The organism is Kaistella haifensis DSM 19056 (assembly GCF_000735695.2).
In the GTDB taxonomy this organism is placed as follows: Bacteria; Bacteroidota; Bacteroidia; order Flavobacteriales; family Weeksellaceae; genus Kaistella; species Kaistella haifensis.
Genome location: NZ_JASZ02000019.1, coordinates 1 through 47,419, shown reverse-complemented (window position 1 = coordinate 47,419; position 47,419 = coordinate 1). Strand labels below are relative to the sequence as shown.

At 36.0% G+C, this 47,419-nt stretch carries 39 protein-coding genes, 1 tRNA gene and 1 pseudogene; 23 read left to right on the top strand and 18 right to left on the bottom strand.

Going from position 1 to position 47,419, the window contains the following annotated elements; translation table 11 throughout:
* Together AP75_RS09385 and AP75_RS09380 are read left to right on the top strand one after the other, a co-directional pair.
* A partial coding sequence (locus tag AP75_RS09385; protein WP_143755849.1) for a transposase occupies positions 1-205 on the top strand: 205 nt, incomplete at its 5' end.
* A 100-nt stretch (positions 206-305) separates the two neighbouring features.
* The gene (locus AP75_RS09380) at positions 306-1,358 is read left to right on the top strand and encodes a peptidylprolyl isomerase (protein ID WP_031502429.1); all 1,053 of its coding nucleotides are present in this window, start codon (positions 306-308) and stop codon (positions 1,356-1,358) included.
* Between the two features lie 70 nt (positions 1,359-1,428).
* On the opposite strand, the gene AP75_RS09375 is transcribed toward AP75_RS09380, so the two are convergent.
* Positions 1,429-2,337, bottom strand: coding sequence for a M23 family metallopeptidase (locus tag AP75_RS09375; RefSeq protein WP_031502431.1), 909 nt, complete (start codon positions 2,335-2,337; stop codon positions 1,429-1,431).
* A 211-nt stretch (positions 2,338-2,548) separates the two neighbouring features.
* Here AP75_RS09375 and AP75_RS09370 point away from each other — a divergent pair, with 211 nt between their 5' ends.
* The 3 genes from AP75_RS09370 to AP75_RS09360 are packed head-to-tail and all read left to right on the top strand — an operon-like array spanning position 2,549 to position 5,524.
* Entirely contained in the window at positions 2,549-3,556 is a 1,008-nt protein-coding gene (locus AP75_RS09370) for an NAD(P)H-dependent glycerol-3-phosphate dehydrogenase (RefSeq protein ID WP_088264430.1), read from the top strand.
* A 46-nt stretch (positions 3,557-3,602) separates the two neighbouring features.
* Positions 3,603-5,108, top strand: a complete 1,506-nt coding sequence (gene mqo, locus AP75_RS09365; RefSeq protein WP_031501922.1) for a malate dehydrogenase (quinone) — start codon at positions 3,603-3,605, stop codon at positions 5,106-5,108.
* Positions 5,109-5,134: 26 nt separating this feature from the next.
* Positions 5,135-5,524 (top strand): hypothetical protein, encoded by a 390-nt coding sequence (locus AP75_RS09360; RefSeq protein ID WP_031501920.1) that lies wholly within the window; start codon positions 5,135-5,137, stop codon positions 5,522-5,524.
* 25 nt (positions 5,525-5,549) lie between these two features.
* Here the strand turns inward: AP75_RS09360 and mtaB are convergent, their stop codons facing one another.
* The 3 genes from mtaB to AP75_RS09345 all read right to left on the bottom strand — a co-directional run bounded on the left by mtaB (position 5,550) and on the right by AP75_RS09345 (position 8,398).
* Positions 5,550-6,899: a tRNA (N(6)-L-threonylcarbamoyladenosine(37)-C(2))-methylthiotransferase MtaB gene (gene mtaB, locus AP75_RS09355; protein WP_031501918.1), complete on the bottom strand. Its 1,350-nt coding sequence runs from the start codon at positions 6,897-6,899 to the stop codon at positions 5,550-5,552.
* 80 nt (positions 6,900-6,979) lie between these two features.
* Entirely contained in the window at positions 6,980-7,552 is a 573-nt protein-coding gene (locus AP75_RS09350) for a DUF1572 family protein (RefSeq protein ID WP_088264434.1), read from the bottom strand.
* A 48-nt stretch (positions 7,553-7,600) separates the two neighbouring features.
* Complete coding sequence (locus AP75_RS09345) at positions 7,601-8,398, bottom strand: hypothetical protein (protein ID WP_088264432.1); 798 nt, start codon at positions 8,396-8,398, stop codon at positions 7,601-7,603.
* 297 nt (positions 8,399-8,695) lie between these two features.
* Here AP75_RS09345 and glgP point away from each other — a divergent pair, with 297 nt between their 5' ends.
* On the top strand, positions 8,696-10,351 hold the full coding sequence (gene glgP / locus AP75_RS09335; RefSeq protein ID WP_088264428.1) for an alpha-glucan family phosphorylase: 1,656 nt from the start codon (positions 8,696-8,698) through the stop codon (positions 10,349-10,351).
* Positions 10,352-10,476: 125 nt separating this feature from the next.
* Here glgP and AP75_RS09330 read toward each other — a convergent pair whose 3' ends face one another.
* Positions 10,477-10,956 (bottom strand): thermonuclease family protein, encoded by a 480-nt coding sequence (locus tag AP75_RS09330; RefSeq protein ID WP_031501709.1) that lies wholly within the window; start codon positions 10,954-10,956, stop codon positions 10,477-10,479.
* 136 nt (positions 10,957-11,092) lie between these two features.
* On the opposite strand from AP75_RS09330, the gene prfB reads away from it, so the two are divergent.
* Positions 11,093-12,205 carry a peptide chain release factor 2 gene (prfB, locus tag AP75_RS09325; protein WP_088264426.1) on the top strand — a complete coding sequence of 371 codons (1,113 nt, stop codon included), beginning with the start codon at positions 11,093-11,095 and terminating at the stop codon, positions 12,203-12,205.
* A 65-nt stretch (positions 12,206-12,270) separates the two neighbouring features.
* A complete protein-coding gene (locus AP75_RS09320) occupies positions 12,271-12,954 on the top strand; it encodes a DedA family protein (protein WP_088264424.1) in 684 nt (227 codons plus the stop codon).
* Positions 12,955-13,090: 136 nt separating this feature from the next.
* Here AP75_RS09320 and dnaJ read toward each other — a convergent pair whose 3' ends face one another.
* The 6 genes from dnaJ to proS all read right to left on the bottom strand — a co-directional run bounded on the left by dnaJ (position 13,091) and on the right by proS (position 20,016).
* On the bottom strand, positions 13,091-14,206 hold the full coding sequence (dnaJ, locus tag AP75_RS09315; RefSeq protein ID WP_031501711.1) for a molecular chaperone DnaJ: 1,116 nt from the start codon (positions 14,204-14,206) through the stop codon (positions 13,091-13,093).
* Between the two features lie 46 nt (positions 14,207-14,252).
* Complete coding sequence (locus tag AP75_RS09310) at positions 14,253-14,792, bottom strand: nucleotide exchange factor GrpE (RefSeq protein WP_031501712.1); 540 nt, start codon at positions 14,790-14,792, stop codon at positions 14,253-14,255.
* Positions 14,793-14,865: 73 nt separating this feature from the next.
* Positions 14,866-15,618, bottom strand: a complete 753-nt coding sequence (locus tag AP75_RS09305; protein ID WP_031501713.1) for a transporter — start codon at positions 15,616-15,618, stop codon at positions 14,866-14,868.
* On the bottom strand, positions 15,615-16,943 hold the full coding sequence (locus AP75_RS09300; protein ID WP_031501714.1) for an Nramp family divalent metal transporter: 1,329 nt from the start codon (positions 16,941-16,943) through the stop codon (positions 15,615-15,617). The genes AP75_RS09305 and AP75_RS09300 overlap by 4 nt, the downstream gene beginning before the upstream one ends.
* Before the next feature lie 194 nt (positions 16,944-17,137).
* The gene (locus AP75_RS09295; RefSeq protein ID WP_031501715.1) at positions 17,138-18,415 is read right to left on the bottom strand and encodes an OmpA family protein; all 1,278 of its coding nucleotides are present in this window, start codon (positions 18,413-18,415) and stop codon (positions 17,138-17,140) included.
* A gap of 125 nt (positions 18,416-18,540) precedes the next feature.
* A complete protein-coding gene (proS, locus tag AP75_RS09290; RefSeq protein ID WP_031501717.1) occupies positions 18,541-20,016 on the bottom strand; it encodes a proline--tRNA ligase in 1,476 nt (491 codons plus the stop codon).
* A 144-nt stretch (positions 20,017-20,160) separates the two neighbouring features.
* Here proS and AP75_RS09285 point away from each other — a divergent pair, with 144 nt between their 5' ends.
* The gene (locus AP75_RS09285) at positions 20,161-21,120 is read left to right on the top strand and encodes a DUF5320 domain-containing protein (RefSeq protein ID WP_088264422.1); all 960 of its coding nucleotides are present in this window, start codon (positions 20,161-20,163) and stop codon (positions 21,118-21,120) included.
* A 25-nt stretch (positions 21,121-21,145) separates the two neighbouring features.
* Positions 21,146-22,510, top strand: coding sequence for an OmpP1/FadL family transporter (locus tag AP75_RS09280; RefSeq protein WP_088264420.1), 1,365 nt, complete (start codon positions 21,146-21,148; stop codon positions 22,508-22,510).
* Between the two features lie 60 nt (positions 22,511-22,570).
* On the opposite strand, the gene AP75_RS09275 is transcribed toward AP75_RS09280, so the two are convergent.
* Positions 22,571-23,263: a ZIP family metal transporter gene (locus tag AP75_RS09275; RefSeq protein WP_088264418.1), complete on the bottom strand. Its 693-nt coding sequence runs from the start codon at positions 23,261-23,263 to the stop codon at positions 22,571-22,573.
* 6 nt (positions 23,264-23,269) lie between these two features.
* Positions 23,270-24,025, bottom strand: coding sequence for a class I SAM-dependent DNA methyltransferase (locus tag AP75_RS09270; protein ID WP_031501825.1), 756 nt, complete (start codon positions 24,023-24,025; stop codon positions 23,270-23,272).
* Between the two features lie 134 nt (positions 24,026-24,159).
* On the opposite strand from AP75_RS09270, the gene AP75_RS09265 reads away from it, so the two are divergent.
* The 6 genes from AP75_RS09265 (at position 24,160) to AP75_RS09240 (ending at position 30,031) form a co-directional block, all read left to right on the top strand.
* On the top strand, positions 24,160-25,323 hold the full coding sequence (locus AP75_RS09265) for a THUMP domain-containing class I SAM-dependent RNA methyltransferase (protein ID WP_088264416.1): 1,164 nt from the start codon (positions 24,160-24,162) through the stop codon (positions 25,321-25,323).
* 63 nt (positions 25,324-25,386) lie between these two features.
* The gene (locus AP75_RS09260; protein ID WP_088264414.1) at positions 25,387-26,388 is read left to right on the top strand and encodes a glycosyltransferase; all 1,002 of its coding nucleotides are present in this window, start codon (positions 25,387-25,389) and stop codon (positions 26,386-26,388) included.
* 160 nt (positions 26,389-26,548) lie between these two features.
* On the top strand, positions 26,549-27,376 hold the full coding sequence (gene prmA / locus AP75_RS09255) for a 50S ribosomal protein L11 methyltransferase (RefSeq protein WP_031502317.1): 828 nt from the start codon (positions 26,549-26,551) through the stop codon (positions 27,374-27,376).
* A 237-nt stretch (positions 27,377-27,613) separates the two neighbouring features.
* On the top strand, positions 27,614-28,153 hold the full coding sequence (locus AP75_RS09250) for a lipocalin family protein (protein ID WP_031502315.1): 540 nt from the start codon (positions 27,614-27,616) through the stop codon (positions 28,151-28,153).
* Positions 28,154-28,518: 365 nt separating this feature from the next.
* Positions 28,519-28,965, top strand: coding sequence for an MFS transporter (locus tag AP75_RS09245; protein ID WP_031502313.1), 447 nt, complete (start codon positions 28,519-28,521; stop codon positions 28,963-28,965).
* Between the two features lie 223 nt (positions 28,966-29,188).
* The gene (locus AP75_RS09240) at positions 29,189-30,031 is read left to right on the top strand and encodes a sugar phosphate isomerase/epimerase family protein (protein ID WP_088264412.1); all 843 of its coding nucleotides are present in this window, start codon (positions 29,189-29,191) and stop codon (positions 30,029-30,031) included.
* 164 nt (positions 30,032-30,195) lie between these two features.
* Here the strand turns inward: AP75_RS09240 and AP75_RS09235 are convergent, their stop codons facing one another.
* Positions 30,196-31,155: an alpha/beta fold hydrolase gene (locus AP75_RS09235; protein ID WP_031502311.1), complete on the bottom strand. Its 960-nt coding sequence runs from the start codon at positions 31,153-31,155 to the stop codon at positions 30,196-30,198.
* Between the two features lie 513 nt (positions 31,156-31,668).
* Positions 31,669-31,742: transfer RNA gene (locus AP75_RS09230), tRNA-Arg, on the bottom strand.
* Positions 31,743-31,787: 45 nt separating this feature from the next.
* Between AP75_RS09230 and AP75_RS09225 the strand changes: the two genes are divergently transcribed.
* Genes AP75_RS09225 through AP75_RS09215 form a run of 3 tightly spaced genes read left to right on the top strand, consistent with a single transcriptional unit; the run spans position 31,788 to position 35,586 of the window.
* Positions 31,788-32,834 carry an ABC transporter substrate-binding protein gene (locus AP75_RS09225; RefSeq protein WP_088264410.1) on the top strand — a complete coding sequence of 349 codons (1,047 nt, stop codon included), beginning with the start codon at positions 31,788-31,790 and terminating at the stop codon, positions 32,832-32,834.
* Positions 32,835-32,886: 52 nt separating this feature from the next.
* Positions 32,887-33,531: a monofunctional biosynthetic peptidoglycan transglycosylase gene (mtgA, locus tag AP75_RS09220; protein ID WP_031501899.1), complete on the top strand. Its 645-nt coding sequence runs from the start codon at positions 32,887-32,889 to the stop codon at positions 33,529-33,531.
* A gap of 18 nt (positions 33,532-33,549) precedes the next feature.
* A complete protein-coding gene (locus tag AP75_RS09215) occupies positions 33,550-35,586 on the top strand; it encodes a recombinase (RefSeq protein WP_031501901.1) in 2,037 nt (678 codons plus the stop codon).
* Here the strand turns inward: AP75_RS09215 and AP75_RS09210 are convergent.
* Genes AP75_RS09210 through AP75_RS09200 form a run of 3 tightly spaced genes read right to left on the bottom strand, consistent with a single transcriptional unit; the run spans position 35,564 to position 37,719 of the window.
* Positions 35,564-35,854, bottom strand: coding sequence for a hypothetical protein (locus tag AP75_RS09210; RefSeq protein ID WP_031501903.1), 291 nt, complete (start codon positions 35,852-35,854; stop codon positions 35,564-35,566). The two genes, AP75_RS09215 and AP75_RS09210, sit on opposite strands and share 23 nt — an antisense overlap.
* Before the next feature lie 2 nt (positions 35,855-35,856).
* The gene (gene recF, locus AP75_RS09205; protein WP_031501905.1) at positions 35,857-36,960 is read right to left on the bottom strand and encodes a DNA replication/repair protein RecF; all 1,104 of its coding nucleotides are present in this window, start codon (positions 36,958-36,960) and stop codon (positions 35,857-35,859) included.
* A 3-nt stretch (positions 36,961-36,963) separates the two neighbouring features.
* Positions 36,964-37,719, bottom strand: a complete 756-nt coding sequence (locus AP75_RS09200) for a UbiA prenyltransferase family protein (RefSeq protein ID WP_088264408.1) — start codon at positions 37,717-37,719, stop codon at positions 36,964-36,966.
* Positions 37,720-37,780: 61 nt separating this feature from the next.
* Between AP75_RS09200 and AP75_RS09195 the strand changes: the two genes are divergently transcribed.
* From AP75_RS09195 to AP75_RS09180, 4 genes and pseudogenes are all read left to right on the top strand, one after another.
* Positions 37,781-43,666 carry an alpha-2-macroglobulin family protein gene (locus tag AP75_RS09195; protein ID WP_088264406.1) on the top strand — a complete coding sequence of 1,962 codons (5,886 nt, stop codon included), beginning with the start codon at positions 37,781-37,783 and terminating at the stop codon, positions 43,664-43,666.
* A 178-nt stretch (positions 43,667-43,844) separates the two neighbouring features.
* A complete protein-coding gene (locus AP75_RS09190) occupies positions 43,845-45,491 on the top strand; it encodes a hypothetical protein (protein ID WP_088264404.1) in 1,647 nt (548 codons plus the stop codon).
* Positions 45,492-45,667: 176 nt separating this feature from the next.
* Complete coding sequence (locus AP75_RS09185) at positions 45,668-47,074, top strand: TolC family protein (RefSeq protein ID WP_031503077.1); 1,407 nt, start codon at positions 45,668-45,670, stop codon at positions 47,072-47,074.
* Positions 47,075-47,209: 135 nt separating this feature from the next.
* A pseudogene (locus AP75_RS09180) lies at positions 47,210-47,419 on the top strand (IS5/IS1182 family transposase); the annotation flags it as partial.

Genomic DNA, 47,419 nt, shown 5'->3' with positions numbered 1-47,419 from the left:
TTCAAAAGAAACTACCGAAGAAACTTTAAAATGGGTTCATATTGCCATTAGCAACGCCAAAAGAAATTTGTTGGGCAATTACCACAAAATAAAAAGAAAGTATCTTCAACTCTATCTCAACGAATTCATCTACAAGCTAAATCGAAGATATTTTGGAGATAGACTCTTTGAAAGGCTTATTATTGCTAACATTACAGGATTATGATTAAAAACGGATAATCAATAAAAAATTAATGATAAAGAAGAATTTTTTAATCGCATTAGCATCAATTTTGCTAACAAGTTGTACCCCAATTTATAAAAAAATGAACGTAGACAAAGAAACTTACGAAGGCCTTAATGACGGTCTTTACGCAAATTTCCAAACATCAAAAGGAAATATGATTGTAAAATTCGAAGATAAAAAAGCTCCGGTTACCGTTGCCAATTTCGTCGGATTAGCTGAAGGTAAAATCGAAAACAAAGCAAAAGCGAAAGGCGTTCCTTTCTATGATGGAACTATTTTTCACCGTGTAATCAAGGATTTTATGATCCAAGGTGGTGATCCACAAGGAACAGGAATGGGAGATCCAGGTTATAAATTTGATGATGAAAAGAACGATTTGCAACATACAGGAAAAGGAATTCTTTCCATGGCTAATTCTGGTCCGAACACCAATGGTTCCCAATTTTTCATTACGGAAGTTGCTACTCCTTGGTTGGACGGAAGACACACCATTTTCGGTGAAGTAGTTAAAGGTGAAGAAGTAATTGATGCGATCGCCAATGTAGAAAAAGGTGCACAGGATAAACCTAAAACTGATGTGGTTTTAGAGAAAGTTTCTATTTTTTCTAAAGGTGATGAATACAAAGATTACGATGCCGCAAAGGTTTTCAATGACGGAAAAGGTAAAATCCAGGAAAACAACAAAGCAATTCTCGCTAAAATTGAAGCTGATAAGAAGAAAAAAGAAGAAGAATTTGCTGCAAACCAACAAAAATTGGTAGACGATTTGAAGGCAGGAATGCAAGTAACTCCATCTGGTTTGTACTACAAAATCACCAAAACTACCAACGGTGTTGCTCCAAAAGCGGGTGACGAAGTTTCCGTACATTATGCAGGAAAATTGGTTGATGGAAGCGAATTCGATTCCTCTTTTAAAAGAAATCAGCCCATCGAAATTCCTATCGGAGTTGGACAAGTAATTAAAGGTTGGGACGAAGGAATCCTGCTTTTAAAAGAAGGAGAAGCAGCAACGCTATTAATTCCATCTGAATTAGGTTACGGAGCAAGAGGAGCAGGAGGCGTAATTCCACCAAATGCTTGGTTAATCTTCGATGTAGAGCTGGTAAAAGTAAACGGCAGCGCAGTAAAATAATTATTAAAAACTGTATTATAAAAAAACACTCCGATTTTGGAGTGTTTTTTTGTTTACTATTAAATTGAATTTAAAGGCTCATAAACAATTTCGGATTCACCGGAGTATTGTTTTTATGAACTTCATAATGCAAATGTGGACCGGTAGATCTTCCTGAATTTCCGCTTCTAGCAATCACTTGGTTTACTTTGATGATATCGTTGGTTTCAACAAGAATTTCCGAAAGATGTCCATAAAGCGTCGCCAAACCATTTCCGTGTGAAACAATGACGCAGTTTCCGTAACCGCCTTTTTTACCGGCAAAAATAACGGTTCCTTTCGCTGCAGCGCGTACATCGGTTCCGTAAGCTACCGCAATATCAAGACCTTTGTGGAATTGCATTTGATCCGCTTCAGCCGGTGGATCGTTTTTTTCAGCAACAACTTGTGGCGCAGCTGTGGTTTTAATGATATTTCCGGCGCTGTCTCGCTCTACAATGGCTTCGGGAGCTGCTTTTGATTCGGTTTTTGCAGGTTTGGCACCAGCTAAAAGTACATTTCTAGATGGAATCGGGTTTTTTCTCTTCCCGAAATTAGAAGAAATATAACCATCTGTTGGAATTCCCAGGGGAACCTGTTGCAATTTATTCTGCAGATCCATCAAATATTGGCTGTACCGATTGGTTTGTTTTGCTAGATATACCGCGTTGGAGATGCTGTCTTGAGCAAGAGTACCAATTTTTCCGTCAGTAATATTTTTTGAAGCTAAAAAGGAGTTTAATTCTCGCACCGTGTGATCTACCAAAGCGAGATTGTTTTTCATTTCAAGATAATCGATGCTGTCTTTTTGGGTGTTTATTTTTACCAAATTCACCTCGTAAGTTTTATCACTTTTTTCGGTATACAATTTGGTAATCATCAATGCTTGTGCAAAGATTACCAGCAAAAAGGCGCCTAGTAAGATATTTACTTTTTTCTTGTTGCTAAGGAAATTTTTCATATACTATTTTGTAACAGTTGTTTATAATTAAGGTTTGCAAAAATAATATTAATTTTTTAAAGTGTATTTTAATCAATTATTTTATCATATTTTTTGCTGATATACGAGTTGGAAAATAAATTTATAATTGATAATTTTAAAAAATGGAATTGTTTAAAATGCTTTTTTTTAAGCAATTCACTTTCGTATCTTTGCAAGTAAATCGAAGTTTATGGCTAAGAAAGATCAGAAAAAAGAAAAGGTTATTGGCGTAGTAGGTAGCGGAAGTTTCGCCACAGCAATCGTAAAAATGCTTACTGAAAACTCCAAAACTATTCACTGGTGTGTTCGAAACGAGTTTGTAAAAGGTGCAATCGAACTTCGTCATCATAATCCCACCTATCTTACAGCCGTAAATTTCAATGTGAAAAATTTAAGACTTACGACGGATATCAACGAGTTGGTTTCAGCTTGTGATATTGTGGTTTTAGCAACACCGTCAATTTATCTTTCAGATACTTTAGACAAGATGACTTGCGATTATACAAATAAAATTTTTGTTTCCGCGATCAAAGGTATTGTTCCGAAAGTTAATGATGTCGTAGCACATTATCTCCGCGATGAGTTCAAAATTGGATTCCGTTTTCAGGCCGTAATTGCTGGTCCGTGTCACGCTGAAGAAGTCGCTATGGAAAGACTTTCTTACCTTACTATTGCCACTATAGAAGAACATCAGGAAGTACTTCGTGAGAAATTTGCTTCTCGTTTTATCAAGGTAAATTGCAGTTCCGATATTTTGGGGAATGAATACAGTGCAATTTTGAAAAATATTTATGCAATAGGAGCAGGAATTGCAAGCGGATTAGGCTACGGAGATAACTTTACAGCCGTTTTCGTTTCCAATGCAATTCGGGAAATGGAGCTTTTCTTGGAAAGAATCCATGAGATGCCACGCGATGTGAACGAAAGTGCTTATTTGGGAGATTTGCTCGTAACCGCTTATTCGCTTTTTTCCAGAAACCGAAATCTAGGAAATCTTATCGGAAAAGGTTATACCGTGAAATCTGCAATACAATCGATGAACATGATTGCAGAAGGTTACTACGCTGCAGATTCTATCTACAAAACTGCAAAAGAAAAGAAAATGAAAACTCCGATTATCGATGCAGTTTACAGAATTCTTTATGAAGATAAAAATGCTGAAAAAGAATTTAAAAAACTTACTGCAAAGTTGGATTGATAGTAGAACAAAACAACAATATATTAATTTCTATTTTTAAATTGTCATGCCTAAATCTTTAAATATAAAAACTCCAAAACCGCACTACGACGTAGTTTTAATCGGTGGAGGAATTATGAGCGCCACGCTCGCTACATTGCTTAGTGAGTTGGATCCTAATCTTGAAATTGCAATATTCGAAAGACTCGGAAGATTTGCCCGAGAAAGTTCTGCCGCATGGAATAATGCTGGTACAGGGCATTCTGCTTTTTGCGAACTCAATTATACCCCGGAAAAAGAGGACGGAACGATCGATATTTCGAAAGCAGAAAATATCGCTGAACAGTTTGAAATTTCCAAGCAGCTCTGGAGTTATTTGATTAATAAAAATTTCATTAGAAATCCGAAAGAATTCATCATTTCATGTCCTCATATGAGTTTGGTTTTTGGGGTAAATGATGCCGAATACCTTAGAAAAAGACACGAAAAATTGACACAGTCTGTCCTTTTTAAAGGAATGGAATTTACCACGGACCACCAGAAACTTCAGGAATGGATCCCGCTGGTAATGAGTAAAAGAAAAGAAAACGAAGTTCTTGCAGCCACAAAGATGGATTTGGGAACCGATGTGAATTTTGGTACACTCACCAGAAAAATGGGAAGATATCTTGTTGATAATTCCAATGTAGAGGTATTCCTTTATCATGAAGCAAAAGACTTGGATCTGCAAAATGACGGCAAATGGAATATAAAAGTGAAAGATCGTTTGAACCAGCATAAACAAGAAGTAGTAGCAAATTTTGTTTTTATTGGCGCCGGTGGTTATGCGTTGCCACTTCTCGACAGTTCAGATATTCCGGAAAGTGAAGGATATGGCGGTTTTCCCGTTTCCGGGCAATGGCTGGTTTCTTTCAACCAAGATTTGGTGGAAAAACACCATGCGAAAGTTTATACTCAAGCAACTGTAGATGCGCCACCAATGAGCGTTCCGCATTTGGATTTAAGAATTATTGATGGGAAAAAAGCACTTCTCTTTGGACCTTTCGCCGGTTTCTCCACCAAATTTCTCAAAGAGGGAAGCTATCTCGATTTACCCGAAAGTGTAAACTTCAAAAACATCCGTTCGCTTTTTGGAGCGTGGTGGCATAATATTCCCCTCACCAAATATCTAGTACAGCAGGTTGCAATGACTAAATCTCAAAGAATGCAGCATTTAAGGGAGTTTGTAAAAGATGCAAAAGATGAGGATTGGGAAATGAAAGTAGCCGGACAAAGGGTGCAAATCATTAAAAAAGATGATAAACTCGGCGGAAAACTAGAATTCGGGACCGAAGTGGTGGTGAATAAAAATGGAACGATTGCCTCACTTCTTGGAGCTTCTCCTGGAGCTTCTACTGCGGTTTATGCGATGATTCAAGTTTTGGAAAAATGTTTTGGCGAGAGAATGAAAAATGAGTGGAAAGAAAAAATTACCGAGATGGTTCCTTCCTACGGAAAAAAACTAGCTGAAAATCCTGAACTTGCTGAAGAAATCCGAAATTACACCAAAGAAAAATTAGAACTTGAATATTAATATTCAGCATTGTTTTCATTGAAAAAGTGAGTACTATTACCAAACCTACAATAGCGCCAGAAATCCTTGAAGCTCTGCAAACCAAAGTAGAGGAGGAGAAACAGGTAATTGTGCACTGCTGTTATTCTGCCTCTTTTTTTTCCGGAGATTTGATTAGAATTTGGCAATCTACTTTTTTAATCGATGAAAATACCAACCACAAAAGCCATCTGATTCATCACGAGAATATCTCTCTTTTTCCTTACTGGACTGAGGTTCCAAGGATGAAAGATTTTTGGTTCACCTTAGTTTTTTCAGGCTTGCCGAAAGAATGCAAATCTTTTAGCTTGAAAGAAGAAATTCCTGAAGAGGGTGGCTTTTTTGTTCAAAATATCAAAAGAAATGGTACTGATGTTTATCGAGTAAAAATCAGTTGAACCCATTTTATTTTTGCGGAAAATCTTAAATTTTTGCGAGAAATTCTTCGAAAGCTGGAATCACAGATACGGTTCCGTCGTTTTCGATTTTATTCAACTTTAAAACTTCAATTTGATTGATGGAGTTTTCGTCGAAAGGCTTTTGTACACGGACATAATTTTCAGTAAATCCGAACATCAAACCGTTCTTGTTTTCGTGTTCCCAAAGTACCGGCAACGTTTTCCCCAATTGAGTTTGGTAGAAAGCCATTTTCTTTTTCTCGGAAAGAATTCTCAGCATTTTATTGCGTTTTTTTCTTTCAGGAATTGGTACAACACCTTCCATTTCAGCAGCTTCAGTGTTTTCTCTTTCAGAATAAGTAAAAACGTGCAAATAACTGATCGGAAGTTCGTTGAGGAAGTGATAAGTTTCCATAAATTTTTCTTCGGTTTCCCCCGGAAATCCTACGATAACGTCAACTCCAATACACGCATCCGGCATTACTTCACGAATTTTTGAAATTCGGTTTCGGTATAAACTGGTCAAATATCGACGTTTCATTTTTTTCAATAAATCATCGCTTCCGCTTTGCAATGGTATGTGGAAATGTGGAACAAAACTTCTGCTTTTTGAAACCAATTCGATGCTTTCGTCTTTCAAAAGATTCGGTTCAATTGAAGAAATTCGAATTCTCTCGATGCCTTCAACTTGGTCGAGTTCCGAAATTAAATCCAGAAAAGTATGTTCGTGTTTTTTATTCCCAAATTCCCCTTTTCCGTAATCACCAATGTTTACGCCTGTTAAAACGATTTCTTTAATATCTCTCTCCGCGATTTCTTTCGCATTTTTCACCACATTTTCGATGGTATCGGAACGGGAAATCCCTCTCGCCAAAGGAATTGTACAGTAAGTGCATTTGTAATCGCAGCCGTCTTGTACTTTTAAGAAAGCTCGAGTTCGGTCACCGATAGAATAGCTTCCGATGAAAAAGTCGGTTTCGCTAATTTCACAGGAATGGATTAATCCTTGGTTTTCGCTTTTCTGCAAATCGTCCAGGTAACTCAAAATATTGAATTTTTCTTTGGCTCCTAAAACCAAATCTACCCCTTCAATTGCCGAAATTTCTTCCGGTTTTAGCTGTGCATAACAACCTACAATCACCACCAAACCTTCCGGATTGGCTTTCATAGCTCGCTTCACGTGAAGTTTGCATTCTCGGTCAGCATTTTCGGTTACCGAACACGTGTTGATCACATAAACATTGGCCTTGTCTTCAAAACTTACTTTTTCGTAACCAGCATCGGTCAATTGTCGTGCAATAGTAGAGGTTTCCGCAAAGTTGAGTTTGCAGCCAAGCGTGTGGAAAGCGGCGGTTTTGGGTTGATTTGAGTTCAATTCAGTATAAAATTCAGGCTGCAAAGATAGTGATTTTAGAATTTTTAAACTAAAAACGAATTTTGCCTTGATTCATGTAGTTATTCTGCTTTATAATCTTCGCGAACTTCATCGCTATTTGCATAACAAACCGGTGAAGAATTCTGTTGTTGAAGCATTAGATGATTGAAATCTTTGGATTGATTTCTAGCGATAGAAAGGGTTTTCCAATTTTCGTTTTTCAGCATTTTTGCGATGTACACGATTTGCCCGATATGATAAGGATAATGCGCTAATTGTCTCAAAACAGCATCCGCAACTGATTGTTTTTCGCCACGGATAAAAATGGTTTGATGAAGATTTTCTTCATTAATTTGATCCAGAGCGTTGAACAGAATTTTCCAACCTTTTTCCCATAATTCCAGCGTTTCTGTTTTGGTTTTTACACTGTTTTCAAATTCCGAATCGCGGTTTCGCCAATCTTTTTCGCCATCTTCGGTGAGGAAGTTGGTCCAGCGAGAAATCATGTTTCCGGAAAGATGTTTTACGATTGTTGCAATCGAATTGCTTTCCTCGTTGTATTGCCACAAAATCTCTTGTTCATTGAGTTGTTCGAAGGTTTTGTCGCCCAATTCTTTGTAGTATTGAAACCGTTTGATGAAAAGCTCTTTCATGATTTGTACCATTTATTTGATCAAATTTACAGAAAAATTAGCGTGATTTTATTTAATCATCGTTAAATTTCCGCAGAGATTTTCGAGGTGAAAAATCTTATGAAATGGAGATTTTATTTGATGGAGGTTTTCTTTGTTTTGGATGAAAGTGTAGCGCGACGCCAATGAATGCATATCCGAAACGATCACGAGCCAACATTCCTCTACGCTGCGGTCGTAGTATGGAAATTTCTCATTTTTCTTTTCAATCAATTCAATGATTTTTTCAGACGAAAGTTCATCAAAAAGTCCCATGGTAAAATCAGGCGTAATGAAAACATTGCGGCGATGCGGCGATTTGCGGATTTTTTTCACATGACCACAGCTTTTATTTTGTCGGATAGATTTCACAATGTTGATGATCATTTCGTTTTGTTTTTCGAGCAAATCGATTTTCGCAAGATGATGAAATTCCAAAAAATAAACACCACGATATTCCGCGGTGTTTTCCTGTTCTAATATAATTTCGGCTTGGCGGAAAATCTTATTCAGTTGGCTTTCTATTTTTTTTATTTCAAGATGATTAATCACTTCGGTGAGTTCGATTCCGATTTTTTTGTTGTTGAAATTGGCGATAAAGTCGGGGCTTTCGCAGGTGAGATTTTCAAACTGTATTTCGGGAAAATGATGGAGAAACGAGTTCAGCAAAAGGATTTCTGCTTTCTTTTTATACTTTTCTCTATCGTGAAGTTGGGAGTTGTCGATTTGCCGATGATAGCGCTCGATCGGCTTTTTTTTCAAGTGGCGGTTCAGGTAGTAAAGCGATAGGTTCTTTACCAAATCTTCGTCGGAAAATACTTTCTTCATAATCTTATTTTTTTTAATCAAAAAATTGAATACCAATATTTTACGATTTTAAAGTTAGATAAAAAATTCAGATAATCAACGATTTACATAAAATTTAAAATATAATTAATATTAAATCTTACCTGAAAATGGTTTTTCATGCAATTTTTAAGGAAGAAAGATATTGTTCAAACCTTTATTTTTTGCTGATAAATCCTAAGAAAATATCGATTATATCATGTTTACCAAAAAATAATCTTAATATTTTTGAACAGCAATTAAAATTTTTACCTTTGCAACTTAAATTTATCGAAGATTATGGATTTTAAAAACTTTGCGATGCCTTTCAGCATCAACCCTGAATATTCAAAAAAAGTCGCTTATTTTTCAATGGAATTTGCCATTGATCAGGCATTAAAAATATATTCCGGAGGACTAGGATTTTTGGCTGGTTCCCACATGAGAAGTGCTTATAACTTGAAGCAAGATTTAGTAGGAATCGGGATTTTGTGGAAATTTGGTTATTATGATCAAGCACGAAATCATGATCAAACTATGCAACCAACTTGGACTAAAAAGATGTATTCTTTTTTACAAGATACCGGAATCAAATTTCAAATCGAGATCCACTCTGCACCGGTTTGGGTGAAAGTTTGGTATTTGGATCCTGAAGTTTTCCATACTGCACCGATGTTTTTCCTTTCTACAGACGTTCCGGAAAACGATCATGTTTCCAAAACAATTTGTCACCGTTTGTATGATGCAAACGAATCTACCAAAATTGCACAATATATTTTACTCGGAAAAGGCGGAGCGAAACTTCTAGATTTGATGAATTTCGAAAGAGATGTATATCATTTAAATGAAGCGCATGGTTTGCCTGCTGCATTCTATCTCTTGAAGAAATTTGGCGGAGATCTAGAAAAAGTAAAAGAAAAATTAGTTTTCACCACACATACTCCGGAAGAAGCCGGAAACGAAAAGCACAACATCTACCTTTGCCACGATATGTCCTATTTTTCAGGACTCAGCATTGATGAGGTTAAGACCATTGAAGGGGTTGAAGACGATCGTTTCAATCACTCGCTTTGCGCTTTGAGAATGGCAAGACTGGCGAATGGAGTTTCTCAACTTCACGGTGAAGTTTCCCGAAAAATGTGGAGCAAATATTCTAAAATTTGTGAAATTAAAGCCATTACCAACGCACAGGAATTTAAATATTGGGCAGATAAACCGCTTTATGATGCAAAAGATGAAAATGATCCTGTACTTTTTGATTTCAGAAAAAAACATTTAAAGAAAAGATTTTTCAAAACAGTTGCTGACCAAACCGGAAATTTATTCGATCCGAATGTGTTTACCATTGTTTGGGCACGAAGATTTGCTGGTTACAAAAGAGCAGATCTCTTGTTGCAAGACAAAGAAAGATTCGCAAGATTATTGAACAATCCGAAATATCCGGTACAAATTGTCTGGGCAGGAAAACCTTATCCGATGGATTATTCAGCGATTTCAACGTTCAATTCTTTGGTGGAAGAAAGCAAATTTCACAAAAACATGGCGGTTCTCACCGGTTATGAATTGGCTTTAAGTAAATTGATGAAACAAGGTTCAGATCTTTGGTTGAACAACCCAAGAGTCCCAAGAGAAGCATCTGGAACTTCCGGAATGACCGCCGCAATGAATGGTTCGGTGAATCTTTCAACCGATGATGGTTGGATCCCAGAATTTGCTAAAAACGGGGTGAACGGTTTCGTGGTTCCACAAGCGGATTACGAGAATACCAGTGTTTACGATCAGGATAATTTCGACCTTCAGAATCTTTATGCAGCTTTGGAAAACGAAATTCTTCCAACATATTATGACCGTCCGGATGAGTGGAGAAAAATTCAGCAAACCGCGATGGATGATGTGAAAAGTAAATTCAATTCCGACAGAATGGCAGATGAATATTACAAGCAGATTTACGCTTAATTCATTGATTAAAATAAAATACAAAATCCGGGAAGCATTGGTTTTCCGGATTTTCATTTTTTAAAATTGATTCCAATATCAAATGTCTTGGAGAAAAAAAATTGGGAAATAGCGGCAGATTTACTTTAATAATACATCCACATTCCGAGTTTGTTTCTGCGGGCTTTTTCTTCCAATTTCCTGAAGTCTTCGACGTATTTGATGTTTGGTGGAAAAGTGGCTATTCTTGCATATCCTTTCGCAAGCAAATACTGGTTCAGAAAAACACCATTTTCAAGGTAAACATAAGCTAAAGTTCTTCCGTAGCGATCGATTTTTTGTACATCAAACTCCAACCGAATTTTTTTATTGAAAAGTAATTTTTTAAGATGAGTTTTTGCTTCAGAACCAAAAACCTGAACTTGTTTTCTGTTGCCTACATTTCTGCTTTCAGGCGCATCTATTCCGATGAACCGGATTTTGTACTGGTTGTCCGACTCATCTTGAATTACTACAGTATCGCCATCTGAAACCCTCTTGATGCTATAAAATTTCCCAGAAACTTGAGCATTAATCTTTAATGAAGAAAATAAAATGAAAAAAATTATAAATAATGGTTGACGCATTGGGCGAAAATACCATAAATTCATTGAAAAACATAGTTGAAATCAACATAAACTTAGTGTATATCATAAGTTTTTATAATGTTTGAAATTGTAAATTTGTTGCAATTCCAAAATTTCAAATCCGTATTTTTGCATTATGATTAACAGCGACCAAATAAAAGAAGCACAATCCCGAATCGAGGATTTATATAAATTTTTGCAGATCGAAAAAAAGAAAATCGAAATTGCTAATGATGAAGAAAAAACGGTTTCTCCGGAGTTTTGGGACAACCCGAAAGAGGCAGAAATTTTCATGAAGCAGCTTCGTTCCAAGAAAAAATGGGTCAATGATTATGAAGAAATTTTCGCCCTATTTGAAGATATTCAGGTTTTGATCGATTTTGCAAAAGAAGATCCGGAGTCCGAGAGAGAACTTGATGAATTATATCCTCAATTATTGGAGAAAATTGAAGATTTGGAGTTTAAAAATATGTTGTCGAATGAAGGTGACGAACTTTCTGCGGTCTTGCAAATTACCGCAGGAGCTGGCGGAACCGAATCTTGCGACTGGGCTTCGATGCTAATGAGAATGTATACCATGTGGGCCGAAAAGCAAGGATATAAAATTCGGGAACTGAATTTTCAGGAAGGTGATGTAGCAGGCGTGAAGACGGTAACTTTGGAATTCGATGGCGAATTTGCGTTCGGATATTTGCGTGGTGAAAATGGAGTTCATCGTTTGGTGAGAATTTCACCATTTGATTCTAATGCGAAACGCCATACAAGTTTTGTTTCGGTTTATGTATATCCTTTGGTAGATGATACAATCGAAATCAACATCAATCCAGCCGATATTTCTTTTGAAACCATGCGTTCGAGTGGAGCGGGTGGACAAAACGTAAATAAGGTGGAAACTGCGGTTCGACTTCGTCACGCACCAACAGGAATCATTATTGAAAACTCTGAAAGCCGCTCCCAGCTTCAAAATAAAGAAAAAGCTATGCAATTATTGCGTTCCCGATTGTATGAAATGGAATTGGAAGAGCGAATGAAAGCCCGAAATGAAATTGAAGCAGGAAAAATGAAAATAGAGTGGGGAAGCCAGATTCGAAATTATGTGATGCATCCCTATAAATTGGTGAAAGATGTACGTTCCGGTTACGAAACTTCGGATGTAGATGGTGTGTTGAATGGTAATTTAACACCTTTCCTAAAAGCCTTCCTGATGGCCGATGGAACCGCTGCTACAGAAGAAGATTTTACCCTTTAAGTTTTGGCAAACTTTAACAATTTATTAATCTGCTCAAAACCCGCTGTTTTGTTATCTTTGCCAATATGGAACATTTAGAAAGTTGGAAGGATCTTTTGAATCCTGAATTTTACATTAATAATGGTGGCTTTTGGCTAATTTTATTTATCATTTTTGCTGAGACCGGTTTATTTGTCGGGTTTTTCTTACCAGGCGACAGCTTGTTGTTTGTCAGCGGGATTTATGCAGTTACAATCATTACTGAAACTTTCGGATCAACCGGGAGCGATTTTTTGGATACTACTATTTTAGCGTCCGCAGTGGCAATTGCTGCAGTAATCGGGAACGAAGTAGGGTATTGGTTTGGTCGAAAAGCAGGTCCGGCACTTTATAAAAGAGAGGATTCTTTACTTTTTAAGAAAAAATACCTTTTCCAGGCGCACGATTTCTTCGAACAGCATGGTGCACTTGCGGTAATCATGGCGAGATTTTTACCGGTGGTTAGAACCTTTACACCAATTGTGGCAGGGATTGTGAAAATGGATAAAACCCGATTTTTAATTGATAATATCATCGGAGCTTTTCTTTGGTCTTTTTCCCTCATTTTTGCTGGTCATTATTTGGATAAACTCTTTATGGATCAATTTGGAATCGATTTGAAATCTCATTTGGAGATGATTATCATTATCATCGTTTTGATTACTACTGTTCCAATTATCATTAAGTTTTTCTTTGGTAAAAGCAAACAAGAGGAAATAACAGAAGAATAATCAACGAGAATTTACATACAAAAAAAAGCAACCTAAATTATCAGGTTGCTTTTTTTATTTTAAGTTGAATTTTTGCGAAAACTAAAAGTGATTATTTAATATTAAATAGTTTTGAAAAAATTCTCTTTATTTTACTTCAATTAAAAAGATCGCGAACTTTATCGAAGAAAGTTTTCTCTTTTCCTGATGGTTCAGCCACCATTTCTCCGTTTTTGAGCTGCTTTTCGAAGAATTCTTTTTGTTCAGGAGAAAGATGTTGCGGAGTCCAAACATTGATGTGGACAAACATATCGCCTTTTCCGTAGCTGTCGATGCTTGGTAAGCCTTTCCCAGAAAGTCTGAGGATTTTCCCGGATTGGGTTCCGGCATCCACTTTAATTTTCACTTTGCCGCCAACGGTAGGAATTTCTTTTTGAGTTCCCAAAGCCGCTTCCGCAAACGAAATATATAATTCCTGATGAAGGTTGTCTCCTTCGCGCTTAATTTTAGGATCCACTTCTTCTTCTACTACAACCAATAAATCACCAGGATTTCCACCGAAAGGTGCATCATTACCTTTTCCACGAACACTCAACTGAATACCTTCTCTTGCACCAGCAGGAATGTTGATGGTTACTTCTTCTTCTACTTTTATTAAACCTTGCGCATTAGCACCAGCAGGAATTTTATCAGCTACTTTTCCGAATCCCTGACAAGTTGCGCAGTGCGTTTGAGTCTGCATTTGTCCGAACATGGTGTTCATTACTTTCACTTGCATACCAGTTCCGTTACAAGTTCGGCAGGTTTTTGAGGTTGCTCCCGGTGCCAATTTAAGTTTTTTAACTTTAATGGTTTTTTGGGTACCATTCACCATTTCTTCAAGGTTGAGTTTAATTCTCACTCGAAGATTTGTTCCCCGTACTTGTTGTCTTTGTGCGCCACCGCCGCCGCCGAAATGTCCACCGAAAATATCCCCAAACTGGCTGAAAATATCTTCCATATTCATTCCACCACCGAAACCTCCGCCGCCGCCGAATCCTCCAGCGCCGCCCATTCCGGCGTGTCCGTACTGATCGTAGTTCGCTTTTTTGTTTGCATCACTTAATACTTCATAAGCTTCTGCCGCTTCTTTGAAACTTTCTTCAGCCGCTTTATCACCCGGATTTTTATCTGGGTGATATTTCAGAGCCATTTTTCGGTAGGCTTTCTTTATTTCATCGGCGCTTGCTGATTTGCTTACTCCAAGCACTTCGTAGTAATCTCTTTTTGACATAACTGAATTTTGAATAATTTAAAATCTAAGGAATTAGAATTTAAAATTAGTTTCCGGTAACCACTTTAGCAAAACGAATTACTTTATCATTTAAAGTATAACCCGTTTCGATAACATCTACGATTTTACCTTTCAAATCTTCCGATGGAGCTGGAATTTGGGTAATTGCTTCGTGAAAATCCACATTAAAAGGATCACCAACTTTTACTTCAATTGGTTTCAATCCTTTTTCGAAAAGTTTATTTTTGAATTTCTGATAGATGAGTTCGACGCCTTGTAGATCGGCTTGGTTTCCGTTTTTGCTCATTTCTTTAATTGCTCTTTCAAAGTCATCTAAAACAGCCAACATTGAAATCATCAAATCCTGATTAGCGTATTGAAAGAATTCCATTTTTTCTTTTGCGGTTCTTTTTTTATAATTTTCAAACTCGGCAAAAAGTCTTACATAACGGTCTTTTTCTTCTGCCAAAAGTTCCTCCGGAGTTGGAGTTACTGTCATATTTTCAGCAGTTTCGTTTTCCGGTTTTTGGGTTGTTTCTTCTTCTAAATTCAAGTTTTCTTCGTGTATATCTTGGTTTTCTGACATAATATTACATTTTTATAACCATCAGTTCACAACAATTTTGCCAAAGAAAATTTTAGGACAATTCGGCAGATTATTATTTGTAGGTAGAAAATCGGTAAGAAATTCCGCAGGAAAAATGATAGTCCGGGGAAGTTTTGGAAATTCCAAACCCTGAGGACAAGTCAGCCTGTAGATTTTCATTTACAAGATAGGTAATTCCGCCATTGAAACGATGGTCTGCATTTTGAGACTCACTGATAAAGCCGTAAGATTCTACAAAACCACCCAGCTTATCCGTCACAGCGTATGCTCCGGAAATTGTGTAAATTCCCGTAGGACCGGGAGTTTCGCCATTCCATTCCGCTCCTAAATTATAGCCTAGATTTAACCTGTCGCTTAAAGTATGCTGAAAAAGAAACCGGAAATTAGACGCCGGATAATGCGTTTTAAATTCTTCAGAACTCAGTTTATTTGCCGTAATGTGCGCAAGAAAAGATATTTTAGGAAGATATCTTTTTTCATCGGTAAGTTTTGCTTTAAAACCAAATGCAAGTGGAGAAAATCCTGAAAGTTTTGTTGTTGCCGTTTTTTCAGTCAGAAATTCTGTGATGAGCCTTACTTCAAAATTTTCATTGATTCCGTATTTCCAAAGAATATTGGGATGTACGAAATTTCTTGAACCTCCATCTGCTTTTTCATACAAAAAACCCGTTTCTATCTGAATAAATTTTTTAGGCGTAATCGACACCGACTCGGTTTGATCCGGCCGATCTGTCTGGATGGATTCTTGTGATTTTAGTGGCGAAAAATAGATGATCAATATACAAGTTGTTAATTTTTTCATCATGGAAAGAATGTTTCGACTAAAAGATATAAATTCAAAACAATGATGATAATTGCGATCAACCACACAAGGATTTTTAACCAAAGTTTGTTGACAAATTCACCCATTTTTAATTTGGATCCTGTGAACATGACCAGTGGGACCACCGCAAAACTCAGCTGCATCGAAAGGATAACTTGGCTGAGCACCAGCAAATCCGTTGTTCCTTTCTCCCCATAAAGAATGGTGACGATGAGCGCCGGAATTACCGCAATTAATCGGGTAATCAATCTGCGCAGCCATGGTTTCAGGCGGATATTGAGGAAGCCTTCCATAACGATCTGCCCTGCCAAAGTTCCGGTAAGCGTAGAGTTTTGTCCGGAAGCGAGAAGCGCAATTGCAAAGAAAATACTTGCAAAAGTGGTTCCTAAGAGCGGTGTAAGCATTTTATACGCATCGTGAATATCGGCTACGTCTTTGTTTCCGGAAGTGTGAAACGTAGCTGCCGCTACAATAAGAATCGCTGCATTAATAAAAAACGCAAGAAACAAGGAAAGCGAACTATCAATAGTAGCGAATTTGATGGCTTCCTTTTTCCCTTCAATGGTGCGATCATAATTCCTGGTCTGCACGATACTGCTGTGAAGGTAAAGGTTGTGCGGCATCACCGTGGCTCCCAAAATCCCTATCGCTATATAGAGCATTGACGGATTGGTAACCACTTCTTTTTGAGGAACTAAACCTTTCAGAATTGGGAAGAAATCAGGTTTACTCAGGATAATCTCATAAGCGAAACATCCTAAAATAATGAAAATAAGTCCTGCAACGATACTTTCAATTATTCTAAAACCTTTTGCCTGAAGGAATAAAATAAGAAACACATCAATCACGGTAATGACAATGCCCCACGTTAAAGGAATTCCAAATAGCAAATTCAGAGCGATTGCAGACCCGATGACCTCCGCTAAATCACAGGCTGCAATTGCGATTTCACAGAAAACCCATAAAATAAAATTAGTGGTAGGGTTGAAATGATCCCGACAAGCCTGTGCAAGATCCCTTTCCGCAACGATTCCTAATTTTAAAGACAAATGCTGCAAAATAATTGCAAACAGGTTTGAAATTAAAATTACCGAAAGCAAGGTGTACCCAAACTGCGCACCTCCTGCGATGTCTGTTGCCCAATTCCCGGGATCCATATAACCGACTGCAACCATCAAACCGGGACCGGCGAAGGCAAAGAGTTTTCGCCAGAATCCGGCGCCTTTAGGAATATTGATGCTTGAGAAGACTTCTGGCAACGAGTTTGAGTGTTTTTCCCGACGCCAACCTGTATTGATTTTATTCATAAATGTTAGATTACTCTAACAAATTTAGTTAATTAAATATAATATGCAAATCCTTCGGTAAAACTTACTTTCTATCCTTAATATAAACAATTGATTTACAAATATTAAAATTTAATTAATTTTAGAGCTCATACCTTTTAAAATAAAAAAAATCCCGACAAAAATGCCGGGATTCCATTGTTTAAGCTAAGTGATTATTTTGTAAATCTGATAGCAGTTTTTCTGTCTGCTTCTCTTTCTTTATCAGAAGCAGTTTCGGGAACGGTAGCAAATTCTTCTCCGTAACCTTCAGCACTTGTTACTTGTGCAGAACCAAGAGCCGCTTTTACAGCATCAGCTCTTTTTTGAGATAACGCTTTGTTTCCAGCATCATCACCTTTTTTATCTGTATAAGCACCAATTTTCACTTTAGCATCTGGATAAGCAACGAGGATTAATTTTAAGTTATCCAACTGCGCCTGAGATTCCGGAGTCAATTTTGTTGTTCCAAATTCAAAATTCAAGTTATCAAAGTTGAACCATCTGTCTTTAAGAGCAGCCTCGTCAGCATTTTTGTATTCGTCGGAATTAAGGAAAGCTACTATTTGATCCTCAATACCACCTTTATAAGCATTCAAAGTTTTTCCGTTTGGCAGTGTAACCATAATGGACTCTTTGGTTGCAACAAGAGTTGTCCCAGTAGAATCAACAGCAACGACAGCAGTAGAGTCATAAACTACTGCGGTAGAGTCAGTTACGCCGGTAGTGGTTTCCGCAGGTTTGTTGCATTGCTTCCAAAGGAACCAAGCTGCAAGTGCAAGAAGTAACAATGGCAATAACCATTTCCAGATAGATCCACCTCCGTTATCTTCATTTCTATCTACATTTACATGAGTGTTTCCACCTCTATTTACTTCTACTTTTGGCTGATCGTAAGAAGTAACTTTTACTTTTTCAGTTTCAAGATGTGCGTTGGCACCAGACCAGTTTCCAAGACCTAATGAAGCTAAAGAAAGACCAGCAGGAAGTAAAGAAGAAACGATACCTTTTTGATCTTTTAAAAGCCTAGACAATTCTGAAGCGCCTAAGTTATTATCAGCTGCATATTTTCCTAAAGAGCCCAAGGAAGCGCCTGTTACCATATTTAATAAACAATTTGACGAGGAGTTGCTAATCCCCGCATAACTGGCAACAGCATTTACTAATCCTCCAATTTTGTCACCAAAAATTGTAGATAGTACGTTGGTGATTGAAGAATTATTGGATGAACCACCCAATAGGTTTCCTAATAATCCGCTGCTTGCAGATGCGGTGATCGCATCTAAAACTTCTGGTTTATCAGCATTATTTGCTAATCCGCCCACAACAGCAGGCAAAAGGCCGCTTATTGCTTTAGAAATACCTGATTCGCTTTCTCCAAACTGAGAAGCTGCTTGTGAAACTAATGCAGGACCAAGCTGTCCTTTGATAAGATCGATTACATTTAATGACATAATAGTTTATTTTTAAAATTTAACTTGGATAAAGTTATACAAATTTTAATCCAAGTCTATTCTAAAAGATGTAATTTATAAAAAAATTAACATTTTGTTAAATATTGTCAAGTAATAAGGCTTTCTTAATAAGATTTCGCAAAAATTACTCTTTGTTTGGATGGTTTTCCCGAAATGAGTGAAATGCCATCTTCTAAAGGATTATCCAAAGGAATGCATCGGATGGTTGCTTTTGTTTCGTTTTTGATTTGCTCTTCCTCTTCCGCAGTTCCGTCCCAATGCGCAGAAATAAATCCTCCTTTTTCTTCCAAAACCCGCTTGAATTCTTCGTAAGAATCTACTTTTGTCGTGTGTTCCGCGCGATGGTTCAATGCTTTTTGGTAAATATCTTTTTGGATGGTTTCTAATAAATTTTCGATGTAAACTTCCAGATTTTCAATCGGTTGGGTTTCTTTGGTTAAATTATCTCTTCTGGCGATTTCTACGGTTTTGTTTTCTAGATCTCTCGCTCCGATTGCGATTCGCACCGGCACACCTTTTAATTCATATTCAGCGAATTTCCAGCCCGGTTTATTCTCCGTACGGTTGTCGTATTTTACTGAAATTCCTCTTGCTTTTAACTTTTGTTGAAGATTGTAAGCAACTTCATCGATTTTCTGTAATTGTTCTTCACCTTTAAAAATAGGAACAATTACCACCTGAATTGGCGCTAAAGTTGGAGGTAAAACCAAGCCAGAATCATCGGAATGCGTCATGATTAATGCCCCCATCAATCGGGTTGAAGTTCCCCATGAAGTTCCCCATGCATGTTCTATTTTTCCTTCTCTATTGGTGAATTTCACATCAAATGCTTTACCGAAATTCTGTCCTAAAAAGTGAGAAGTTCCTGCTTGTAGCGCTTTTCCGTCCTGCATTAGTGCTTCGATACAATAGGTTTCATCAGCACCGGCAAATCTTTCGGAAGGAGTTTTAATTCCACGAATTACCGGAATTGCCATGAAGTTTTCTGCAAAATCGGCATAAACGTCCAGCATTTTTTCGGTTTCTTCCACGGCTTCCTCTTTTGTTGCGTGCGCAGTATGTCCTTCTTGCCAAAGAAATTCTGCTGTTCTTAGGAAAAGTCGGGTTCTCATTTCCCAACGCACCACATTCGCCCATTGATTGATGAGAATTGGTAAATCGCGGTAAGATTGAATCCAGTTTTTATAAGTATTCCAAATAATAGCTTCGGAAGTTGGACGAACGATTAATTCCTCTTCCAGCTTTGCTTCCGGATCAACGATGAGTTTTTTCGGGTTATCTGGATCTGTTTTTAATCTGTAATGAGTTACTACCGCACATTCCTTAGCAAAACCTTCGGCATTTTTTTCTTCGGCTTCAAATAAGCTTTTGGGGATAAAAATGGGGAAATATGCATTTTCGTGACCTGTTTCTTTGAATCTTTTATCCATTTGATCGCGCATTTTTTCCCAAATTGCGTATCCGTAAGGTTTGATTACCATACATCCACGAACACCGGAATTTTCTGCCAAATCTGCCTTTACTACTAGTTCGTTGTACCATTTGCTGTAGTCTTCGGCTCTTGAAGTAAGTTTTGCCATTTATTTGATCTTTTGATTTAACTTTTGTATATTGCTTTAATCTAAACTTAAAATTGTATTTTTACTCAAATTTTATACACTTGGTTTGGTATATTTTTGGTGTAAAATGCAAATATAATTCAAATTAAAACTTTTCACCTTATCATGAAAAAAATTACTTATAAAAATTTCCTTGAATTGCTTAAATCTAAAACGGTTTTGGCGGTTTCCGGAGGTTTGTTATTGATGTCCTGTGGCACTCAAGTGGGTGGCTATACGGAGACCGATGGGATTTACTATGATCCCAACAAAGACACTTTACCTGAAGGAACTGTAATGAATAGTGGAAACAGGGTAGGAGAATACTACGATTATCAGCAAACCGATAATTCAAACCACTATCTGAACTCTGAAAACAGAAACGAAAATTGGAGGGAAACGCAAAGTTCCGATTGGGGAAACTATACCGGGACTGATACTTATTATAATGACAATTGGGGTTATCCTTACGGGTTTTACTCTGGTTTTGACTTCGGAGTAGGCTATGGTTGGGGTTCGCCTTGGGGATTTGGAAGTTACTATAGCCCGTGGGGATTTGGTTATAATCCTTGGTATGGATACTACAATCCATGGGGATACGGTTATAATTCATGGTATGGATATTACAATCCTTACTATGGTTACGGCTATCCTTATTATGGTTATAATCCTTATTATTACGGTAATTATTATGGCTATGGAAATACTTACGGAGGAGGATTTACCTATAAAAGAAGCGGTGCAGATGGCGCTTTTAGAAATTCAGTGAGAAATTCCAATTCCAATTCCAATTTGCGTACCAATAATAGTTCGAATTCAGGGTTTAGAAATGATAATCAATATCGAAATGTGCCGGGATCCATTCGTCCTAATAATAGTTCGCAGCCTAGAATGAGAACTTCTCCTCAACCGAATACCAATCCTAGATATAATTCGACGCCGAGACAAAGCAATCCTACTTATAATACTCCATCCAGAAGCAATTCTTACGAAGGTGGCGGTTTTAGAAGCGGTGGTGGTTTCGGTAGTGGTTCATCGAGTTCAAGCTCAGGATCTACAAGATCATCGGGCGGTTTTAGAAGATAATATTTAATAAGTGTACATTAATAAAATGATAAAAAAATCTTTAATGATCTTGAGCATTTCCGCTGCTTATTTTGCGAATGCACAAGATATTTCAACCATCAGAAATACGGTAGAAGTTTATTCTAACTCTTCCCTAAACGGAACTTCAAAATACAATTCCATGGCTGGATCTATGGGAGCTTTGGGTGGAGAATTCTCTGTTTTGAATTCGAACCCGGCAGGTGTAGGAGTGAGTATTGCGAGCGATGTGTCAGGAACTTTAAGTATTGAAAACAGTAAAAACACCACTTCCTACGCCGGTAAATCTTTGGATTATAAGGTCAATAATACTGATTTAGGAAACGTGGGTGGAATTGCCGTTTTTCAAATCGATTCCTCACCTTGGAAGTTTGTGAATGTAGCGGTGAATTATTCTAATCAATCTCTAGAAGATTACACCGAAACGCCTGGAAACAGTGATTTGGTATATGAAATCAGAGATGCTGATAATAATTTGGTGGATGAGCGAGCTTTCGCTGGTCATGCATATAATCGATACGGAAATCTTTCGAAAATGAGTATCGGAGTTGGCGGGAATTACGATAACCGAATTTACGTAGGAGCAGGTTTAAATTTCCATAATTCTATTCTTGATCAATACGATTCCGCAGCTTTTACCAACAACGCAAATGTTACAGATGTTTACGATAAGCAATACACGCCATTTTCTGAATCAGCGAGTGGTTTTTCAGCTTCAGTTGGGGTTATCGGGAAAATCAGTCCTCAATTCAGACTTGGAGCAGCATTAGAAACGCCAACGTGGTGGAACATTGCAAGAGTCTATAGCGAGTACGAAAATCCTGTTGATGGAACTCTTTCTACTCCGATGAAGGCAACTTTAAGTGCTGCGTATGTTCCAAATAAAAATTTCGCAATCAACGTAGATTATTCATTAGGACTTACCAAACCGAAATATAAAGTTTACGGAGACGCCGAAACTGAATTAAACCAATTCTTTTCAAACAATTACGCTAATCTCTCCGAATTGAAAGTTGGAGCGGAATATCGTGTACAAGCTTTCAGATTGAGAGGTGGTTATGGTTTTTCGGCGAGTCCTTTCGATTCCATGTCTATTCAAACTGTAGCAGGAAACACCGCTTATGATAATTTAATTTTAGGAAAAAGAAACACCATCGCAGCCGGAATTGGATATGATTTCAAATCTTTCTTCATCGATGCAGCTTACCAAAACGTAAGTTCAGAATACAGCAATCCTTTCATGCAAGGATCTTCAGCAAGTAACACCGGATATTTTTCTAGTCAATATATCGTAAATTCTGATGCTGCAATTGTTTCAAATGTGAAAAACAAAAAAGATAATTTTTTTATTACACTCGGTTGGAAATTTTAATTTCCAGACTTAAGTGAAATAATGATGGAAGACTCCGGAGCAATCCGGAGTCTTTTATTTTTAATGAGAATGAAATATATGGCTGAATAAAGCCAAACCGATTCCACAAATCACCATCAGAATTTTCATCCAGTCGATATTGTGGTTCTTGTTGCTTTCGAAAATAATGACCGAAGAAATGTGAAGGAAAATTCCACCAACAAGCGCTAGAAAATAAGGTTTGTAATCCGAATTAAAATAATTTCCAAAAAGCATACCCAAAGGCGATGCGATGGCAAATATCGATATCACAAGCCACGAAGAAGTAGAAAATTTATTTTTATGAATTAGAAAAGCTCCCAAAACAAATGAAATAGGCAAGTTGTGAAACAAAATCCCCATCAAATAAGGATTGAAAATATTCTTCTCATTAGCAATAGGAATTCCTTCCAAAAAGGCATGGATAAACATTCCGACCATCAAAGCAATCGGTAAAATATTCTTCTCTTCGTGATGATGATGAAGGTGACCGTGCTCGAATCCTTTCGTCAGGTTTTCGAGAAGAATTTGAAGCAGAACTCCTGCAATTACAAAAATTCCTACATTGTGATGATTCGAAGAATACACTTCCGGGAAAACATCATTCAAGCAAATGGTAATGAGAAATCCTGCACTTAAAATCAAAAGATTTTTTGCAAATTTTTCTTTTTCACCGAAGAATTTCCCTAGCAATACTCCTGCTAGAACACTTAAAATCAATAAAAAAATAATCATATTTTATTATAGTTTTTTCTTAAAAACATTGATGCATCGTGAAGAATTTTCCGGATCAAATGTTCCTAAATTATAATCACCATATATTTTCACTATTTCAAAACCAAATTCTTTCGCATAATTCCCGATGCTTTCCAAGGTGTGGAGTTTCACTTTCTCGAAAAAATGAAAATCCTTTCCTTCATGATGAAACCGAATATCTTTAATAACGAATTGATTATCAATCTTTTTACTAATCTGAAAAACGATTCCGTCTTTTAATATTTCCTCTTCGGGGACCAAAGTGTTTTTTACCCAGTTTGCATTTAGAAAATCCAGAACAAAATAACCCTCGTCTTTTAAGGCGTTTGCTACCGATCTGAAGATTTTTTTGTCTTCAGTTTCATCATCGAAATACCCGAAACTTGTGAAAAGATTAAAAACCGCATCTACTTTCTCTGCAGAAACTTCCGGATAAATTTCGTTTCGCATATCGTGGACAGCAAATTTCAGGAAATGTTCAGCAGCATCATCAGTTTCAAATTTTTTATTTTGCAAAATACTTTCTTTCGATAGATCCAGACCTAAAACATTGTAACCCAATTGATGGAGATAAACGGAATGTCGGCCTTTCCCACATGCCAAATCGATGATGGTGGTGTCTTTTTTTATCTTTAAATCATTGATTAGTAAGGAAATAAAATGTTCTGCCTCCCGGAAATCCCGGTCTTTATATAGAATGTGATAATAAGGGGTATCAAACCATGTTTCAAACCAAGCCATAATGCAAAAATAGCTAAAATTGAATAGATTTTATCAGTTAAGTGTCCTTTCATATCATCTGCTTGAGCATCAAACTTCTATAAAATAGAAAAGCCGAGATCAGACAACCTCGAAAATCATTACCTTTGCAAACTATGAACATCGACAATTTACAAATTCAAATCAAAACTTTTTTCGGTCTCGAAGGAGTGTTGGCAGAGGAAATCAAGAAACTAGGCGGCAAAAATGTCGAAATTAAAAACCGCGCGGTAAACTGCGAAGGTGATCTTGGTTTTCTTTATAAAATTAATTATTCTGCAAGAACTGCACTCAAAATTCTCATTCCGGTTCTCACTTTTAAAGCTTGGGACGAAAGCCGGTTTTGCGATAAACTTTTTGCTTTTCCTTGGGATGATTTCATGACTGTGGACCAAACTTTTGCGATCGATTCAACGGTGTATTCCGAAAGATTTAAACACTCGCAGTTTATGTCGCAGAAAATGAAAGATGCAATTGTAGATTATTTTAAATTTCACCATCGAAAAAGACCCAATGTTGATGTTCAGAATCCGGATATCAAATTTCATTTGCATATCGATCGGGAATTGGTGACGATTTCCTTAGACTCCGCGGGCGATCCGTTGTTCAAACGGGGTTACCGAAAAGAGCAGGGTGAAGCGCCAATCAATGAAGTTTTGGCGAGCGGAATGTTGCAATTGGCAGGTTGGGACGGGAAAGGAAATTTCCTTGATCCGATGTGTGGTTCCGGAACTTTATTGATCGAAGCAGCGATGATTGCGATGGATTTGCCGGCGCAAATTTTCAGAAAGAAGTTCTCTTTCCAGAACTGGAAAAATTACGATGCAGAACTTTTCCAAAAAATAAAAGAAGTAAGAATCAACCGAATCAAAGAATTCACCGGGAAAATTGTTGGGTATGATTTGGATTCTCAAATGTTGAACGCGGCTCATCTCAACATCGAAGCTGCCGAAATGGAAGATGTGATCGAAGTAAAACGTCAAGATTTCTTCGAGTCTAAAAAAGAATTATTCCCATTGATGATGGTTTTCAATCCGCCTTATGACGAGCGAATTGAAATCACTGATGATGAATTTTACAAAAAAATCGGCGATACTTTCAAGAAAAATTATCCAAATACTTTGGCGTGGTTTATTTCTTCAGACCTTGATGCTGCGAAGAAAGTGGGTTTAAGACCTTCCAGAAGAATTAAGCTCTTCAATGGAAAGTTGGAATGCCGTTTTCTGCAATTTGAAATGTATGAAGGAACGAAGAAGGTTCATAAATTGGAGAATAAATAATTTTATTTCATTGTTGAAATTAATGAATAGATTTTCAAATTAACTCATTCTAAAATTCTCAAATTGCCGACAGTTGCCATTATAATAGCTATTTACAATCGCAAAGACGAACTTTTCGAGTTGCTCAATTCATTGTCTCATCAAACCGATAAAGATTTTGAAATCATCATTGTTGACGATGGTTCCAAGATTGATTTGCGACCGACTGCCGAACTTTTTAATGAAAGTTTAAATATTCAGTTTTTCCGAAAAGACAATTCCGGACCAGGTTTGAGCAGGAATTATGGCGCAAGAAGAGCAAAAAATGACTGGCTCGTTTTCGTCGATTCCGATGTGATTGTGGAGAAAGATTACATCGAAAACATCAAAAAAAATATCCGCGAAATTCCTTGCGATGCATTTGGCGGTGCCGACAAAGCCCACAAAGGTTTTAACTTGATGCAGAAAGCAATTTCCTATTCGATGACCTCGGTTTTCACCACCGGCGGAATTCGTGGCAGCAAAAAAGCGGTCACCAAATTTCAGCCAAGGAGCTTCAATATGGGTGTTCGAAAGTCGGCTTTCGAAACAGTCGGTGGTTTCTCCGAAATGCGAATTGGCGAAGATCCTGATCTTTCGATGAAACTGTGGGAAAATGGCTTCACCACAGCTTTTTTTGACAATATCGGTGTGTATCATAAGCGGCGTGTAGATTTCGGGAAATTCTCCAAACAAGTCTATCAATTTGGCTGTGCGAGACCGATTCTCAACCAGCGACACCCGAATTATGTAAAGATTTCTTTCGCATTTCCATCCATATTTTTGATCGGATATGTGCTGGGATTTATCGAATATTTCACACTTCAGAGAGGATTAATCCTCGCATTTTACGGACTTTACACCTTCATCGTATTTTTTCACGCTCTCCTTTTAACAAAAAACATCAGCATCGCGGCGATGGCCGTAATTTCTACGTATATTCAGATGTTTTCCTACGGTTACGGCTTCCTAAAATCCTGGATTTTACTGAATATTTTCCGCCAAAAACCCGAAGAAGCCTTTCCGTCGCATTTTCATCAAAACTAAAGAAGGTTGGGAATTGTTTTCCTTTGGGCGCACATTTCCGGCTTTCACTACTCGCTTTTTTGTTCCACTTCGCTCCACAAAAAGAGCTCAAACATGCCGTTCAATCCGGGGCGCAGTTCGGTTATCATTAGAAAATTAACTATTTTTACAAAAAAATAAAATGAATAATTACTTAGAATTCAACTTCAAAATATCGCCTTTGCAACCTTGGAACGAAATCTTGATGGCCGAACTTATCGAGATCGGTTTCGACAGTTTCACCGAGGAACACGACGGAATTTTGGCATATATTCCAAAAGATCTTTTCAACGAAAATGACTTAAAGCAAATTCATCTCATTCAAAATCCGGAAATCAGTATTTCCTATACTTACCAAGAAATGCCCAATATCAACTGGAATGAGGAATGGGAAAAGAATTTTGATCCGATCAATGTAGAAAATCAGGTTTCCATTCGCGCGGAGTTTCATGAGAACCAAAATCTTCCTCACGAAATTATTATCCAGCCGAAAATGTCTTTCGGAACGGGACATCACGCGACAACATATTTGATGATTCAACAAATGCTTGATATGGATTTCGAGAACAAAACCGTGCTCGATATGGGTTGCGGTACCTCTGTTCTTGCGATCTTTGCGAAACATAAAGGCGCCGGAAAAACAGTTGCCATCGACATTGACGAATGGTCGGTAGAAAATTCAAAAGAGAATGCCGTACGAAATAATGTAGAATTGGAGATTTCTCAAGGAACTGCCGATAACTTAGGCAACGAAAATTTCGATATTATTCTGGCCAATATCAACAGGAATATTCTAATTTCCGACATTCCGACCTACGTTTCCGTGTTGAACGATGGGGGACAACTCTTACTTTCCGGGTTGTGTTTCTTCGATGTGGATGATATTTTGGAAGTTTGTATGGAACAAAAATTGACTCTAAAAAGAAAACTTCAACGGGAAGAATGGGTTTCCTTACTTCTTGAAAAATAGTAGCATCCGTCTCAACATTGAGGCGTTTTTTTTTAAAATAATTACTGACATCTACTTTTATATAAAAGTCCGATTCTTTTTGGTGTTTTTTAGATAAGTCGTAACTAAAAAGCGGACTGATTTATCAGAAGTTAGCTCCATATTTCTTTCAAAAAAGTAGATAAAAACTTCAATTTGTGGCAAGCTACAAGTTAAAAGCATAGTTTTTGCTATCATTGCTTAATCAAAATTAAAATTATGAAAATTTCTAAGCTAATTATTCTTCCACTAGCAGTATTTGCAGGAATTTTCCTGCTCTATTCTTGTAAAACAGGGATGCCGGATGGAGCAGTTCCTGTAAAAAATTTCGTTGCCGATAAATACCTCGGAAAATGGTACGAAATCGCACGTTTCGATTTTCGTTTTGAGCGAGGTTTGGATAATACAACCGCCCAATATTCCTTGAATCCAGATGGCAGCATCAAAGTGGTTAATCGTGGATACAAAACCTCCGAAAATGAATGGAAAGAAGCGGTTGGCGAAGCTCGATTCGTGGAGAACCCATCTGTTGGCCGACTGAAAGTTTCTTTTTTCAAGCCATTTTGGGGAGCGTATAACATTCTTTCGATTGATGGAGATTACCAATATGCACTGGTTGCAGGCGATAATTTGAAATATCTTTGGATCCTTTCGCGTGAGCAAACGATTCCCGTTGATATCCGCGAAAAATATCTTTCTTTAGCCAAAAAACTGGGTTACAAAACAGAAAATCTCATTTGGCCAAAACACGATCGATAATTTAAGATTTTTGAAGGGGAATTTGGTTATTTTATTCTAAATCTTTTTTCTTGTAAAGAAATAATAAGCAGGATGGAATAATTTCTTAAACTTGAAACTCCACTTAGATCCTAAAGAAAAATCGGGTTATTTGAACTGAAAAAATAAGCTAAAATTTTTTTATTAAATCAATTAAAAAGAGAGATAGAAGCAAGAATCCTTAGAAAAGGAAATAGGTTTTTATGATGTACGAATGATAAAAAAACTGCTTTCTGCGGTTTTTTTTGTTTAAACTTTTAATTCGAAAACGGGCGATACTTTTTTTAATTTCAAATAAATAATTAATATTTTAAGTTAATCGTTTAACTGTATGCGCTAACTAGAAAATGCACCTTCCAGAAATCAAGGCTTCTTATTATTTCTCATTAAGTATGGCGATGATGATGATCGGACGTTTCGTAGGGACTTTTTTAATGAAGTTTATCACAACCAACAAGCTCTTAGCTATTTTTACAGCTTGTAATATTGTTCTTTGCTTAATCATTTCTCAAAGTTTAGGTTGGGTTTCATTCGTCAGTTTAATCCTGTTGAATTTATTCCTAAGCGTGATGTATCCTACGATTTTCAGTCTTGGTTTAAAAAGATTGGGTAGTAAAGTGTCTCAAGCTTCCTCATTTTTAGTTATGGCGATGTTTGGTGGTGCGGTATTTCCTCCATTGATGGGAAAAATCGCCGAAACCGATATTGCACATGCCTATTTGCTGCCAATTATCTGTTATGTTTTTATCCTCTTATTTGCGTTAAAATTCTATCAACCTAAAACCATAAAATAACTGGATGATGATATGAAATTGCAAATTTTTTTGTTGATTTTTTTCCTTTGGAGTTATTCTATCAAACGCAAATTTTGATTTCGGAAAAATGTTTTTCATGCAGAACAACTGGAAGAGTAGAAGTTGGCCTTCCCAACTTTACAATAATTTTAAGCCAAAAAATTGGGAATTATTAAATGTAATAACCAAATAGTGGCAGTTTTAATCATTAAAAATAAAACTTATGAATGTGAAATTTGGAGCATCACTCCTTTCGTGGATTACCCCGAATTGGACCCCTGAAGCAGGAAAATATGATATTGAGAAAACTTCGATAGCAGGATTTGATCTCATTGAAATTCTCTTGCCCAACGCAATGGAATTTGATGCAAAAGAGGTGAAGAAGCAGTTGCGAAATTATCAGCTTGATGCCGTTTGTTCATTAAATTTGCCTAAAGAAGCCCACATCGCTTTCTACTCAAAAGTCGCAGAGAAGATAATGAAGCAAGCGGTAGATAAGACTTCAGAGCTGGAAACAGATTTTCTTGGTGGAGTTTTACATGGTGGAATTGGAGTGTTTTCAGGAAATCCATTAACAGATTCGGAAAGAGAAATTATTGTGGAAGTGTGGTCCAATATTGCAGATTATGCCAAGGCAAAAGGCGTAAAAATCGGCATTGAGCCCATAAATAGATATGAATCTTATGTTTGCAATACCGCAAAAAATGTTTTAGATCTCATTGAAAAAACAGGAAAAGATAACTTGTTTTTGCACCTCGATACTTTTCACATGAATATTGAGGAAGCCAATTTTTATGATCCGATCATTCTGGCTGGCGAAAAACTTAAACATGTCCATATCACTGAATCTCATCGCGGAATGCTCGGCGAAGGAACAGTAAATTGGACCGAACTATTTTTGGCTTTAAAAAAAATTAACTTTAATGGAAATTTGGTTTTAGAGAATTTTTCGTCATCGATTGAAGGAATGCAGCAAATGGTTTCACTTTGGCAGAAATCTACTTATGATGCGGATGAATTGGCCACGAAAAGTTTAAAATTTCTTCAAGAAAATGCTTTGCATTGATAAAAATGGCGCTACTTATAATAAGTTGCGCCATTGTTTTAGTATAAACGATTCTTTTGAAAGCATCGATTAACAAGCATTCATGATTTATTGAATATTTGGCAAAAAAACGATTTAATTTGTTTAATTATTACTCAATTAATTTCAACAAAATATTTTTTTATCTACTTTTTTGGTTGTGATATTTTTTCATAAATCCAATCCTTTATATTCTCATATACAGATTCTTTAATGTCTTCATTAAGTATTTCGTGTCGCATTGCAGGATAAATTTTTGCATTAACATCTGTAAATCCATCTTTTTGCATTTGTGTTACCGTTTTTTCAACCCCTTTTCCGAAGTTTCCTATCGGATCATCAGCTCCGCTTACAAAAAGAAAGGGAAATTCTTTTGGTATTTTTTCTGCCCATTTTCTTTCCGTTGCCTGTTGGTTTAGAGAAACTAATGCGTAAAAACCATTATTGGTAAAAGGTACTCCGCATAGGCTGTCCCGGCAAAATGATTCACGGTTGGATTTGCTGAGGCTCAGCCAACTGTTAAGGTCGCCATCTTTCTCGCCTTTAAAATGTTGATTATTAATTTTTGAAAAAGTTTGGTTGATGAATTTGCTCCTGTGTTTTGGGGCAATAATATTGTTAATGGACAGGAAAAATTTAGCCAAACCGATTCCGTTGATTTTTCCTCCCGTTCCCACGATGACTGCGCCTTTAAAATCAGCTTCCTGATTCTGAAGTAAGCATCTTGCAATGAAAGACCCCATAGAATGACCTAGTAAAAATTGAGGAATTTTAGGGTAGTTGTTTTCTAAAAATGCTGCCATCGTTGCGGCATCGTCTATCAGTTGCTGCTTGGGATTTTCTTTTTGAAAATAGCCAAGTTCTTCCCGATTTTTCGCCGTTTTTCCGTGTCCGAGATGGTCATATAATAGAACTGCAAAACCGTTGTTCGCCAGATATTCTGCAAAATTTTTATAACGACCGCTATGCTCCTGCATCCCGTGTAGTATAAGAACAGTAGCCTTTGGAGGTTCATTTATTGGTTCGAATAATTCATAAAAAAGATTGTGCGTACCTGAGTTGGCAATTTTCTTCCTGTTTATATATCCTGATGTTTGTTTTGCCATAGTCGGTTGATTTTGTACAAAGATAAATATTCTGCCCTTTCGAAAGGAAGAATCGAATAAACTTAGAAAAATGGGTTATTGCAGTCAATCTCTTTTATAGGATTTAATAGAGATGTGTATTTAGCACAAAAAAACTTAGACAAATTCTTTGCCACATACATCACAGGTTGGCCATAAAAAAATGAGCTTTAAGCGAATCACCAATGTTAATATTGCCAAATCATTTGTCTTTGTTTTCTTCATCGATGAGTACAACGACATCCAAAAAAATTTTGATGGTTCGTTATTTAATGAATTAATGGAGGCAGAAATAAATTTTGACTTATGATATTTTTAATCAGGGATTCAGGCAAGTGCGTATTTTTTGTGTTTAGAGTATCAAATTAAAAAAAATAATAAAATATTAAACAATCCACTTGTTATCGTCTGCATTTTTCCACACTTTTCTGACGATCTACGAGAGAAATAAAAAAAACCGACAAAGAAGCTGAAAATCTTCTAATGTCGGTTTTGTGACCTCGACAGGATTCAAACCTGTAACCTTCTGAGCCGTAATCAGATGCGCTATTCAGTTGCGCCACGAGGCCGTTTTTAGGTTTGCAAATATAACACTTTTTTGTTTTCTTTGGGAAATGAAAACCACTTTTTTTTACATTTTATCAATTTTTGTTTTATTTTCCTGTAAAAAACAGGAAGTTACCACTCCGGAAAATTGGCAATCAATTTCCGAAAATGTGCGTTTTAAAGACGACGGCACAATTTATCAGCTGAAATCTGGTAAATTTAATTATCAATTTGCTCAATCGAATCTTCCATTCAAAAAGGTAATTCTGTTAAATGCAAGTTTGGTGGGATATTTCACCGAATTGGGTTTGGAACAATCGATTATCGGAATTTCCAGTCCGGAATATGTATATTCCAACAAAGTCCGAAAGTTTGTGGAGACCGGAAAAATCCAGAATATGGGTAATGAGCAGAAATACGATCTCGAGAAAATTATCGTCCTGAAACCCGATGCGATTTTCACCAATTATATTTCAAGTTTCGACAATACTTATGATTTAATCAGGAAAAATGGGATTGAAATTATTTTCTTGGATGAATATTTGGAACAAAATCCTTTAGAAAAGTCAAAATATCTGTTGGTTTTCGGAAAGCTTTTTAACAAAGAAAAATTGGCCAATGAAAGGTTTAATGAAATTCAAAACAATTACCAAACATTAAAAAAAACTGCTGAAAATTCCACGAAAAAGCCATTGGTTTTAGCCAATGAAATGTATGGGAATCAGTGGTTTCTTCCGGGCGGTAAAACCAACTTAGCACAATTCATCAAGGATGCTAATGCACAATATATTTACTCAGAAAATACCGATTCTAAAGCCGTTCCGATGAGTTTTGAAGAGGTTTTTGCGAAATCTGAAAAGGCGGAATATTGGATCAATATCGGAAATCATCAAACCAAAAAAGAGCTTTTGCAGATTAATCCCAATTATGCGAAAATGAAGGTTTACAATGAAGGAAAATTGTACACCATCGCCGGAAAAGAAAATGGCAAAGCCAACGATTATTTCGAAAGTGGATCGGTTCGCGCCGATTGGGTGCTGAAAGATTATATTAAAATTTTTCATCCGGAGTTGTTTCCAGCATATAATTTAACTTTTATGAAAGAATTAAAGTAAATTATATTTCTATTTTTGCAGCAGAAACAAAGACTTGTAGAACGAATTAATTATGTGGACGAAAATTAAAAAACTGATTTACATTATTATCCTCGCAAATATTCTTTTTATTGTTTGGGGAAAATTTTTCAATCCGCCTTTTACCATTACTCAAATCGGTGGCTTATTGGAATATGGCAAGCTGAAACGCGATTATATTTCCTATAATGAAATGGGAAATAATGTGAAAAAAGCAGTGTTAGCTTCGGAAGATCAAAGTTTTTTCAGCCACAATGGTTTCGATTATAAAGCGATTGAAAAGGCGATGAAACATAATGAACAGGGCAAAAAACTGCGTGGTGGAAGTACCATTTCGCAGCAAACCGCGAAAAATATTTTTCTTTGGCAGGGTAGGAGCTGGTTTCGCAAAGGACTGGAAGCAGTTTACACCTTCATTATTGAGCTTGTTTGGGGCAAAGATGTGATACTCGAGCGTTACTTAAATTCCATTGAAATGGGGCAAGGTGTGTTCGGTGTGGAAGCTGCTTCGCAGTATTATTTTAATAAAAGTTCAGCTAATTTAACCAAGAGCGAAGCCGCATGGATTGCCACAATTCTTCCGAATCCGAAAAAATACGACCCGAAAAATCCATCAGCATATCTTAATAAAAAGCATCGATGGATTATGCGCCAAATGAATCATGTAAGTTTGAAATAATTTATCTTTGTACGGAATATGCCATTTTACCGACAAAATAAGATAAGTTTTAATGAAACACTAGTCAAGTATTTCAGTTTCCGAAATGAAACGAAATCCTTGGAACCGCTTTCTGAGTTGATGCTCAGTTTGCGAAAATCAGATTTTGAGGAAATTCTGGATTTTCTAAGAAATTCTCCAGAAATTGCGGAAAATTTGGGGTATTACTTTCATCAAATTTTCGAGGGGAAACCTTTCAACCTTTCACTTACTGAAGCCAATATTTTATCAGAAAACGCTTTTTTTCCGGAATTTAAAAAGAGAATACTTAATCAGATTTTGCCCGCCGTAGAAAACGAAAATACGGTGTGGTTTCTGGTCGATTTCACTTCGGTACGGCCAACCAAGGATTTGGAATATTTGAGAAATCTTAAGGAAAATCAGTTGGACGAGTTTTTTACGCTCACAGGAATTGATCGTTTTATTACCTATCCAAAAGTCAAGCACGAACTTTTATTCTCGATGAATATTTTGGCGTGGCGCGTCATCGGAAATGCGATGGATGTAGAAGTCGTAAATATGGCTCCGCAATACCGAAAGTTCGATAATCCTTTTCTGGCTTTACAGGATGAATTGGATATTTTGAATAGTAACTACAAGCAAAATCCTGATTTTTTTCTTACTTCCAAAGATGTTCATTATAAACAAATTAAAGTCTATCTTCAGCAGTGTTTCGACTTTGTCACTTTAGCGTTCAAAAACTCGGCTAAGTATGGAATTTCCAGCAAAATTAATCAGTCATTGCTCAAAATTAGGCAACAACTTGAAAGAATGGCGGATATTCTGAATGTGATGGTGATGGATGATGAGAAAGATGCGTTGATTAAGTCTAAACAGTTGTTTTTTAATATATTACAATACAAATCTCACAAAAACAATATTCGTGATTTGGTGGACGATAGTACCACCTTAATATCGCATTTAATCACAAATCATACCGCAGAAACTGGTGCACATTACATTACCTCGACCAAAAAAGATTATGTAAAAATGTTCCTAAAATCTAGTGGTGGAGGGATCATAGTTGGTTGTTTGGTGGTGCTGAAATTGTTTTACGGCTCGCTTCCCGGAAGCGATTTTTCCCATGCGATTTTATATTCAACCAATTATGCGATGGGTTTCATCATGATTTATTTGATGGGTTTTACTCTGGCAACCAAACAGCCAGCGATGACGGCGGCTACCATGGCGAAAGTACTTTCTGAAGGTGAAAACACCAAAAGAAATTACCGAGATTTCGCGCATCTGGTTTCCAAATTGTTCCGGTCGCAGTTTATTGCTTTTATTGGAAATGTGGTGTGGGCTTTTCCTGTTTCATTAGCGATTATTTATGGTTTGGATGTACTTTTTCAGCAGAATTTTGCTGCGGAAAAAGCCACGAAAATTTTGCAAGATCACGATCCTTTTCAGTCGAAGGCTATTTTCCATGCTTGTATCGCAGGATTTTTTCTTTTTATTTCAGGGATTATTTCTGGAAACGTGGGCAACAGCTCAGTCTTTTATCATATTCCAAAAAGAATTGCCAAAAATCCTTTTCTCAATTATTTTCTTGGTGAAAGAGTGTCCAAAAACCTTTCAGATTTTTATGCCCGAAATTGGGCGGGAATCATCTCTAATTTCTGGTTTGGCGTTTTCTTGGGAATGACGGGACCTATTGGGATTTTCCTTGGTTTAGATCTGGATATTCGTCACATTACTTTCGCTGCAGGAAATGTCGCTCTAGGTTTTTATGGCAAAGGATTTTCGGTTGATGCTTACACGTTTTGGATTTCAATTTTCACCGTTTTTCTCATCGGATTTTTCAACTTTTTGGTGAGCTTTGGGTTGTCGATGATATTGGCATTCCGTTCTAGAAAAGTGAATTTGGGTGAAGTAAAAGAAATTTACAAAGAAATTTTCCGATATTTTATGAAAAACCCGCTGAGATTCTTCTTCCCGATTCGCTCCGCCGTTTTGGATATTCGCGCGAAAGAAATGGTGGAAAATACGGTGGCTACAAAATCTGAAGATCATTAAAATTTTCTTCGCCAAATTTTTCCTGGAACTTCGTCAGAAAGAAAGTTTTTCGCATTCGGAAATCGTTTTTCAACAGCGGTGATTTTATTTTGATTTCTAAGGTTTTCTTATGAAGATTCACCGATTCTATTTCACGAAAAAGAGCATCACTAAGGTATTCTTGCAGGAAATCTTTCACTTCGAAAGCCAATAGTTTTTCTTCGAAACCATAGATTTTCGCAAATGATTTCACCAATTCCGAAGACTGAAATTCTCTTTTCTTTTTCATGATTAAATTTCAAAAATTTTCGATTCTTCGTTGATGTTTTTCACCAGTTTCTCGGTTCTTTTTTTGCTTGTATCGGTAATGAAAATTTGTCCGAAATGCTCCTGATTTACCAAATCAATCAATTGGGAAACGCGCGTATCATCCAGTTTATCGAAAATATCGTCGAGCAGCAAAATAGCTGTTTTCCCGGTTAATTCTTTAACCCGGTTCATTTGTGAAAGTTTCAAAGCGATTAAAAAAGATTTCTGCTGACCTTGGCTTCCAACTTTTTTGATGGAATTTCCGTTCATTTCAAAAAGCAGATCGTCCTTGTGAATTCCTTTGGAAGTGTAAGTTAGAATTCGGTCTTTTTCTAGGCTTTCCTTTAAAATTTGTCGGAATATTTCTTCGGGTTTTTCTGTCTGCAAATCATCAAGAAAATGGGATTGATAAACTACGGTCACCTTTTCGTTTCCTTTGGAAATAATTTCGTAATAACTTTGAATCAAAGGTAAAATAGAGTCTGTAAACTCCTTTCTTTTCTCAAAAATTTTGGTTCCGTATTTAATTAAAGGCTCGTTATAAATTTCCAGACTTTCCGCATCGAAGGAGCGGTTTTTAGAGAAATTTTTTAGCAAAGCATTTCGCTGTTGAACGGTTTTTTGATATTGAATTAAACTGAATAGATATTCCGAATCGGTTTGCGAAATCATCGAATCTAAAAACTTTCTTCGACTTTCCCCGGAATCAGAAATCAAATTAGAATCGTAGGGCGAAATTATCACACTTGGCAAAAATCCGATGTGATCGGCAATTCTATCGTATGATTTATCGTTTTTCTTAATGATTTTTTTAGAATCTTTCGGAAGTTGAATTTTCAAAATATTTTCCTTTTCACCATCGAAAATTTCACCTTCAATGGTAAAGAAATCTTCATCGGTCCTGATATTGTTCAGATCCGTATTCGCCAAGAAACTTTTCGCTACGGAAAGGTAATGCAACGCATCGAGCACATTGGTTTTTCCTGCACCGTTGTTTCCTACAAAGCAATTGATTTGCGAAGAAAATTCAAAAAATTTCTCGGCATGATTTTTAAAATTGATTAAATGAAGTTTTTGGATAACCATTTGTCAAAAATACTTCATTAAAATCAGAAATAAAAGTGGCAAGCCGGAACACGTTTCCACACCGAACGAAAAGTAAGCATCCGGCTTTTGAGTTTCAGAAAAATAAATAAAAAGAAAAGTAATGACAGAAGTAAGGAAAAAAGCAATGGCGAATAGGATTTTAAGTGAAAAAATCGCAATCAACAAACTGAGAAAAATTAGAAAATAGGCGAGAAATTTGGTTTTTTCAACACCGATTAAAATCGGAAAGGTGATGACTTGATCGTCTTTCATATCGCGGATGTCAAATGGTAAAACCAGCGCCGTAACAAACAATAAACTGATAAAAAAAATCTCGGGATGAAAATCGGGTACGATCAGCCAAGAATTAATTAAAGCCCAGGTTAAACCTACGTAGAAAACCTTTAACAATGGGATTTTCCGGATATAATTTTCTAAAAAAGATGTATTATAAAGCAAACCTAAAATTACAATTAAAAACCATTTTAGAAGCCGAATTTCATTGTGATTCAATAAAATAAGAACCGCTGAAACAATGCCACAACATATATTGAAAACCAATATTTTCCAATAATAACGATGATGCTGATATTTCGTGTACAAGTAACCGCTGAAAAAAGTAATGAAAATGAGGATTACCGTTGGCAATCGGAACAAATTTTGCTCGAACATGAAAAACAGCGCCAATGCAGTTCCCATCAAAGAAACATAAATCTGGCTATCGATCACATATTTTTTCAGTAAATTTAGAAACTGCATTGATGCAAATTTAACCAATAATTTCTTTCGCCATCCCAAAGCTAGTTTAGCACCATTTTTTATGAAAAATCTCACCAAAATTTTCAGTCTTTTTCTTTTGATGATGTTCTTTGCGCCTCTTTTTGGGCAAAAATATTACGATGATCAGTGGAAAAAAGTAAGCGATAATTACAAATCCGGAAATTACAAATCCAACCTTCCCATTATTTTAGAAATTCAAAAACAAGCCATGAAAGATGAAAACATCAATCAATTGATTCGCTCGCTGAAGGCGGAATTCAGTATTTCCAACCAAACGTACGATGATGGTGACAACGATGCTACGAGCCGTTTTTTCAAGAAACTTTCAACATTTGGGGAAACACTGAAAGGTGATCAGAAATTGGTTTATCAGGTTTTATTGGGCGAGTTCTTTTGGGATTATTACCAGAATAATTCTTGGGAAATCAACCAAAGAACGAATTTCGATAACCAAGATTTTGCACAAATTGAAACCTGGAGCAAACTAGATTTTAAAAATTTTTTGATTAAAAATTTTTCGATTTTAAATGCAGAAAAAGATCATTTAAAAAAAATAAAAACTTCGGATATTAAAGAAATTTTCGAAAATAAAAATGATTTGGAATATTTTCCGACTTTACTTGATTGGAGTTTTTCTAATGAAATTGAATTTCTAAAAAGCAATGATCTTTTCACTCCGAACGAATTAAAGCAAAATCAAGCCAGAATTTTATCAAATTATGAGGAATTGATTTTAAATAATTCCGGGAATTCAAAACTCTATTTCCAGCATAAGAAACTGAATGATCAATGCAGATTTACGAACTGCAAAGACCGACTTTCGCAGTTGCAAAACCTTGCGAAATCCAATATTGATGGGGATTACAAATTAATGATTATTGCGGATATTGTGGATCTTTTAACTGCAGATAAAAAATTCGCAGAAGCGCTGCAGTGGATTGAAAATGGGAAAAAACAATATCCAAAATCGCAGTTTTATAACAATCTCGAAAACAGAAAAAATCAGATTCTCAATCCGACTTTAGCAATAAAATATGAGAAACATACGCAGGCAAATTTGCCAATTCATCTGGTTGCCCAAGCGAAAAATGTTGATCAGTTTTCATTAAATATTTATGAGGTGAAAGATGACGTAACAAATTTCTTGAAATATGTTTCGAATTCTTATGATAAAAATATTTTTTCAACGATCAAGAAAACATTGGTAAGAAAAGAAACTTTCAAACTTCCGAACTTGAATGATTTCCAAAATCACCAAACTTCATTAGAAATAAAGCCACTTCCGTCGGGGATTTATGTGGTGGAATATGTTGTAGAAAACGCCATTCAGGAACATTTTTACTTTATTGCGACTTCTTCGAGATTGATTTATGACCAAAAAGATGACAGGAAATCCATTGAAGATCGCCTAAAATTAGTCCATCGGGAAAACGGGAAACCGATTTCTAATGAAGGTTTGAAAATCTTCGAATATTCTCGTGGAAAAAACGTCAATACCTATAATATCAATTCCGATAATGCTGCGAATTTCAAGTTTCCGGTTTCTAAAGATAAAGATTATTATCGCTATTTTTTGGTACAACAACCGAAAACCAACGATTTCAATTTGATTCAAGCCTATGGAAATCAATATTACGGAGAAAATAAAATTGAAGATCGCGAACAGGCACAGATTTTCCTTGACAGAGCGATTTACAGACCGGGACAAACGGTTTATTTCAAGGTAATTGCCACTGCTTTCAACGGAGAATCCAAAAAAGAAAATGTGGTTTCCAAATCTAAACTTACGGTTATTTTAAACGATGCGAACGGTGAAGAATTGAATAAACAGCAATTGGTTACCAATGAATTTGGGTCTGTTAATGGAAGTTTCACGTTGCCGCAAGGTAAGCTTAACGGCGAATTCAGCATTAAGGTTACCAATAATGATGAAAGTTCGGACTACCTGATCGACGGAATGAAATATTTCAGGGTTGAAGAATACAAAAGGCCAAAATTTGAGGTCTCTTTCGAACCAGTGAAAGATGAATACAAGTACGGGCAAACCATTGAACTTAAAGGAAAAGCAATGATGTTTTCCGGAATTCCATTGAGTAATGCTACCGTAAATTATGAAATTAAAAAACAGAATATTCGTTGGAGATATTTCTGGTGGTATCCTCGTGGAAACGATAACGAAAATTCTATTCTGGGCGAAGTAAAAACCAATGAAAAAGGTGAATTTATCATAAAAGTTGATCTGAAAAAAGATGAAACTTTAGAAGGAATCCAGATTGATAATTATCAAATCAATGCTTCGGTAACGGACAGTAACGGCGAAACACAATCGGAAACCACCAACGTGAAAGTGGCTTCGATTTCTCACTACATCAAAATGGATGATGTGAAAGACCCATTTGCCGATGAAAATTTGAAAATTAAAGTTGAAACTAAAAATTACAATGACCAGAATTTAAAAAAATCATATCACGTAAAATTGTCGAAACTTCAACCGAAAGAAAGAATTTTCCGAAGCAATTTCGAGAATGAAATTCAGGATTTACCGCAACTTTCGAAGGAAGAATTTATTCAAAAATTCCCGCATGATTATTTTGATAAAGAGGAGAAAAAAGAAAAAGTTGAAAGTGTAGTTTTTGAAAAAACTCAGCAACCATCAACCGATTTAGATCTCGGAAAATTGTCTGCCGGAAAATACAAACTTGAACTCTTCAATATCGAGGGAAAAGACACCATCAAAACCGAAAAAACTTTCGAAGTTTTTGATAAAAGATTCCTTGTCGATTCTCAGAAACCATTTCTCAAAATCATTCAGCCAAAAATGGAATTTCAACGAAATGAAAAGGCGACCATCTACGCTTATTCGGCAATTCCAAATGCGTTGGTGAACATTTATGTGCAGAACGGAAATGGAAAGACCGTAACCGAACAGAAAACTTTCAAAAATGGAGTTTTACAGTACGAAGTAGCGCTCCCGAAAGACGAAAACATCGATCAGATCAATGTTCAGTTTCAGTTGGTAGCTTTCAACGATGTGCAAACAGAATCGGTGAATCTGAAGATTATCTCTGATAAAAAACCTTTGCGAATTGAAACGGTGACTTTCCGCGATAAACTGCAACCTGGTTCAAAAGAAAAATGGACGGTAAAAATTCTCGGGGAAGATAAAGAGGAATTCAATGCTGAAGTTTTGGCCAATATGTATGATATGTCACTCGATCAGTTTGCGGTGAACAATTATTCTTGGCAACAACTTTACCAAAAATATTTCATTATCAATTCTTATGGAATCAATGAAAATTTGGCGCAGGAATTTTACAACAGACGCGTTCCTTATTTGGAGCAGAAAGGTGTGAATTTCCCAAATTTCAATTGGTTTGATGGTGGAATTTATGGTGGAATTATTAGCGAAAGTGCAGTACTAGCATCAGCTGTTCGAGCTCAATCTGAAATGAAATCTGTTGGAAATCCGCCGCCACCGCCAGTATCTAGCACAACGGTTTATTCAGACGTTGAAGAAGTAGATGCAAACGGATACATTGTGAAGATAAATGGACAACCTGTGCGACCAAGAAAGAAAAAATCAGAGGAAAAAGAAGATTTAGACAAAATCCCGGTTCGCCAAAACTTAAACGAAACCGCGTTTTTCTATCCCAATTTAATGACCGATAAAGACGGAAATGTCACTTTTGAGTTTACTTCTCCGGAAGCTTTAACCCAATGGAAATTGATGTTTTTGGCGCATACCAAAGATGCGAGAGCTGCTGTTTTGGAGAAAGAAGTGGTTACTCAGAAAGAATTTTCGGTAACGCCGAATTATCCGAGATTTTTGCGAGAAGGCGACGAATTGAATCTGCAATCGAAACTTTCTAGTTTGGTGGATAAAAAACTCGCTGGAACTGCGCAATTACAGATTTTAGATGCTTTTACAAACGAAGATATTTCCGGTAAATTTGGTTTAAATGAAACTCAGAAATCTTTTGAATTAAAAGAATTGGGAAATTCGGTGATCAACTGGAGACTGAAAGTTCCAAAGGACGTTTCTTCGATGATTATTAAAGTCGTGGCTAAAGCCGATAGTTATTCCGATGGTGAACAAAAAGCAATTGCTGTTTTACCAAACCGAATGTTGGTAACCGACGCCGTTCCTGTTTTTGTGAAAGAAGGTCAAACTAAATCTTTTGTCCTCGAAAATCTTAAAAATAACACTTCTAAAACTGCGACCAATGTTTCCAATACTTTAGAATTAACGACCAATCCGATTTGGGAAATCATGTTTGCATTGCCAAGTTTGAAAAACGACAGCAATCTTTCTGCGGATGTGGTTTTCAATAAATGGTTTGCAGATGTTTTGGCGTCTGAAATTTTCAAAGCCAATCCGAAACTGAAAACTGTTTTTGATGAATATCAATCTAAAGGTTTATTGAATTCAAATCTCGAGAAAAACCAGGAATTGAAACAGTTATTGTTGGAAGAAACACCTTGGGTTTTGGATGCTAAAAACGAAACCGAGCAAATGGCAAAATTGGCAAGATTATTCGATGCGAATAATATGCGAAATTCCATCAACGATGATTGGAGCGAACTGAAAAAATTGCAAAATCCTGATGGCGGTTTTTCGTGGTACGCCGGTTATCCGAGTTCATATTATAACTCGTTGTACATCTTGAAAAATTTAGGAAAAATCAATGAATGGTTGAAAGGAAATGTAGCAGATTATCAAGCTTCCGAACAAAAAGAAATGGTGGCGAAATTGGTAAAATTTGTTGATCATGAAGTGAATAAATATGGCGAAATCGATAAGAGAAATGTGGTTAATAATTATATTTTAGATTATCTCGACAGCCGAAAATATTGGGAAAAAGCATTCCCATTAAATGCAAAAGGAACCGCTTTGAAAAACGCAGTTATTGCTAAAGCAAAAACCGAAAAAATCACCGATTTCACGTTCTTTGGATTGCACCGATTGGCGATTTTGTTTAATGATTATGGTTTAAAAGATGTTTCGAAAAAATTCCTGACTTATTTAAAAGAAACCTCTACGGAAAGCGAAACTCAAGGGGTTTATTGGAAACAAAACCTCAACGATTGGGGTTGGTATTCATCGAAAACAGTGAATCATGCGGGAGCTTTAGAAGCGTTTAACAAATTGACTCCAAATGATGAAAAATTCATTGAAGAAATGAAAATATGGCTTGTTACACAGAAAGAAGTGAATTCTTGGGGAAGTTCTCGCGGAACTGCGGAAGTGATTTTCACCATTCTGAATTCCGGAAAATCCTGGACTTCTGTGGAAAGCGATCATGCAACGATTATTTGGGGCGGAAAAGAACTCACCAAGCCGGATACGAAAGCAACCGGTTATGTGAAATCTACCTTAAAACAGGAAGATATCGACAAAAATCTCGGAACTGTAACCATTACAAAACCAGGAGCTGGAATTGTGCAAGGTGGTTTATTCTGGCAATATTACGAGGATTTAGATAAGATCAAATCTTCGGAAACTTATATTTCCATCACCAAAGAATTGTACAAAAAAGTGAAAACCGTAAATGGTGAAGAATTGCAAAAAATTACAGAAAATGCTCCGCTAAAAATCGGCGATAAAGTAACGGTTAGAATGATTCTGAACACCGATAGAAATATGGAATTTATTCATTTGAAAGATATGAGAGCGGTAGGTTTTGAACCAGTTGATGTACTTTCTGGCTATCAATGGAAGAATAATTTGGGTTATTATCAAGTCACCAAAGATGCTTCCACTAATTTCTACATCGAATATATGCCGAAAGGAAAATACGTTTTCGGGTACGATTACATTTGTAATGCTGCCGGAACGTTCAGCAATGGAATTACGACGATGCAGAACTATTACGCTCCTCAAATGAATGCTCACACACAAGGAACGAAAGTTTCGATAACTGAATAATTTGTAATTCTAAAAATATCAATAAAGTCGGGCTTTTTGCTTGACTTTTTTTTTAAAACTTAATCCTTGAAGGATTTTAAATAATTCAAGGATTGCCAGAAATAATGCTTTTCAAATTTTTTTATTAAAATTTTCTTATGATAAAATATAGTTTTTTACCTTTGAAAAAAAGCCGGGAATGCTCAATATTATAGATTTAGAAAGTCAGTTTTCAAAGCAAAAAATTAATAAAGCTAAAAAACTTTCTTTACGAGAGATTGAAGAAGATAAAAAAAACAATTTCATTTGTTTTATAGATGAAGGCGAGGAAAGCTATGATGTGCAAATTTCTATTAATGAAAAATTAGAAATCATAGATTCTTCTTGTGATTGTTCAGATCAAGGTTTTTGTAATCATTTATTAGCTTTGGCAATACATATTTTTGAAATAAAGAATAATAAACCAACCAAAAAAACAAAATTAAAAGCAAAAAAAATTTCGGAAGCAGAATTAGCAATAGAAAATCTAAATTCTGAAGAAATTAAAGGGTGGATTTTAGAATTTTTCAAAAAAAATAAAGAGGCAGAAATTCAATTTTTATTAGAATTTGGAGAAAAAAAGACTGATTTTTCTGATTTTGAAATCAAGAGTATTATTGACAAAAGCATACAATCTGTAGTAGGAAAAAAGAAAAATATTACCGCACCAGAAATTAAAAAAATAGTAGATATTCTCACGAAAAGTTTGGAGCCTGTAGAAGAATTTATATGGCAGAATATTGCAAAAAATATTGCTTTGGAAACGTACAATCTCATCTGTGATCATTTAATGAGTTTTCAAGTGAATATTTATACTACCAGCAATAGAATTGAGAGTTTTATAGATAAATTTAGGACGAAATTTGCCATCAATTTCAATCAAATAAAAGATCAATTGGTATGGGAAATATTGGCACAGGAATATTGGAATTATTATTTGAAAGGCACAGGAAGTATTCCGCATACTTTATACCATTTGTTGTTTGATATTTATAAATATGCAGATACTCCTCAGAAAAAATTTATAGCAAAATTAGTAAAAGAGCAAATCGAAATTTGGATTAAAAATGATGTGGGATTACGAACGGAACTTCGAGAACATTTGTTGGATATTATGATAGAGAATGAGATGTTTTTGTCTGTAAAATCCTATTTTCCTATTGCTTTTTACAAAAATTCTTATAATATTAAAATTTTAAATGAATTATTGAAATTTGATAAAAATCTAGTCGAAAAATATTGTAATGAGATTATCAACAGAAATTCTAATGAAAAATACAATTATCCTTACTACGAAATTTTAGAAAAATTGTATTTTGAAAATAATGATTTAGGAAAGTTAGCAATTATTAAAAAATTAAAATTTCAAGGGAACCCTACTGTAGAAGATTATATTTTTATTGAGCAAAATGAAACAGATAATGGAGAATTTAAAAAATTCAGAACCAAGATTTTAGCAAATTTGCGTAGAAGTTTTTACCAATATCCCGAAAATGCAGAAATATATTTTCAGATTTTAGAATACGAAAAAAACTATACTAAAATGCTAGATGTGATAGATGAAAACCTTCCTACATTTGTTATTAATCAATACTCTGAAAAACTTTATTTAATTGATAAAGAAAAATTTTTAGTTAAGGTAAGTCGAAGATCTAGTTGGAGTTCAGTAGAAAGTGAAGATGAAAAATTGGCAAATTTTTTAGTTTCAAAATACGATAACGCTCATCTAAAATCATATTTTAGTAAAAATTCATTTGGATTTGGTAGCTATAGCTTTTCTTCAATGGTTCTAAAAAAATTGAAATAAAAATTGATTTTCAATTAGTTATATTTTTTTTTTCTAAATGTAACAGGTAGGCTTTAGCCAAAACATAAATATATAGCTCGCCCGCAAATTTTTTGTGGACTTTTCTACTTTTTGACAAATGTCAAAGCATTATTATGTCAATCTTCGCAACTTTGCAACTTCAAAAAACATTAAAAATGAAAAACTATAAAACATTATTTTTTATTACAATGCTTGGGTTTCCCTTGTCATTTTCTGCGCAAACTGCTCCTTCTTTGCAGGAATTGGTAGACGCAGCGATGACGAAAGACGCGACCATAGAACAACAAAATTTGGAGTCTAAAGCAAACGAATTAGACCAAGAAAAACTGAAAGATATTTTCTTACCAAAGGTGGAAATTTCTGGAAAGGGAGGATATTTAAACGCTACGGCAAAGGTAGTTTCACCAGAAATTGCCATACCTGCAATTAACCCTCTTTTTCCCGGTGCAGTTTTCCCGGAAGGAACTTTTAACAATAATTTTAATTTGTCAGGTTTTGATGCCGCGGCAAAAATCGAAGCAACAGCGGTTCTTTATTCTGGCGGAAAAGTAAAGTATCTGAAGCAAGCTTTAATCGAAAAAGACAATGCCAATAAAGCATTGCAGGTTAAAAATGAAGACGAAGTGATTACGCAGATTTCTAAAGCGTATGATCAATTTGCACTGGTAGCAGAGTCGAAAAATGTGTTGGACGAAAGCAAAAAACGTCTCGATGCCAATAGAAAAACTGCTGAAAAAGCTCTTGGTTATGGATTAATCACCCCTTACGATTACAAAAAAATAGAATTGGCCCAAGCTACCTTAAATTCTAAAATGGTAGAATACGAAGGAAAAAGAGAGTTGCTGATTACACAATTGCATCTTTTAACAGGAATTGATAAAGAGCGAATTGCGCTGATCAACCCGAATTTAGAAAAAATTGAGTATTTGGTAACCGATGAAAGCATCGACAACAGGGCGGAACTGAAAGCTTTGGATTTCGGAATGAAAGCGATTGATGCGAAAATAAAAGCAGAAAAAACGTGGTGGATTCCCAAAGTTCAAGCCATGACTTCGCTTTCCTACATAGGATTTTATAACACCAATATTTCTTCTTCTAAAGCATTGATGCCGGGAACTGGTGCAAAGTTAGATTATGACTTGACGAATTTTAATCTATTGCCCATTTTTCAAGCGGGAATTGGTTTTAAATGGGATGTTTTTGATGGAAATGAAGGAAAACATGAAGTAGAAAAAGCAAAAATTGACAGAGAAATTTTAGAAAGTAAAAAATCTGATGCCGAAAGAAAATTGCAGCTCAATTTAGCCAATAATCAAACCAATTATAACATCGCAAATGCCCAAGTTGATCTAAAAGCGACCGCGAAAAAAATTGCTAAAAATGCATTGACACAAGCCGAAAAAGAATTCAGATATGGTTTGATTAAAGCGACGCAATTGATTGAAGCGGAAAACGATTTGGAAGTTGCAGAATTAGATTATCAAACCGCTATCTTCAACCAAAGAAGGGCAGCGATTGAATTGATGAAGTCCACACAAAATTTAAACGCAGAAAAACTATAAAACGATAAACATTAATCAAATAAATAGTCTCTCCTTAAACCACTTATAATTTACTGATTATTAGTATTTTGGGTTTAAAATAGCTTGTTTTTTATTGCAAGAATTTGTATATTAGAGCTTTAAAACCTTGCAAATATGTTAGGAAAAAATCCAGAAAAACTGCCAGAATTATTCCGCCCGATGTTGGTTGATTTTATTGATGATAAACACGAACTCGTTTTGCTTTCAGATAAAATAGATTGGAATTATTTCGAGAACGAATTTTCGCCGTTGTACTCTAAAGTGGGCAATCCGAGCCATCCGATTCGTTTTATGGTGGGCTGTTTGCTTCTGAAACATCTTTAT

What these genes read in the sequence shown, in the direction of transcription:
- AP75_RS09310 (WP_031501712.1), bottom strand. Translation starts at nt 14,792, where the DNA reads ATGTCAGAAAACCAAGATATACACGAAGAAAACTTGAATTTAGAAGAA.
- AP75_RS09250 (WP_031502315.1), top strand. Translation starts at nt 27,614, where the DNA reads ATGAAAATTTCTAAGCTAATTATTCTTCCACTAGCAGTATTTGCAGGA.
- recF (WP_031501905.1), bottom strand. Translation starts at nt 36,960, where the DNA reads ATGGTTATCCAAAAACTTCATTTAATCAATTTTAAAAATCATGCCGAG.
- AP75_RS09195 (WP_088264406.1), top strand. Translation starts at nt 37,781, where the DNA reads ATGAAAAATCTCACCAAAATTTTCAGTCTTTTTCTTTTGATGATGTTC.
- AP75_RS09185 (WP_031503077.1), top strand. Translation starts at nt 45,668, where the DNA reads ATGAAAAACTATAAAACATTATTTTTTATTACAATGCTTGGGTTTCCC.
- glgP (WP_088264428.1), top strand. Translation starts at nt 8,696, where the DNA reads ATGGATTTTAAAAACTTTGCGATGCCTTTCAGCATCAACCCTGAATAT.
- AP75_RS09370 (WP_088264430.1), top strand. Translation starts at nt 2,549, where the DNA reads ATGGCTAAGAAAGATCAGAAAAAAGAAAAGGTTATTGGCGTAGTAGGT.
- AP75_RS09300 (WP_031501714.1), bottom strand. Translation starts at nt 16,943, where the DNA reads ATGAATAAAATCAATACAGGTTGGCGTCGGGAAAAACACTCAAACTCG.
- mtgA (WP_031501899.1), top strand. Translation starts at nt 32,887, where the DNA reads ATGTGGACGAAAATTAAAAAACTGATTTACATTATTATCCTCGCAAAT.
- AP75_RS09225 (WP_088264410.1), top strand. Translation starts at nt 31,788, where the DNA reads ATGAAAACCACTTTTTTTTACATTTTATCAATTTTTGTTTTATTTTCC.
- AP75_RS09245 (WP_031502313.1), top strand. Translation starts at nt 28,519, where the DNA reads ATGCACCTTCCAGAAATCAAGGCTTCTTATTATTTCTCATTAAGTATG.
- AP75_RS09215 (WP_031501901.1), top strand. Translation starts at nt 33,550, where the DNA reads ATGCCATTTTACCGACAAAATAAGATAAGTTTTAATGAAACACTAGTC.
- AP75_RS09345 (WP_088264432.1), bottom strand. Translation starts at nt 8,398, where the DNA reads ATGAAGAAAGTATTTTCCGACGAAGATTTGGTAAAGAACCTATCGCTT.
- AP75_RS09350 (WP_088264434.1), bottom strand. Translation starts at nt 7,552, where the DNA reads ATGAAAGAGCTTTTCATCAAACGGTTTCAATACTACAAAGAATTGGGC.
- mqo (WP_031501922.1), top strand. Translation starts at nt 3,603, where the DNA reads ATGCCTAAATCTTTAAATATAAAAACTCCAAAACCGCACTACGACGTA.
- prfB (WP_088264426.1), top strand. Translation starts at nt 11,093, where the DNA reads ATGATTAACAGCGACCAAATAAAAGAAGCACAATCCCGAATCGAGGAT.
- AP75_RS09320 (WP_088264424.1), top strand. Translation starts at nt 12,271, where the DNA reads ATGGAACATTTAGAAAGTTGGAAGGATCTTTTGAATCCTGAATTTTAC.
- dnaJ (WP_031501711.1), bottom strand. Translation starts at nt 14,206, where the DNA reads ATGTCAAAAAGAGATTACTACGAAGTGCTTGGAGTAAGCAAATCAGCA.
- AP75_RS09305 (WP_031501713.1), bottom strand. Translation starts at nt 15,618, where the DNA reads ATGATGAAAAAATTAACAACTTGTATATTGATCATCTATTTTTCGCCA.
- AP75_RS09285 (WP_088264422.1), top strand. Translation starts at nt 20,161, where the DNA reads ATGAAAAAAATTACTTATAAAAATTTCCTTGAATTGCTTAAATCTAAA.
- AP75_RS09375 (WP_031502431.1), bottom strand. Translation starts at nt 2,337, where the DNA reads ATGAAAAATTTCCTTAGCAACAAGAAAAAAGTAAATATCTTACTAGGC.
- AP75_RS09295 (WP_031501715.1), bottom strand. Translation starts at nt 18,415, where the DNA reads ATGTCATTAAATGTAATCGATCTTATCAAAGGACAGCTTGGTCCTGCA.
- AP75_RS09235 (WP_031502311.1), bottom strand. Translation starts at nt 31,155, where the DNA reads ATGGCAAAACAAACATCAGGATATATAAACAGGAAGAAAATTGCCAAC.
- AP75_RS09210 (WP_031501903.1), bottom strand. Translation starts at nt 35,854, where the DNA reads ATGAAAAAGAAAAGAGAATTTCAGTCTTCGGAATTGGTGAAATCATTT.
- AP75_RS09380 (WP_031502429.1), top strand. Translation starts at nt 306, where the DNA reads ATGAACGTAGACAAAGAAACTTACGAAGGCCTTAATGACGGTCTTTAC.
- AP75_RS09280 (WP_088264420.1), top strand. Translation starts at nt 21,146, where the DNA reads ATGATAAAAAAATCTTTAATGATCTTGAGCATTTCCGCTGCTTATTTT.
- AP75_RS09190 (WP_088264404.1), top strand. Translation starts at nt 43,845, where the DNA reads ATGCTCAATATTATAGATTTAGAAAGTCAGTTTTCAAAGCAAAAAATT.
- AP75_RS09275 (WP_088264418.1), bottom strand. Translation starts at nt 23,263, where the DNA reads ATGATTATTTTTTTATTGATTTTAAGTGTTCTAGCAGGAGTATTGCTA.
- AP75_RS09270 (WP_031501825.1), bottom strand. Translation starts at nt 24,025, where the DNA reads ATGGCTTGGTTTGAAACATGGTTTGATACCCCTTATTATCACATTCTA.
- AP75_RS09200 (WP_088264408.1), bottom strand. Translation starts at nt 37,719, where the DNA reads ATGCAGTTTCTAAATTTACTGAAAAAATATGTGATCGATAGCCAGATT.
- proS (WP_031501717.1), bottom strand. Translation starts at nt 20,016, where the DNA reads ATGGCAAAACTTACTTCAAGAGCCGAAGACTACAGCAAATGGTACAAC.
- AP75_RS09240 (WP_088264412.1), top strand. Translation starts at nt 29,189, where the DNA reads ATGAATGTGAAATTTGGAGCATCACTCCTTTCGTGGATTACCCCGAAT.
- AP75_RS09330 (WP_031501709.1), bottom strand. Translation starts at nt 10,956, where the DNA reads ATGCGTCAACCATTATTTATAATTTTTTTCATTTTATTTTCTTCATTA.
- prmA (WP_031502317.1), top strand. Translation starts at nt 26,549, where the DNA reads ATGAATAATTACTTAGAATTCAACTTCAAAATATCGCCTTTGCAACCT.
- AP75_RS09265 (WP_088264416.1), top strand. Translation starts at nt 24,160, where the DNA reads ATGAACATCGACAATTTACAAATTCAAATCAAAACTTTTTTCGGTCTC.